This is a genomic window from Mycobacterium sp. Panama NTM2, assembly GCF_054355555.1.
Genome location: NZ_JBTHXC010000005.1, coordinates 56,382 through 113,170 on the forward strand (window position 1 = coordinate 56,382; position 56,789 = coordinate 113,170).

The window sequence follows — 56,789 nt, forward strand, 5'->3', positions numbered from 1 at the left end:
GCCTACGCCGCGAGTCCCAGCTCGACGGCGTTGGTGAAGGCGTCATCGATGAGCACCACGGTGCGGTTCCGCGCATCCAGGATCGACGCCGCGATGGACGCCCGGTAACCGGATCCGCAGTGCACCCACACTTCACCGGCGGGGACCTCTTCGGCGCGGGCCAGCAGTTCGTGCAGCGGGATGTTCACCGCCCCCGGCACGTGGCTCTCGGCGTATTCGCTGTCCTGCCGAACGTCGAGGACGGTGGTGGCGTCGGAGGGAATGCCGGACGACAGCTGCGTGAAGTCGGTCACCCGGTAGGTGCGCAGGGCGCTGCCGGCGCTCATGTCGTCGATGGCGCCGGTCGCGGCGCCGCGCACCTCGTCGACGCCGATGCGGACCAATTCGCGTCGTGCCTCGACAATCTGCTTCGGGTCGTCCGCGATCAGGGTCAGCGGGGCACCCCACTGGTACAGCCAGCCCAGATAAGTGACGAATGAGCCCGAGAGTTCGAAGCCGAGGGTGCCGGCCAGATGCCCTGCGGCGAAGGCTGTTCGGCTGCGGAGGTCAACGACCCATTCGCCGGTGTCGATGCGCCGGCGCAGTTCGTCGGGGTCGACGGTCGCGGGCATGGTCAGGTCCACCGGGGCCGGCCCCGCTGCGTTGATCACTCCCATGTGTGCGTAGTACGCCGGGTATGCCGATAGCGCCGCGAGGAGGTTCTCGACGTATGCCTCCTCATCGGAGGTGAGTGCCGGGTTGGTGTGGCGCTGCTCGCCGATGGTGGACGTGTCACCGCTGGCCGGCGTTGCCGAGCAGAAGCTCCCGAATCCGTGCGTCGGATACACCTCGGTGTCGTCCGGCAGTTCGCCGGCCAGTCGACGCACCGAGTGAAACTGGGCGTGGGTGAGCGTTTCGGTGTCGTCGGCCCCGATGAGGTCGGTGCGCCCGGTGGTGCCGTGAAGCATCGACCCGCCGGTGAAGACTGCGGTCTGGGTGTCGTGGCGCAACACATAGCTGACGTGATGGTGGGTGTGGCCGGGGGTGTGCAGCACCTCAAAGCGCATCGGCCCAGCCTCGATGACGTAGCCGTCGCGGGCGGGGAGCCGATCGTAGGCGACGTCGTCGCCGGCAGGCACCACGTATTCCGCGTCAACGAGGCGCGACAGTTCGAGGCCACCCGTGACGTAGTCGTTGTGGATGTGGGTCTCGAGCACGTGGGTGATCGTGGCGTCCCGTTCGGCGGCGAGCGCCAGCACGCGGTCGATGTCGCGCTGCGGGTCGACGACCACGGCGACACCGCCATCGTCGATCAGGTAGCTACGGTCGCCCAGACTGGAGGTGTCGATGATGGAGATACGCATGGAAAATTGCCTCTCTCTTGATGATTCGCGCGTCAGCGCAGGATGAGTGTGTCGATCAGGACGTACGCCGCGACTACGAACACGAGGTAGGCGAACCAGTGTTGGAGTCTGGAGGTGTCCAGCCGTGTGCCGATCTGGCCGGCGATCAGCGATGCCACGACGGCGGTGCCCGCGAACAGCGCGGTCATGCCCCAGTCGATCGTTCCTTGACTCACATAGGTCAGCGCCCCGGCCGCGGAGTTGGCGACGATGACCAGAAGCGACGTGCCGATGGCGATGGGCATCTGTACGCCGAGCAGTAGTACCAAAGCGGGAACGATGAGGAAACCGCCGCCGACGCCGAACAAGCCGGTGAGCACGCCGACCACGATCCCCGCCGGGATGGATCGGGGCGCACATCGACGCCAGTTGATGTCGGAATCGCCGACTTCGCAGGCTGTTCCGGTGTCGGCAGCGTCCATCAGCATACGGATTCCGGCGATCACCATCACGGCGGCGAAGCCGACGAGAATGACCGATTGCGGCAGGTGCCGTCCGATCGCACTACCGATGAACGTGGCGGGGATGCCTACTGCGGTGAACACTCCGGCGAGCCGCCATTGGACTTGGCCCACCCGCACCTTGGGTAACGCTCCGACGGCTGCGGCGGCCGCAATGACGATGAGCGACATGGGAATTGCCTGCTCCACTGGCACGGCTAGCACGAAGACCAACGCGGGTACGGCCATGATGGAGCCACCGCCGCCGAGCAGGCCGAGGAATACGCCAATGACGGCGCCCAGGGTCAGCGTGACGGTTACTGCCATGATCAGTCGGTCAGCGCCTTGATGGCCGCGCGCAGTCTGGCGGCTGCGTCGTCGGCTACCTGGGCGAGGCCCGGCTGGTCTGCCACCTGCACCATGGTCTGCGGATCCATCGCATCGACGATCACCAACCCGTCAGTGGAAGGATCGGCGCGGACCACGACGTTGCACGGCAGCAACAGTCCGATCTGACGGTCCACGCCGATGGCACGGTGAGCCAGGGCCGGGTTGCACGCCCCGAGGATGAGGTAGTCCTCCATGTCCTCGTCGAGCTTGGCCTTGAGCGTCGCCTTGACGTCGATCTCGGTGAGCACACCAAACCCTTGGTCAGACAATGCCTTTCGGGTTCGCGCCACGGCATCGTCGAATGATGTGCGTAGTGTCGTGGAGATGGCCAGTGTCATGGTTATTCCCTTCGTCAGGCCAGTGCGAGGAAGAGCTTCTCCAGCTCAGCCTCGGTCATTGGCGCCTGGTCGTCTGGGGTTTCGCCGGTCAGGCACTGCCGCAAACCGGTGGCAACGATCTTGAAACCCGCCTTATCGAGCGCTTTGGAGACCGCCGCCAACTGGGTGACGACCTCCTTGCAATCGCGCCCCTGCTCAATCATCGAGATGACGCCACCGAGCTGGCCGTGCGCGCGGCGCAACCTGTTCAACACCAGCGCGATGCTGTCTTCGTCGCCGACCACGACGCCTCCTTCTATACCGGTGGGGGTATTTTTTCACATGCCCGACGATACCCCCCTGGGTATCTCCTGTCGAGTCTGCTGATGTCACGCGGCCACGTCCGATCCGGCGAGTCTCAAGACGTCGGGTCGTCGCTGCCGTGTCGCGGCTTCGGCGTCGTGGACAGCAGCACGGCGGCGCCAAAGTGTTCCTAGAGACGAGATGAACCGCTCTCGGTATGCCAACCCCCCGCACGCTGGCTAGTCACGTCGCTGCACGCTGCAGCAGCGAGGTCACACTTCGAGTCGGCTTGAGCGAGGTGTTAGCGCTCGGTGGTCAGCCGATCTAGTAGTGGCCGCAGGTCCTCGGCCAGTAATGCCATGAGGTACACCGCGGCGACCCTGTGTTGTCGGTCGAGAACCATCGTGGTCGGCACCACGCTGGTCGGGTAGGTGCGTCCCAAGGTGATGAGGCTGCGCATCGCCGGGTCGAAGATGGAGGGGTATTCGACATTGCGGTCGGTGACGAAGTCGCGTGCAGTATTTCTGTTGTCGCGGACGTCGATACCCAGGAACTGCACACCGCGGTCGCGGTATTCGGCGTACACCGTCTCCAGTTCTGGAGTCTCGGTGCGGCATGGCGCACACCAAGAGCCCCACACGTTGATCAGGACCACCTTCCCGGTGAAATCCGACAGCCGGATCGGTTTGTTGGTGAACAAGTCGGGGCCGCTGAGATCGCCGATCGTGCCCCGCGCCGACGGAGGGTCGTAGAAGATCGCGGTCTTGCCGCCGGGGGAGACGAAGTCGAAGGTACCGCCTTGCGCCACGGCATCCTCGCCAGTGGTGCAGCCGGTGACTTGGGCTGCCGCGATGACAAGGGCTGCCACGACGGCGAGTGATTGCTTCGCGCTACGCATGAAACCTCCTTCACTACAAGTAGTTCGGCGTTCAGCTGGTGTGCGGGCGGGGGTCGCTGGCCAGCTGCTAGAAGGCGAGGCCGCTGACCAGGATGAGGATGCCGAGGGCGATCAACACGATTGGGAACAACACGTGTTCCCAGCGTTCGAGGACCTCGGCGATCGGCCGGCGGGTGGCGACGAATTTGGCGGCGACGACGAGGACCGCGACGAGCACGAGGAAGACGACGCAGTAGGCCACCACGGCCGCGGGCCCCACGCTGAGGAAGACGGGGACGTAGACGCCGATGTTGTCCCCGCCGTTGGCAAAGGTGACTGCCGCGACGGTCCAGACGCCGACGTTCTTACCTGCGACTCTTGCGTCGTCGTCGTCGTCATCGTCGTCGTTGTTGTTTCCACGCCAGGCTTCCCATGCCGCCCACAGTCCCAGGGCCAGGGGTATGAGCCCGAAGTACGGAATGATCTGCGGGGGAAGAAATGCTCCCGCGCCCAACGTCACGAGCACGGCCGCGCCAAGGATCCCCGCAAACCCCAGGTATTGGCCTGCGGTGATCCGGGCCGTCGTCCCGCGCTGCCCTGCGCCGCGGGCGAAGAACAGCGACAGCACGATGATGTCGTCGATGTTGGTGACGATGAAGAGGCCGATCGCGGGCAGAATCGACGACTGGATCATTCGTCGGCCCCGGTGTCTGCGGTGTCGCTGGCGCGCCAACTAGCCAGAACGAGGACGGCGGCGCCTGTGACGACGAAGACGTCGGCGAGGTTGAAGGTGGGAAACCAGCCCGTGTGCAGGTAGTCGGTGACCAGCCCATCACCGGCGCGGTCAATTAAGTTGGCCACCGCGCCACCCAGCATCGCGGCCAGTGCCAGCACGACCGGCGGCGCGGCGGTGCGAGCGACGCGGACCGCGAACACCGCGAGTGCGACCACAATCACGCCGGTGACGCCGAGCAGGACCGCGGGGGGCAGGGTGTCGCCGATACTGAATGCCACACCGGGGTTGAAGGCCAGCCGCAGGTGTAGCAGCCCGAGATCTGTTGAGCTGCCGTCATTTAAGGCGCCCGCAGCCCACGTCTTCGCTCCCAGGTTCAGTCCCGCGACGATGACCGCCGTGGCGGCCAGGGTGATTCGTGCCCGAATCGCCCTGGCCTCGGGGCTGGGGTGGTCAGCGGTCACGACGGCGTGCCCGCTGGCGCCGCGCGGTTGTGGCTGGCTGCCGCATCGACCGGCGCGGCGGCCAGTGGCTTGGTGCGCCCCGCGCGCACACCGTTGGCGATGACCACAATCTCGGCGAGTTCGTGGACCAGCACGACGGCGGCCAGTCCGAGGATGCCGAACAGTGCCAGCGGCAACAACGCGAGGATTAGGCCCAGGGACAGGCCGACGTTTTGCAGCATGATCCGCCGCGCCCGCCGCGCGTGGGTGAACGTCTGAGGCAGGTGGCGCAGGTCTTCGCCCATCAACGCCACGTCGGCGGTTTCGATGGCCACGTCGGTGCCCATCGCGCCCATTGCGATACCCAGGTCGGCGGTGGCCAGCGCTGGAGCGTCGTTGACGCCGTCGCCGACCATCGCCGTGGGGCGCTGGGCACGTAGCTGTTCGATCAGTCGCGCTTTGCCTTCGGGGCGCAGCTCGGCGTGCACGGCCTCGATCCCGACGTCGCGGGCCAATGCGGCTGCGGTGGCCTGGTTGTCGCCGGTGAGCATTGCCACGTGATAGCCGTCGCGGCGCAGTCGGGCGACAACCTCGGCGGCCTCGGGTCGCAGCTCGTCGCGCACGGCGATGGCGCCGATTACCTGGCCGTTGTCTTCGACGAGGACGGCGGTGGCCCCGGCGTGCTGCATGCGCGCCACCCCATCGGCGAGCGGGCCCGGGTCGAGCCAGCCGGGGCGGCCGAGGCGGATGGTATGCCCGTCGCGACGCCCGGTGAGCCCGGCACCGGTCACCGCCTCCACGTCGGTGGCTGGGAGGACATCGTCGACGGCGGCGAGGATCGCCGCGGCCAGCGGGTGCTCGCTGCGCGCTCCCAGGGCCGCAGCTAGATCCAGCACCTCTTCGCGGGTGGCGCCGTTGGTGGTGGCCACGTCGATGACTGCGGGCCGGTTTGCGGTGAGGGTGCCGGTCTTGTCCAAGGCGACGCCGCGTATCTTGCCCAGCCCTTCCAGTGCGGCGCCGCCCTTGACCAGGGCTCCGAGCTTGCTGGCGGCGCCGATGGCGGCCACCACGGTGACGGGCACTGAGATCGCCAGGGCGCACGGCGAGGCGGCGACCAACACCACCAGCGCACGTTCGATCCAGGTGGCTGAGTCCCCGAGCAAACTGCCGATCACCGCGATCAGTGCCGCCACGATCATGACCCCGGGCACCAGGGGTTTGGCGATGCGGTCAGCGAGGCGTTGGGAGGCGCCCTTGCGGGACTGTTCGGCCTCCACGATGCGCACGATGCGGGCCAGCGAGTTGTCCTCGGCGGTGGTGGTGACTTCCACCTCGAGCGCGCCGGTGCCGTTGATCGACCCGGCGAACACCTCGTCACCGGGCCCGGCTTCCACGGGGACCGACTCACCGGTGATGGCGGAGACATCCAGCGCGGTGCGGCCTCGGCCGATGATGCCGTCGGTTGCGACGCGCTCACCGGGCTTGACGAGCATCCGGTCGCCGATCCGCAATTCCGCTGGCGCGACGGTCTTTTCGCCGCCGTCACGCAGCACGGTCGCTTCGTCGGGCACCAGCGACAACAGCGCGCGCAGTCCGCGTCGAGTGCGCGCCAGCGAGTACTCCTCTAGGCCCTCGCTGATGGAGAACAGGAAGGCCAGCATGGCGGCCTCACCCACCTCGCCGAGGATCACCGCGCCCACGGCGGCGATGGTCATCAGGGTGCCAACGCCGATTTTGCCCTTGGCCAGCCGTTTGAGGGTGAACGGAACGAAGGTATAGGCGCCGGCCAGCAGCGCCACCGCCTCCAGCGTGAGGACGACCGGCTCCGCGGCGTCGAGGAACCCGGCGTTCACCGCTGCCAGCAGGAACACCCCTGAAATGGCGGCGAACTGCAGTTCCTTGATCTGCCAGAGCCGCTCGGGCTCACGCTCCTCCTCGTCGGCGCCGCGGGGTTCGTCATTGCCGCAGCCGCAGGCGTCGCTCATCGGCCGGTCTCCTCCGCATCGATCGTCGCGCCCGTGCGGGAGCGGGTTCCGTAGTTGGGGCACAGCGCGACGGCGTTGCCGGTGGCGGCCAGAAGTGTCTCGGCTGAGGCCAACAAATCGAGCAGTTCGGGACGGGTCAGGGAGTAGAACATCTGCCGGCCCTCGGGCCGCCCGACTACGAGCCCGCAGTCACGAAGGCACGCCAGATGCGCCGACACTGTGGACTGCGCCATAGAGAGCAGTCCCGTCAAATCCACCACTCGGGCTTCACCGTCAGCCAACCGCTGCAGGATCGCCAGTCGAGTCGGATCCGCCAAACCGTGAAACAGCGCCGCCGCCGGAGACAGATTGGTGGACGGCCGCACAGAGCCGCAATCGTCGGTTGTCATCGCCATACGGCGATGATAGCGCATTTTTCGCCCTCATCGCCAAACGACGGTGAAAGCGGGAATTTCGTTGATTGGTGCGGGTTGGCGCAACCTCCAACGCATCTGAAGACGACGACCGGCCGGTGCTGCGCCGGCGCCTCCTGGGATGGGCACGGGAGAGGAGGCCTAACCTGCTGCGTGCCCCTGAGTCCACGCGATCCTCTTGAGCGGTTCAGTGCCGGATCGATTCAATGCCAACATCATCGGCAGTCATCGGCCCCCCTCCCGGAACGTTGGCGGCTCATCAACGGTGGCAGGCTCGAACAATCTACTATGGCCCCTAGTAGGAAGGGTGCCGTCGGTAGCGCCCAGGACCCAGCCGGTGTCAACTCGGCAACAGGGGAGGTGCCAAGTGCGGTCTCGGCTGCGGTGGACGGTGTTCGCGCTGGTGGTAATAGCCGCGATGGCGGTGGCGATCTGGCCGCGTACGCCCCAGGTCGACGGCACTAATACCTCCGGCCCCGGGCTTACCCTTCCCGCTGCCGCCGTTGGCGACGCCGATACCGGCGAACTGGCGCGACTCACCGCGCGTGCGGCCTTGGCGCCGTGCCCGACACCACGTGAGGGGGCGCCGCCCAAGGGTGATTTGGCTGGTGCGCTGGCGTCGTGCCTGGGGGCGCGGACCATGTTCGACGTCGGCGCGGCGCTCGCCGGTGAGCAGACCCTGATCAACCTGTGGGCGTCATGGTGCGCCCCGTGTCGGGAAGAGATTCCGGTGCTGGACGCCTACGCCGGGCAGCCGGGCGCGGTGCGGGTGGTCGGGATGAACGTGCAGGACACCGACACCGTGGCGCTGAGCCTTTTGGCGGATCTGGGTGTGCACTACCCGTCCTTCGGCAACGCCGACGCCGTCGGGCAGGTCCTAGGCGCTCCCCCGGTCCTGCCGCTGAGCTACCTCGTTGGCACCGACGGCACCGTCCGCCGGGTCACCACGCCCACAGTGTTCCGTGACGTCGAGCAAGTTCGTGCAGCCGTCGCGGCAATGAACCCGTGACCGGCCCCCTGGCCAGGCTGACCGGGAGGCGCGGGGCGGGGCAACCCGACGAGGACACCGACGCGATGGCGGCGCTCACCGACGGGTCCGCCAATTCCGATGGGGCCCCCGCCCCGCCGTTGAGCAGACCTCTGGGCGCAGGTTTAGGTGCTGCGGCGCTGCGCCGACTGCCCCGGATGGCCGTCGCGATCGCTGCGGGCCTGCTGTTGTGCGTCAGCTTTCCGCCGTTCGGGTGGTGGTACACCGCCATCGTCGCGTTCGCACTGCTGGCCTGGGTACTGACCCACAAGTCGACGACGCAAATCGGCGGGCTCGGATATGGACTTCTGTTCGGCCTCGCGTTCTACGTTGCGCTGCTGCCCTGGACGAGCAGCTTCGTCGGCGTCGGGCCATGGCTGGCGCTGGCGGGCATGGAGTCGGTATTTCCCGCGCTGTTCGGCGCGGGGGCAGTGCTGGTGCGCCGACTGCCGGGCTGGCCGATCTGGGTCGCGGCCGTGTGGGCCGTGCAGGAATGGGCCAAATCCAATGTTCCGTTCGGCGGATTCCCCTGGGGCGCAGTCGGGTTCGGCCAGACCGACGGCCCGTTTCTGCCGACCGCCCAAATCGGCGGGGTGCCGCTGGTGTCATTTGCGGTCGTGCTCCTGGGCGTCAGCATGGCCGCCCTGGCGAGCGAGGTCACGCGCTGGTGGCGCCGTGACGCCGCCCGTGCCGGCCACGCGTGCCCTCCCGCGATAGTGCTGCCCGGTGCGTACATCGGTGTGGTGCTATTGGCTACCGCCGCGATCTGGCCGCAGGTCCGGCAGCCGTCAATCAATGCGACCAACGACCCGGTCGTCACCGTGGCCGCGGTGCAGGGCAATGTGCCGCGACTCGGCCTGGACTTCAATGCCCAACGTCGCGCCGTGTTGGACAACCACGTTCAGGAAACCCTGCGGCTCGCAGACGAGGTGCGCGCCGGGCGTGCTGCGCAACCGCAGATCGTCGTGTGGCCGGAAAACTCTTCCGACGTCGACCCGTTGGCCAATCCCGACGCCGCCGAACGGATCACGATCGCCGCGCGGGCGATCGAGGCGCCGATCCTCGTCGGCGGCGTGCTCGCCGGGCCGGGATACAGCAGCACCAACCCGGTGACCCTCAACTCGGTGATCGTCTGGGATCCGGTCGGCGGCCCCAGTGACCGTCACGACAAGCAGATCGTGCAACCATTCGGCGAGTACCTGCCGTGGCGCGGCTTCTTCCGGCTCTTCTCGTCCTCCGCCGACCGGGCTGGCTACTTCGTGCCCGGCGACGGGTCGGGGGTAGTGCGCGCAGCCGGGGTGCCGATCGGCGTGGTGACCTGCTGGGAAGTGATCTTTGACCGGGCGGCCCGCGAGTCGGTGCTTAACGGCGCCCAGCTGCTCACCGTGCCGTCCAACAACGCCACCTTCGGTGAGGCGATGAGCGAGCAGCAGCTCGCCTTCGCCAAGTTACGCGCCATCGAGCACAACCGCTACGTCGTGGTCGCCGCGACGACGGGCATCAGTTCCGTGATCGGGCCAGACGGTCGCGAACTGGCCCGCACCGGATTCTTCGAACCTGGCTACCTCGACACCCCGGTCAGGCTGATGACCGGACTCACGCCCGCCACCCGGTGGGGCCCGGTCGTGCAGTGTCTACTGATCAGCATCGGCATCTTCGCGTGCATCGCGGCGATCATTCTGCGCAGATCACCGCGGATCAGTCTGCGCCGTCGCACCCCGCGTACCGACACGCCGCCGCCTGCAATGGCACCGCGGCGGCGATAGTTTTCATCGCCCGAAGGCGATGATAGCGTAAAGATCGCCGTCATCGCCGACCGGCGGCGATGGCAGAAGTCTGTTCATTGGTGCGGGTCGGCGTAAACCGTCAACCGCCGCCCTGCACGGCATGACCCCGCGCTGTCGGCCACCGGGACCATGCCTCGCTCAGTGCCCCGTGCTCACCGCGGCACGCACCGCCGGCCCGGGGCCTGGCACAGCTGAATCGAGCTGAACTGCAACCAGTCTCACGGGCTGTCCGCTGATACGACCACCTCTGGAGAGGGCCAACCGTGTTGATGAACATGGCGGAGACCGCGCTGATCAATTCTGCGCCGCGGCGATGGCTCCAACGCGTCTACGAGGTTCCGGTGCTGCTGCGGTTCGGCGGCCGGCTGGTCCCGGACACCCAGGCTCTGGAAATCGGCTGCGGATCTGGATACGGCACGCAGCTGATCCTGGAGCGGTTTGGCGCTGCCACCGTAGACGCCGTCGACCTGGACCCGGCGATGATCCGGCGGGCCGGGGAGCGCTTGGCCCGCTATGGCAACCGAGTTCGGCTGGTCCAAGGCAGCGCCACCGATCTGTCCACCGCGCTAGATGCCGGCGACGGAAGCTACGGGGCGGTGTTCGACTTCGGGATCGTCCACCACATTCCCGACTGGCGTAACGCCGTCGCCGAAGTCGCGCGAGTCCTCGCACCGGGCGGGCGGTTCTACTTCGATGAAGTCACCGCCCACGCCCTCGCCCGCCCCAGCTACAAGCGGCTGTTCGACCACCCGACCGAAGACCGGTTCAGCGCCGAGCAATTCTCCGACGAACTCGCCCACCATGGCCTCGTCGTACTGGGTTCACGGACCCGCATCCAAGGCGACTACCTGCTCGGCGTGGCCGCCAAACCGTTGCCCACCGGCTGTGAGTGATGAGGACCATCGCGGTCTTGGTCCTGTCTTCACTTCGATGATCCTGGTGAAGGGCGCGGGCCGCCGGCAGATCAAAAGCAAAAAGAGGTCAGCGCCCGCCGCAAAGACAACCTCATCCTGGTCAACACCGCCGAGACCACGTTGTGTGCTGCTCAGCATCTCACGCTGGTCGGCGTCGGGCTGGTCGAGCTTACCGGCACGGCGTGGCCCGACCCCGTCGCTGGCTTCGTCATCTCCGCGTTCGCCATCTACGAAGGCAAAGAAGCCTGGGAGGTCGAAACTGGTCGAGGACAATGACGACGACGACTGAACGGAGCGCGACATGAGCCGCATCACCGACAACGGGAGGGACGTCTACCGACGCGAGATGACGGCCGCGAAAGCCGCTGGCACCGCCGAGGCGCGCTGGCACCACCTCGAACGGGCGCACATTGTCTCGCAGCCTAACCCGTGGCTACACACCTGTAACCACGCTGCCATGTTCGTGCTGGCCGTCCGACAGCGCGACCGACGTGAGGCCCTCGGTCAGGTCGTCCGGATCGTCGTCGCCGCACCCGGTTCATTTGCGGGGCGCTACCCCGAGGGCAACACGGGCCGGACGGCGGCGGGCCTGACGACGCCGATGCCAATACCCGAAGACCTGCGGGCAGCCCTGGCACCTTAGGCGCCGCGCCGTCGGCATACCCCCCTACGACTGTCCCGGAAATAGTGCACGGATAGAGCGCAGTATGCCAATAGCGTGGAGGGGTACCGATTCTAGTGCTCTTCAGTCCAGGTGGCTCATCCCGGTTTGGGACTGCCATGAAGACATCCGCGCGGACAGCGGCTCGATCCCCCGTTGCCCTACAGTTGCACCTCGTGATTCGGAATCAGCCAAATTGGCATCTGCACGCACAGAGACGTTTGTCGATGGGCACCGACATAGATAAAGAGCCGGTTCGTCGGGCCGAGGTCAACCGAATCGTCGAGTCATATGGTGGCCCAGGGCTTTATGGAGCGTCCGCCGGCGGCTATGAAAACGGTTTTCTCATTATCGAGGCAACCCGTTGCTATCATCTCGGGGCTGATCTGGCCTGCATATTGTGTGCCCACGCCTGCTGCGAGCGAGAGCTTGCCGGCACGTTGAAGTGGCAACACCCTCCAACACCGAACACTAAGCGCTGGGGCCTGGCCGCCTTATCCGCATTGGGAGAGAAAGACATTGGTTCGACGGCGACCTAGCTTCGCGCCTTGATCAGCTTAATGAGAACCGGCGGACGCTATACCACCTCCAGGACTTCGAAGCTCCTACTGGCCTTTGGAGGCGTGCGATAAGCAGGGCTGATAATCCAGTCACCAAACATGATGTCGCAGAAGCAATTCCGGGCACCCCCGGCAAGATGCCCTTGAAGCGCTTGACTGTGCATTTGCCGTTCGAACTATTAAGGTGGAACGGGAGTGGAGTTAGACCGCATTCCAGTCTGGGCTGTCGAACACAAAAGAACTGCAATGTCCGCCCAAGCGCAGCAGTAGCCGCAGGTGCGGATGAGTTACAGCAGGGTTGGCGCGCACGACTGTCAGATCGTAAGTGCCGCTGGCCATTACCGAATGGACGTAGTCAAGAAGCGGATCGGGCACAAACCCCAAGTGCATCCCACGATCAACAACCCTGATCGCCGCTGAGTTAACAGGGTTCTCGGGGTCGCGCTCCAGCCCGAGGCGATAGCCCGCGGGCAGTGTGGTTATTCGGTGGCTGGCCTCTACGCTGCGATGTCTGACGCCGTGAGCAAGGAAGTGCGCCGACGTTTCGCCTGTGGTCCGATCGAATCGGGGCAGCGAGACGAGTTCGATCGGGTCGCCTTCGCGATGCCCGCCGGAGGCGGTCAGGATCTCCCAGGCGTCAGCGTCGGCATCGAGATCCAAAGCCTCAAGGTATTGAGGGCGGTCCGGCCGCTTAGCGCTCATCACCCGGTCGGCGAACGATGGAAATAGCCTCTCGGAACGGTAAAGTCGGCTGACGTCGCGGAACCCAACGACCGGCACGAAAGCAGGGTCAGCCGCCACGCGAGCCAAGTACGTGAATTGATACGTCGGGCGCTCGGCCCCTCCGGTCAACCTATCGAGGTAGCCAATCGCCCGATACACCCCATCGTCAGCACCGCGACGCGTGACAATCAACCTCGACCGACGAAGACCTGGGTCAGCATCTGTCGACTCGACTAAGAGATCAACGGAGTGCATCACGGATTCGCTTTCGATTAGTGGCTAGTGCTGTCCTCACGAAACTACGGGTCGGGTCCGACAGATTTGGTGTCGCTGCAACGATATCGAAGCATAGATCCAGGTCAACGTTGGTTATTTGAGCTGTCCAGTGTTGTCGTGCCGCGCCTCCGCAGACTGACAGGGCCTCAGCGGCGACATCTATCAGGCTGATCGCCTCGCCGGCGTTAAAGCGTTTTGTCCGCCCGTGCTCGCACCACTGCACGACGGTTTTCTGCTCAATTCGCTGGGCACGGACCCTATCCTCGTCACCGCTGGCGAGGGCCGACCCGTGATCAAAGCTTGGACCGAGGCAAACGTCGCCCGTCCTGGAGTTTTGCAGCACTCCCCAATTGTGCGCATGCCGGTCAGTGTTCGCGATCCAGGCGTCCAGGAGCAGATAGCCCGCGAAGACATCGAATGCGGGCCAGTCGGCGTAACTGGTGCCCTCCGGACCTTGCAGCCCCTCTAATGCTTCGCGAATGGCGCTAATCGTATGGCCGCGGCAGGATTTGGCATCGAACTCGTCGTCGCGCTCGGCAAGCAATGCTGCTCCCGGGGTCCATGCCCACGCGCGAGGCCGCATGTCTCGGCTCATCGAGCCATAGACGCGTTCGTGGGTGCGTAACTGAACAACTGTCGCCAACTCCGTTTCCGCTGCAGGCACAGACAGCAGCTGGGCGACCTCGTAGGAGATCTTCTCCGCCCAGTCCTCTCCGCGAACGAGCACGTCGGGTTTGTCGCCGCGATGCTGACGTTCTTTGGACAGTTCGAGGGTTTTGATGCGGCGTGGCTTGAACAACCAGTGCCCGGCATGCGGCGAGGTCTCTGGTGCTATGAACCATCGTTTCGCTTCGTCACCTCCTGGTTCGCTCTCACCGCGAGTCCAGTCGGCGAGGTCGACGACTTCGTAGCTGTCCACCACGGTGCGAACTCTAAGTGGGGGCTCCGTGAGACGGGGCGAGGCAGAGCGGCGCGCCCGTCCGCAGCAAGGGCCTGCGACTTAGAACGGCGCCATGCCGAAGGGTATGTTCGTTAGCCAAGGCTCACCTCGGAGAAAGTGTTGTGGATGTCAACCCGTCGCACTCGCTGGAATCGCATCGTCGCCCTCATTGTCGCGGGGGGGCTGGCAGCAGGTCTTACTGCCTGCTCGTCCTCCGAGGAGGAGGACGGCCTGCTGGTCTACAACGCGCAGCACGAGTCGCTGACCAAGGAGTGGATCGACGCCTTCACCAAGGAGACCGGCATCAAGGTCACCTATCGCCAGGGCGGCGACACCGAGTTGGGCAACCAGTTAATCGCCGAGGGCGACGCTTCGCCGGCCGACGTGTTCCTTACCGAGAACTCGCCCGCCATGGCCGCGGTCGAGAGGGACGGCCTGTTCACCGACGTCGACGAAGCCACGATCGCTCAGGTGCCACCACAGTTCCGCCCCGCCACGAGTAAGTGGACCGGCGTCGCCGCCCGTACCACCGTGTTCGCCTACGACAAGACCAAGCTCACCGAGGCTCAGCTGCCGACTTCGATCATGGATCTGGAAAAGCCAGAGTGGAAGGGCCGCTGGGGTGCCCCGCCGGTCAAGCCCGACTTCCAGGCCATCGTCGCGGCAATGCTGGAACTCACCGGTGAACGGGCCACCGGCCAGTGGCTGGCCGGCATGAAGGCAGGCGCGGAGATTTACTCCGACAACATCGCCACGCTGCGCGCCGTCAACGACGGCCAGGTCGAGGGCGGGATCATCTACCACTATTACTGGTTCCGCGATCAGTCGCAGACCAAGGAAATCTCGGGCAACACCGCGCTGCACTACTTCCGGAACCAGGACCCGGGCGCCTTCGTCTCGATCTCCGGCGGCGGCATCTTGAACTCCAGCAAGAAGAAGGAAGACGCCCAGAAGTTTTTGACCTTCATCACCAGCAAGGCCGGCCAAGAAGTGCTCGAGAAGGGCACGTCGTTCGAGTACCCCGTGGCCAGCGGCGTTCCGGCCAACCCCGCGCTGGTGCCGCTTGTCGACCTGCAGGCACCCGCCGTGAACCCGTCGAACCTCGACGCGCAGAAGGTCACCGACCTGATGACGAAGGCGGGCCTGCTTTAGATGGGTGGCTGACGTTAGTACCGCCGCCGCGACGGCCGTCGACGCGGCGCTGCTCGACGCCTTGCCGCCGTCGGAGGTGCCCGGCCGGGCAGCTGCCACGCGGCCGGGGCCGGTCCTCACCGCCGGTGTGGTGCTGCTGGTCGTGGCGGCGTTCGTGCCGATCGGGTACGTCGCCTGGTCGGTGGTGTCGCTGGGGCCGACGCGGGTCTGGGAACTCCTCGCGCGGCCACGCGTGCTCGAATTGTTCGTCAACACCGTCGGTCTCGTCGTCGTCACGGTCCCGATCTGCATCGTGCTCGGCATCGGGGCGGCATGGCTGGTGGAACGCTCCGACATTCCCGGCCGGGCGATCTGGCGACCGATGTTCGTCGCTCCCCTGGCGGTGCCCGCCTTCATCAACAGCTACGCATGGGTCAGCGTCGTCCCGACCCTGCACGGCTTCTGGGCAGGCATTCTCGTCGCCTCGCTGTCGTACTTCCCGTTCGTCTACGTGCCCGCCGCCGCCACGCTCCGTCGCCTCGACCCGGCGATCGAGGAATCCGCACGCACGCTCGGTTCCAGCCCGGCGGCCGTATTCCGGCGCGTGGTGCTGCCACAGCTTCGCCTGGCGGTCCTCGGCGGCGGACTGCTCATCGGCGTGCACCTGCTGGCCGAGTACGGCGCGTTCGCCATGCTGCGCTTCTCGACGTTCACCACCGCGATCTTCGAACAGTTCCAGGCCACGTTCGACGGCGCGGCGGGCAGCACGCTCGCAGGCGTTCTGATGCTGCTGTGCCTGGTGTTGCTCGTTGGCGAGGCCGGGGTGCGCGGCAACGCCCGCTACGCCCGACTCGGTTCCGGCGCCCAGCGCACCTCGCTGCCCCATCGCCTCGGGAGCATGACGTTTCCCGCAGTTGCCGCCCTCGCCGCACTGGCCGCGCTCGCCCTCGGCGTTCCGGTGTGGACGATCCTGCGGTGGCTGTGGATCGGCGGCAGCGACGTGTGGGCGCTCGGCGAGATCGTACCGTCGACGGTGCAGACTGTGGCGCTGGCCGCCGCGGCCGCGGCGTTGACGACGGTGCTGGCGTTCCCCTTCGCCTGGATCGCGGTGCGGCACCGCGGCTTCTTCGCCCGCTTCGTCGAGGGCTCGAACTTCGTGACGAGTTCGATGCCAGGCATCGTGACCGCGCTCGCGCTCGTCACCGTGGCGATCCGCTTCGCACCGCCTCTGTACCAGACGGCGACGCTGGTCCTCGCGGCCTATGTGCTGATGTTCATGCCCCGCGCGATGGTCAACCTGCGGTCGGGGTTGGCCCAAGTGCCGCCGACGTTGGAGGAGGCGTCGCGTTCGCTCGGTGTCTCCCCCACCCGCACGCTGCTGCGAGTCACCTTGCGGCTCACCGCACCTGCCGCCGCCGCCGGTGCCTCGCTGGTATTCGTCGCCGTGGCCACCGAGCTGACCGCCACCCTGCTGCTGGCGCCGACGGGCACCAACACCCTGGCGATGCGATTCTGGTCGCTGTCGAGCGAACTGTCCTACGCCAGCGCCGCACCGTATGCGCTGCTGCTCGTCGTGCTCGCGGTTCCGGTGACAGTCGTGCTGTTCCAGCAGTCCAGCAGGGCGGCCGCGCTATGACGATCCACGGGGCTACCGGCAACGCGCTCGACGTCACCGGGCTAACCAAGGCCTTCGGCAGCCACACCGTGCTGCACGGCATCGACCTCGGCGTCACCGCGGGCACGATCACCGCCGTGGTCGGCGCCTCCGGCTGCGGCAAGACCACGCTGCTGCGTCTGGTCGCCGGCTTCGAGAACCCCGATGCGGGAACGGTTTCCATCGCCGGACGCCAGGTAGCAGCAGCCGGCAGCAGTATCCCCGCGCATCGCCGCGACGTGGGCTACGTCGCGCAGGACGGCGCGCTGTTCCCGCACCTGACCGTGGGCCAGAACATCGCCTACGGGCTGTCGGGCCGCCGCAACGTCCAGCCGCGCGTCGCCGAACTCCTCGCTACCGTCTCCCTCGACGAGTCCTACGCCGCACGCCGGCCGCACGAACTCTCCGGGGGACAGCAGCAGCGCGTGGCCCTCGCCCGCGCCCTCGCCCGCCAGCCCGCGCTCATGCTGCTCGACGAACCGTTCAGCGCCCTGGACACCGGACTGCGGGCGTCGACCCGCAAGGCCGTGGCGACGCTGCTCTCCGACGCCGGCGTCACGACCCTGATCGTCACTCACGATCAGGAGGAGGCGCTGTCGATCGCCGACCAGGTCGCGGTGATGCGCGACGGCCGATTCACCAAAGTCGGTACGCCGCAGGCGGTCTACCGAGAACCCAACGATCGTTTCACCGCCGAATTCCTCGGTGACTGCGTGCTGCTGCCGTGCACGGTGACCGGCGGGGTCGCCACCTCGGCACTGGGCCGGCTGCCGGTCCGCGGCACCGTACCCGACGGCGGTGGCACGCTGATGCTCCGCCCGGAGCAATTGGAGGCGGCGGCGGTCTCCGACGACGACCGCAGCGACGGGATGGCGACGGTTCTGGCGTCGGAGTTCCGCGGCCACGACGTCCTGCTCACCGTCGACCTCGGCGGCGACGCCGCGCCGATCACCGTCCGTCAGCACAGTGTCGCGCCGCCCGCGGTCGATGCAAAGGTCCGCATCCACGTCACCGGTGCCGCCGTGGTGTTCGGCGACCGCCCGCGCGACGGGCGATGACCGCGCCGTGATGTTCGAGCGGCTCGTTGACCACCTTGCGTGCCACGGCGACGCCGTCGCGGTGCTCACCGCCGAGAAGGCCGTTACCTACGCCGAACTCGCGACGCAGGTCGCGACCCGCGCCGAGGAACTGGGTACTTGCCGCAAGCTCGTCCTGCTCGAGACCCGCAACGACCTGCCCACGCTGGTGACCTACCTCGGTGCGCTCGCCGGCCACCACGTGGTGCTGCCCGTGCCCGCGGGCGGCGACCGCCGGTCGGTCGTCGACACCTACCACCCCGACGTCATCGTCACCGACGGCGTCATCACCGAGGGCACACGCCACCGTCCCGCCCCCGAACTCCACCCGGACCTGGCCCTGCTGCTCTCGACGTCCGGCAGTACCGGCTCCCCCAAGCTGGTGCGATTGTCCCGGTTCAATCTCGCCGCCAACGCCGAGTCGATCGCCACCTATCTCGCCATCACCCGAACCGACAGGGCCGCAACGACTCTGCCGATGTCGTACTGCTACGGCCTGTCGGTGACCCACAGTCACCTGCTACGCGGAGCCGCGCTCGTGCTCACCGAACTGTCCGTGGTCGACGACGACTTCTGGAACGTGTTCCGGAAGCGCGGCGCAACGTCGTTCGCCGGCGTACCGCACACCTTCGAACTGCTCGACCGGATCGGCTTCGAGGCGATGTCGCTGCCGAACCTGCGCTACGTCACCCAGGCCGGCGGACGGCTCGACCCGGACCGCGTGCGCCGGCTCGCAAACCTCGGCTACCGCGCGGGGTGGCGGTTCTTCGTCATGTACGGCGCCACCGAGGCCACCGCACGCATGGCCTACCTGCCGCCAGAACTCGCCCACGACCACCCCGAGTCGATCGGCATCCCGATCCCCGGCGGGTCGTTCCGCATCGAACCGGTCGACGGAATGCCCGACGGAACCGGCGAACTCGTCTACCGCGGACCCAACGTCATGATGGGGTACGCACACACCGCCGCCGATCTCGCCGCCGACGCCGGAGTCGAGGAACTGCGCACAGGCGACATCTCCCGGCAGCGCCCCGACGGCCTCTACGAGGTGGTCGGGCGCAGCGACCGGTTCGTCAAGCTCTACGGACTGCGCATCGACCTGCAACGCGTCGAGTCGGCCCTGCACGCCGACGGCGTCACCGCGATCTGCACCGACGGCGACGGCCTGCTGCTCGTCGGCGCCGCCGACCGTCCCGAGGACACCGACGTCGCTGCCGCGGCGGCCGACGCGTCGGGTCTCCCCGGTGCGGCGATCCGGGTGGTCGACGTCTACGAGATCCCCCGCCTGCCCACCGGCAAGCCGGACTATCGCAGCCTACGCGAGCGGGCCGCCGACCGGACGACCGACGATGCCCGCCTGGACCTGCGCGGTCTGTTCGCCGACGTGCTGCAGATCGACACGGCCGACGTCGATCCCCGCAGCAGCTTCGTCGACCTCGGCGGCAACTCGCTGTCTTACGTCGCCATGTCGGTGCGGCTCGAACGCGCGCTCGGGCACCTGCCCGCGGATTGGCAGCGGCTGCCGCTGAGCGAGCTGGAGTCCGCCCGCAAAACCCGCCGGTGGTGGGGAACAACGCTCGAGACCAGCGTGGCGCTGCGTGCGGCAGCAATCGTCCTGGTCGCCGGATCGCACGCGGAGCTGTGGGTGCTGTGGGGCGGCGCGCACATCCTGCTGGGCGTCGCCGGATACAACTTCGGCCGCTTCTGCCTCACCCCCCTGCCGCGCGCCACCCGGGTGCGCCACCTGGTCAGCACCATCGGCTGGATCGCCGTGCCCGCTTTTCTGTGGGTGGCATTCGCGCTACTCGTCACCGACGACTACGCGGCCTCGAATCTACTGCTGGCCAACAAGTTCCTCGGTCCAGGAGACAGCATGACCGCCGGGCGGCTGTGGTTCGTCGAAGTCCTGGTGTGGGTCCTGGTGGGGTTGGCGCTGCTGTGCGCGACGCGGTGGGGCGACCGCGCCGAACGCCGGTGGCCGTTCGGCGTTGCGGCGGCATTCCTGGCCCTGGGCATGGCCCTGCGATGGGACGTCTTCGGCATCGGGCTCGGCAGGGCCGCCTGGTTCACCATCCTGGCGTTCTGGTTCTTCGCCATCGGCTGGGCCGCCTCGAAGTCGTCGACGGTGTGGCAGCGGATCGCCGTGACCGCGGTCCTCGCCGTCGGAATCGTCGGGTACTTCGGCCAACCCAACCGCGAGGCCTTGGTGTTCATCGGGCTGGCGCTGCTGATCTGGCTGCCCGCCATCCGGTGCCCATCCGCTTTGACGGTCACCGCAGGCGTGATCGCCGAGGCGTCACTGTTCATCTATCTCACGCACTACCAGGTGTATCCGCTGTTCGGCGAACAGAAGCTCGTCGGCGTGCTGGCCGCGATCGTCGTCGGCATCCTGCTGACCCAGCTGGTCACGCTAACTCGCAAAAAGGCTCACCGATACACGCCGACCGCCATCACTCGAGGTCAGGCTGCCGCTCGGCGGTGAGACCCCGCTGCGCCACCGGGGCCCGCGATCACCTTCATAAACCTCGGATCTCTGCGCGCACCGACGCACCGAACGATCCGAGACGATACGCGCCGCAGGGCAGCTCTCCAGCGAGGTGTCCGCGCTCGATGGTCAGCCGATCTAGCAGAGGCCGTATGTCTTCGGCTAGTAGCGCCACGCGGAAGACCGCCGCGACCTTGTGCTGGCGGTCGAGGACCATCGTTGGTGGGCACCACGCTGGTCGGATAGTACGTCCCAGGGTGATAGGCGGATCGGTTGGAGATAGCTTCGACACTTAGCGGCGATCGGTGAAGGCTAATGGGTCCCTGTCAGGTCCTCGAGGGCTACATCCCGCCGGGACGGTGGGGGCAGGCGCGCTGCATGTTGGCGCACATCGGACACTTCTCCATTGGCATCATCATCATGGAGCCCGTGCAACACCAAAACAGCTGCGTAGGAGTGCCGTTGTCGTAAACCACCGCCATGGGCTGTGGGCCGACTGCATCAAAGTAGATCGCCCCGCTGGAGGCTTGGCCCTCGCCGAGGGTGGTAGCCGGAAGGCCCTGTGGGCTGGCGATCTGCCACAAGACGGGATAACGCTGCCCGGCTGCGGTAACCGTGTACAGATTCGGAATGATCGGAGTCACCGTGCCGGTGACGGCTCGAACGGTGGCCGAAGCTTCCCAGACTTGACCGCGGGCAGTGTATCCGGGCAAGGCGACCGAAGACTCTCGCAGATCCGAGATGACCCACTCCTGGACGACTGCGCCCCCCGCATCGGTGAGCTGTTGAGGCGAGCCGAACTGATGTCCGCACGGCATCGCCGCCACAGCGGGCGGCGCGAGAGTAGCTCCGGCACCGAGAAGAGTCACGCAGGCGAGTACCGCCATGATGACGCGAAAACGCATATTGGGTGGTCCTTCCGCGCGATGTGAGTAGGCGGTCGCGGGCGCGTACGCAGCATAGCGAACATCTACGGAGCTAGATAGTAGTCGGTCGCCCCTGCGCGGTAAGCAACTGCACGCGGAAGCATCGATCAAGGAAGCTCGGAACAGGTGTCGCACGGTCAGTACGGATAATTGAGGGCCGATCAGCAGTGGTCGAGACTTAGCAAGCGGGTTCTCAGGAAGTGACATGCGCGCACGACCACACCTATCGGTGACAGATGAATCTCGTTCGGGTTGAGATGTGGTGTCAGGCAACCGCTTCGGGGAAAGCACTGTCATCCTGATTCCGTGGCGCCTAGGACAGCGAGGAAGACCGACAGCAGACTGGCTGCTCGGCTTGCCGCGCTGGCCTCGTTGGGCGCTTCTCTTATCCATTTCGCCGTTGTGCCTGCTCACTGGCAGGAGTGGATGCCGGCGGGCTTGTTCTTCGTTGCGGTCGCGCTCTTCCAATTGATATGGGCGCGGGCTGTGCTGGCCCGAACGACGATCCCCGTGCTTGCCGCCGGCATCACTCTCAACCTCGGAGCCATTGCTCTTTGGGCCCTGTCCAGGACCGCCGGGGCACCATTCGGCCCTAATGCGGGGGAAGCCGAAGTGGTGCAGGCCGCGGACCTTTGTGCGCTGCTGCTTCAGGTTTATGTTGTGATGGGCGCTGCCTGGGTGTGGTACCGCGGCCTGCAAGGAGAGCCGGTACCGGTGTTCGGCAGCGCGATGGTCCTCATGGGCGCAGTCGGTGTCGTGGCGCTGGCGTCCACAGTGGGAGTTGCTTCAGGTTTGCGGCACGGTGATCACGCTCCAGCAGGCGCAGCCGGTGGTCACCATGGGACGGCCGCCGAGGCTGCAGATGGTGACCACCACGGCACTGGCGCCGAGCCGGAGGAGGGTAGTGATCGTGGGACGAGTGCCGAGCATGCCGATGGCCACGATGGCGGTCGTCCAGAGTCGGTCATCTCGCCGCCGGTGAGCGTGCCTGGCGGCGAGCCGCCGACGGCGGCGCCGGCAGGAGCCCCGGCCCCATCCGCTGCGCCATTGAACGACGCCCATGGCGATCACGATCACGGCGACTGAAAATCTGATCTCTCGCTGGAGTCGGTTCCTAGACGATTGGTAGGTGCCCAGTCGGTAGGTATCGTGATCGACCGGCACCCAGAGGTCAGCTCGCCGGAAGGCCGCAACCCGTCACCATCAACGCATGCCGTTCAGCCCATTCGTGAGCCCATAGTGCCTGCGACCTGCCCCGCAGCGCGCATTGCGCGGATCGAGCCCGCCGCTAACCGGTCCTAACGGTTGAGAACCGCGCGTGTGCTGGCCTCAGGGCTCAGGTCGAGGCGGCGCAACAGTTGCGCGTTGAGCGCCACGACGATCGTCGACAGTGACATGAGGATGGCGCCGACTGACATCGGTAAGACGAATCCGATCGGTGCGAGCACACCGGCAGCCAGCGGCACTGCGATGAGGTTGTATCCGGCGCCCCACCAGAGGTTCTGCTTCATTTTTCGGTAGCTGGCTCGCGACAGTTCGATGACCGACAGCACCAAGCGCGGGTCGGAGCTTGCCAGGATCACACCGGCAGAGGCGATGGCGACGTCGGTGCCGGCGCCGATCGCGATGCCGACGTCGGCCTGTGCCAACGCGGGGGCATCGTTGACGCCATCGCCGACCATCGCGACCTTCTTGCCCTCCTGTTGCAGCGCAGCAACTTTCGACGCCTTGTCTTCCGGGCGTACTCCGGCGAACACCCGATCTATGCCGAGTTCGTGACCTACCGCCTGCGCGACCGCTTCGGCGTCACCGGTGATCATGACCACCTCGACGCCGAGCTTGTGCAAGGCATCGACGGCGTCGCGCGACTCGGGGCGGATCTCGTCGGCCAGGCGGAGGCCGCCGACCACAGCACCGTCTCGGATGACGTGCAGGATGATCGCGCCCTCGTCGCGCCACGAGGTCGCCGCGTGAACCTCTTGCGCGCCGATCTCTTCGAGCAGGCGGGGGCCGCCCACGCGGATCTCGTGCCCGTCGACCGTGGCAGTCACGCCGACGGCGGGAGACGACGAGAAGCCTTTCGCGCGTGGCACAGTCAGTCCCCGCTCGTCGGCGGCTTTCACGATCGCTCGTGCCAGGGGGTGTTCACTGTCGGCTTCGGCGGCGGCCGCGAGGGCGAGCACGGAGTCGTCGTCGAGGTCGCCGCGGACCTCGATCGCGGTCACGGTTGGTTCGCCCTTTGTCAGGGTGCCGGTTTTGTCGAAGAGAACGGCGTCGACGGTGCGCATGCCTTCTAGGGCCAGGCGATCCTTGATCAGCACGCCTCCCCGCGCAGCGCGTTCGGTGGCGATCGAGACGACAAGTGGTATCGCTAATCCCAACGCATGGGGGCAGGCGATGACGAGCACGGTAATGGCTCTTATGACCGAGGCGTCGGGGTCTCCGACAATCGACCACGCCACGGCTGTGATGGCAGCAGTCCCCAGGGCAAACCAGAACAGCCACCCGGCCGCCCGGTCGGCGAGGCGCTGGGCTCGCGAGGACGAGTTCTGCGCTTCGGTAACCAGGCGCTGGATTCCCGCCAGGGCGGTGTCGTCACCGGTGGCGGTGATTTCGACCCGAAGCCCGGAATCGGTGGCGACAGTTCCAGCCGTCACCGCATCTCCGACGCCGCGGGCCACCGGCCGCGATTCACCGGTCACCATCGACTCGTCCATGTCCGCTCGCCCCTCGACGATTCTGCCGTCGGCGGGGATGCTGCCGCCGGGTCGGACGACTACCAGATCACCGACTTTTAGGTCGGCGGGCGACACGGTGATGATTCGTTCGCCGTCGACCTTTTCGGCCTCGTCGGGAAGCAGGGCCGCCAGGGAGTCCAGTGCGGAGGTGGTCTGAGCCAAGGAGCGCATTTCGACCCAGTGTCCGAGCAGCATGATGACGATCAGCAGCGCCAGTTCCCACCAGAACTCCAGTTCGTGGTGGAGCAGGCCCAGGCTCGCGCCCCAGGAGGCGAAGAATGCGACGGTGATGGCCAGCCCGATGAGCAGCATCATTCCCGGTTTTCGGGAACGGATTTCGCTGACGGCGCCGGTAAGGAAGGGACGTCCCCCGACGACATACATGACCGTGCCCAACAGTGGCGCGATCCAGCGGCCACCGGGGACGTCGGGTACTTCGTAGCCGAGCAGCATCGCGAACATGGTCGAGAACGCGATGACCGGGACGGCAATGATCAGGTTGATCCAGAAGAGCTTCCGGAACTGAGCCACATGATCGGCGCCGTGCCCGGCATGACCCCCATGGCCGGCATGGTCGTCGTGGTGGGGGCCGGAGTCGTGAACGGCGTGCTCGCCATGGCCCTCATGGTCGGCGTGAACGCCGGTGTGGGATGTCGCTAATGCGTGCTCGTCGTGGCTGGTCATGTTGTGCTCTCCTTGAGGAGTCTCACGTGTTCGTTCGCGCGGGTGCGTAGGAGCGAGGCGGCGTCAGTGCACCGCCGTTGCGGGTCATGACCGCACGAGGCGGGCGATGGCATCGGAGGCTTCGGTGAGTTTGGCATCGGCAGCGGGTCCCCCGGCGGCAGCAGCGTCTCGAACGCAGTGTCGGAGATGGTCGTCGAGCAGTGCCAGCGCGACGCTTTGCAGGGCCTTGGTCAGGGCGTCAGCTTGGGTGAGGATGTCGATGCAATAGCGTTCCCCCTCGATCATCCGACTGATGCCGCGGGCTTGGCCCTCAATACGTTTCAAGCGTTTGAGGTACTTGTCCTTATCGGTGATGTAGCCGTGGTGGACTGAACCCGATGCCGGGCAGTGGTCAGCGTCGTCGACGTGAGTCATGGCAACTCCTTCGGTCTGTGGGTTGGGAGGCCGGGGTTCGGCAGGTCAGTCACGCCGCGCTGGCGTACTTGTCGGGGTCTCGGTCGAAGCGCGGTCCACATCCTTTGCAGCAGAACCAATACCGTCGGCCTCGGTAGTCGCGGAATAGGCCCGCGGCTTCGGCGGCCGCCTTGTTCACCGGCGTGCCGGGCATGACCGGGCATGTTGTCTCGTCCGTTACGGGGTCGAGGAGGTTCGTGGTCCCCGGATTGATGACCGTCGTGTCGAGGTCTTGTGTTGAGCCGCTGCAGCAGCAGCTCGACGTCAGGTTCTTGTTGTCGGACATGAGTTCTCCTTGATGCAGAAGGGGTTCAGTGGGTAGGGGCAGAGGATGTGGATGTGGATTTGAAGCCGCGCAGTCGCAGGCTGTTGCCCATGACGAAGACGCTGGAGAACGCCATGGCCGCGCCGGCGAGCATGGGGTTGAGCATGCCCAGTGCAGCAACCGGTATGGCGGCAACGTTGTAGGCGAACGCCCAGAACAGGTTCGTCTTGATCGTCGATAGTGTCCTGCGGGACAGCCGGATCGCGTCGACGGCGCTGCGCAGGTCGCCGCGTACCAGGGTGATGTCGGAGGCTTCGATCGCGACATCTGTTCCGGTACCCATAGCCAGGCCGAGGTCGGCTTGGGCGAGGGCAGGCGCATCGTTGACGCCATCGCCGACCATCGCCACGGTCTTGCCCTCGGATTGCAGCCGGAGAATAACGTCGACTTTGTCTTTCGGCATCACCTCGGCGATCACAGTGTCGATGCCGACCTCGGCGGCGATCTGGCGGGCGACGGCTTCGTTGTCCCCAGTGAGCAGCACCGGCGTCAAGCCCATCTGGCGCATCTGTGAGATTGCCTGCGCACTGGTGGGTTCAACGGTATCCGCGACGACGAGTACGCCGCGAGCCTCACCGTCCCAGCCGACGGCGACCACCGTCTTGCCCCGCGCTTCGGCCGCTTCTTTCGCCTGCGCCAACTCTGGGCTGAGGTGTTGGGACCAGTCGGCGAGCAGTGATTCGCGCCCCACGACCACGGCGTGGCCGTCCACGATGCCCTGCACACCCTTGCCTTCGACATTGGCGAAATCCTCAGGGGTGGGCAGCGTCCCGAGTTCTTCGGTCGCAGCGACGGCGATTGCTTGGGCGATCGGGTGCTCTGAGGCGTTCTCCAACGCCCCTGCCAGCCGGAGCAGGTTCCCGCGGTCGGTTCCCGGGGCGGTGATGACGTCGACCAGGGTCATCTTGCCGGTGGTGACGGTGCCGGTCTTGTCCAGCACCACGGTGTCGACCTTGCGGGTGGACTCCAGCACCTCCGGGCCCTTGATCAGAACGCCCATTTGCGCGCCGCGACCGGTGCCCACCAGCAGTGCCGTCGGTGTGGCCAAGCCGAGCGCGCAGGGGCAGGCGATTACCAGCACGGCAACGGCGGCGGTGAAGGCGGCCGCGACCGGGAAGCCCGCGCCCAACCACGCTCCGAGTGTGATCACCGCGATCGCGAGGACGATCGGCACGAAGACACCGGAGATGCGATCGGCTAGCCGCTGGACCTGGGCTTTGCCGGTCTGGGCGTTCTCCACCAGCTGGGCCATCTGCGCCAACTGGGTGTCGGAACCGATGCGGGTGGCGCGTACCACCAGTCGCCCACCGGCGTTGACGGTTGCACCGACCACGGTGTCACCTGGGCCGACCTCCACGGGGACCGATTCGCCGGTCAGCATCGAGACATCGACCGCCGATGTCCCCGATACCACCACCCCGTCGGTGGCGATCTTCTCTCCCGGTCGCACGACGAACTCGTCGCCCACTATCAGGTCCTCGACGGCGATCTTCGTTTCCGCGCCGTCGCGCAGCACGGATACCTCCTTGGCGCCCATCTCTAGGAGGGCGCGCAGCGCCGCACCGGCCTGCCGTTTGGACCGCTTCTCGAAATAGCGCCCCGCAAGGATGAATGTTGTGACGCCAGCGGCGACTTCGAGGTAGATGTTGGCGGCGCCGTGAGACGGTGCGAGTGTCAGTTCGAACGGATGCTTCATTCCCGGGGTGCCGGCGGTCCCGAAGAACAGCGCGTACAGCGACCACAGGAAGGCCGACAAGGTGCCCAGGGAGATGAGCGTGTCCATCGTCGCCGTAGCGTGCCGCAGGTTGGCCCAGGCAGCGCGGTGAAACGGCCAGGCCGCCCAGACGATCACCGGCGCAGCCAACACCAGCGACGCCCACTGCCAGTAGGTGAATTGCAGCGTGGGGATCATCGCCATCGCGATGACCGGCACCGATAGCAGCACCGAACCGGTCAGCCGGTGGCGCAGGGACACCATGTCGGGGTCGTCGGTCTCGCCTGTCTCTCCGGGCGGGGCGGGCTTCTCCGGTGTGGGTAGCGCGGCGCTGTAGCCGGCATTTTCCACCTCGGCGAGCAGCTGCGCGGGATCGTATCCGTCGGGCACCGTGACGGTGGCCTTCTCGGTCGCGTAGTTGACTGTTGCCGCGACGCCATCGATCTTGTTGAGCGTGCGTTCGATGCGGTTGGCGCAGGAGGCGCAGGTCATTCCTCCGATGCGGAGCTCAATGCTCGGGCCGGACACGGGCGTCGACGTCGTCATGTGTGCCAGTGCCTTTCAGTTTTCTAGGTGGACGGAGGTCGTCAGTGCCCGCCGGCATGGCCGGCGTCGCGCGACGGTTCTGGCGCGGGCTGATTGGTGGCGCCGCGTGCGGCGTCGACGACGAACGTGGCGGTGTGCACGGTGTCGTCGACCTTGAAGTCGAGGTAGAGCAGGTAGCGACCGGCGGTGGGTGCGGTCGCTGCGAACGTCACCGCAGGCCCGCCAGTGCGGTCCCCCACCGGTTCAGCGCCCTCAGGGTGCACGTGCAGATACGCCATGTCACCTTCACGCAGCGCGACGAGGTGCCCGTATGCCCCCAGGTAGGGCTGCAATGTCGTCACCGGCTCGCCGTCACGGATGATTCTCGCTGTGAGCTGCTTCGAGACGCCGGCGGTGAGCGCACCGTCGAGTTCCACGGTGTAACCGGCAATTTCATCCACGGTGCGTGTGGTCATCGGGGGCGACGGGGCCAACTCGCCGGCCAGGTCGACCGTGCGGGTAAGCGTGAGTTTGGTGCTGCTGGCCTGGGCGGGCTGAAAGTCCGCGAACACCCGGTAGGCCCCGGCGGCCTTCCACATCCAGGGCGTCGACCATATGCCGGTTGCCCGATCCAGGACCGGGTGGACGTGCGCGAAATGCTGACCATCAGAACGGACGACGATGAGATGCAGCTGCTTGTCGTGCACAGTCGCGTAGTCCAGCAGCGGCGTGCCGCTGGGACCAGCAATGGTGAAGCTCAACCTGCCACGATCGTTGGGTGCTCCGGGTCCCCGTACCGCGCTGAGCGTGTATCCGTCTTGGGCGAGTGACAACCCCGGCGGATCAGCGGACAGAGGTGATACCGGCAACGCCTGCTCGGTCGGCGCGCTGTGATCAGCCGCGGGCTCAGCGCCAACGTGCTGAGTGGCCGTCACCGCGGTGTCGGGGACGACCGCCGCGGCGGTGACGTACGCAGCCGTGAACGCCACCGCCAGTCCGGCACCGAAAGCGGCCAACCGTCCTGCAGCGTTCATACGACCCGCACCGCCGAATAGCCGGCCTCGTCGACCGCACGCAAGATCTGGGCGTCATCGACGGGACCGCTGGAGGTCACGATCAGAGTGCCCGCCGTGGCGCTGACCTCGACGTCTTGAACACCGGCGACCCCGCTGACTTCTTCCCGCACTGACAGCTCGCAGTGCCCGCAGGTCATTCCTGTGACGGCGTACGTGACCGTGTTCATGACCGAACTCCCATCTTCGCTCTCGGTAGTACCCCTACCGGGTATGCGTACATCAAGGTATACCCCCAGAGGGTATGTTGCAAGGGTGGGTTTTTCGGGCTCTTGCTGATGCCGCGTCGACGCAGGCCGAGGCATTCCCGACGAAGGGAGAGACGAATGGTGATGCGAACGTTGCACGTCGGGGATGACGGCTGGCCGCTCATGGGCGAGGTCATCGGCCGCGGCGAGCTGATCATCATGCTGCACGGCGGTGGGCCCGATCACTACAGCATGCGGCCGCTTGCCACCCGCCTTGCTGGCCGGTATCGCGTTGCGCTGCCCGATATTCGAGGATATGGAGCGCATCGCGATGCCCCGATCCGACGTTGCACCTCTGGGATCAGTACGTCACCGACACTGTCGCGATCATGCACGCGCTCGACGCCACGTCCACCCACCTTGTCGGCGCCGGCCTCGGCGGCACGATCGCTCCTTACGGACATGCCTCCAACACCCCCGGATCGCCCGGTCCGCGGTCATCATCAGTGCTGAAGCCATCGAGGACGACGACGACAAGGCCGCAGACGCAAAGCTGATGGACCGCTTCGCCGACCGCGCCCGCGCCCGCGGTCTACAGGCCGCCTGGGAGCTGTGTGTTCCTCACCTGCAGCCGCTTATTGCCAACCTCGTCACCAAGGCCATTCCGCGCGCTGACGCCCAAAGCGCCGCTGCCGCAGCGGCAATCGGTCACGATCGGGCCTTCGCCACAGCCGAGGAACTCCGGCGCATCAACACCCCGACGCTCATCATCGCCGGCGATGACCCACGTCACCCCGCGCAACTCGCGTGCACCCTCGTCGACGTCCGTCCGCAGGGAGTACTCGCCGAGGCCACAATGTCCGACCTGCTCGTCAACGCTGACGACATCGCGCACGCCTTCGGCCCGACAATCGAACAGTTCCTCGCCACCACGTCGGACCCCGGATACTTAAGGCGATCGACAACAGCGCCGCAGCTCCAGCCGTCAGCTGTAGCAGGCTTTCCCACTATCGGCCTTGATGGGGCGGCGCCCGCCGGCGATTTTGGCTCAACGTGCACAGGGCGATGCACGTGGCGATCGACCGCGTGGTTGAACTCTCGATGAGCCACCGGAACTTCTCTTGTGCCGTCACAAGCGATGGGCCTTCCCAGTCGACGAGGTACCCGCCGCGGATACAACCGCAAAGTACCCCTCGGGGGTATCCCCGCACAATGTGCGACCCATCGGATGTCCTCGCAAACCCGAGACGCCAGCCCTTAGTGCCAGCTTTATCGAATCTTCATCGAAGGACTAAGAAAGCCAAACGACTCACGAGCACACTCAAAGGCATACCCGTGAACGGTGAACCGTCGCCCGCGACCGGCCCTCGCGGCGCACCAGGCGGTGCCCCGCCCGTTAGCCGATGACGACAACCCGATACGGAGAGCCCCATTCATGCCGCAGACAGGCTGCCCCCCAGCGTTTCGAGCGACGACGCACTGGCTGCGCACGACCGTCCTCGCGGCGGCGGTGCTGCTGATCGCGACCGCCTGCACCTCATCACCGACGGCGGCGCCCACTCCCGACGTCATCACCGACAAGGGCACGCCCTACGCAGACTTGCTCGTACCGAAACTGGAAGCGTCCGTCACTGATGGTGCCATCGGCGTCGCTGTCGATGCCCCCGTGACCGTTACCGCCGGCGACGGTATTCTCGGCCAAGTGTCGCTGACCAACGAGGCGGGCGAACTTGTCGACGGGCAACTGGGCCCCGACCGCGTTACATGGTCATCGGCGGAACCGCTGGGCTACAACAAGCAGTACACCCTGCAGGCGCAAGCACAAGGGCTTGGCGGAACGACAAGCACCAGCGCAACATTCGAAACCCATTCCCCCGAAAACCTGACGATGCCCTACGTCTTGCCCAATGACGGCGAAACAGTGGGCGTGGGTCAACCCATTGCGATTCGCTTTGACGAGAACATCACGAACCGGGTTGCGGCGCAGCAGGCGATCACCGTGACCACGAACCCACCGGTTGAGGGCGCCTTCTACTGGCTCAGCAATCGTGAAGTCCGCTGGCGCCCCGCCGAGTACTGGGAGCCCGGAACGAAGGTTGAGGTGTCAGTCAAGGCTTACGGAGTCGACTTCGGCGACGGGCTCTTCGGCCAGGATGACGTCACCACACGCTTCACAATCGGCGACCAAATCATCGCCACCGCCGATGACGCCACCAAGACGATGACCGTGCGGCGCAACGGCGAAGTCGTCAAAACCATGCCGATCTCCATGGGCAAAGCCAAAACGCCCACCGACAACGGCGCCTACATCGTCGGCGACCGCTACTCATTCCTGGTGATGGATTCGTCCACCTACGGAGTCCCCGTCAACTCACCCGACGGGTACCGCACCGAAGTCGAATGGGCCACCCAAATGTCCTACAGCGGCATCTACGTGCACTCAGCGCCGTGGTCGGTGGGTAGCCAAGGCATCGCCAACGTCAGCCACGGATGCCTCAACGTCAACCCGGCCAACGCCCGCTGGTTCTACGACAACACCCGACGCGGCGACATCGTGGAAGTCATCAACACAACCGGCCCCACACTGTCGGGAACCGACGGCCTCGGCGACTGGAACATCCCCTGGGAGCAATGGAAGGCCGGAAACGCCAACGTCTGAGCATCGGAAGTTCTTGACACCGAGCCGACATGGCTTCAATGCCCGGCGAATCTGAAAACCATTACTCCGCAGTGCATTTGAGGTCATTTCTGAGACGTCGTTGCCGTACGGGCGGTTGCCGGCGTGACTGGAGCCACCGACTCCCCGATAACCGATGGCGGCGCGTACCGCCGACGAGGCTTCGAATAACCGCTCGGGGCAGAATTGTTGCTGACGCCCGACGACGGCCTATAGAGCTCGTTGCCGAGAAGCTCGCACATTTGAGTCCGCGCACCATTCACGCGCGTCTTCCCGACCGTGAAACGGGTTTAAGTCCATACTTGCCGCATTCGAAGCGAACGGCCGCAGCGAATTTCACCACTGTAATTATGTGGCTGGTGTTACTGGTGGGGCTTTTGTGAGTTACGCTTTTCTACGTAGGAGCTACGTATTTTTGGTGCTGCGCCCTACGTATGCGATCAGCCCCGCTATTGGTGCGTGAAGTAACTCACCGCCGGGCGCACCGAGGAGAAGACATGGGATTACACGTCCGGAGCAAGGGTGCGGCAATTGCTAGCACTGACCGCTGCGACCCGGCAATCCTTGTTGCGGGACGCGTTCGACGGCTCCCCGGTGTGATCGCTATCGTCGTCTTGCTTTTCCTCGCGTGCGCACCGGTCGCGTCGGCCCAACCTGCCGCCGGGCCGTGGGACCCATTACTTCCGAAGATACCGAGCGCGGGCGCTCCCGGCGATCCGGTTGCCATCGCGAACGCATCGCTGCAGGCAACGGCCATGGCGACGCAGACGGCCATGAATATGGGTCGCAGCTTCCTCAGCAGCCTGGGAATCGTCAGCCCCGCCGCGGATCCGTCGACGAGCGTGCGCGGAAATCGGGTCAATGGTGCGCAAGCGATCGAGTACGTGATTCGCAGGGCGGGAACGCAAATCGGTGTTCCCTACTCGTGGGGTGGCGGAAGCCTCACCGGTCCAAGCCGCGGCGTCGACCAGGGAGCAGGCACCGTGGGCTTTGACTGTTCAGGCCTGACACGGTTCGCGTTCGCCGGCGTCGGTGTTCTGCTCCCGCGATGGTCCGGTGACCAGTACGACGCCGGCCGAAAGGTGCCGCCCTCCCAAGCGAAGCGGGGCGACTTGCTGTTCTGGGGGCCGGGCGGGAGTCAGCACGAAGCAATCTACCTGGGCGGCGGTCAAATGATTGAGGCACAGCAGACCGGCGTCCCGATCAAGGTCTCCCCAGTGCGAACAGGGGGCATGACACCCTACGTCGTCCGGATTATCGAGAGCTGACCGCGAGGCCCAATTAGCACGCCCGCAGAGCCATTCACCTCAGCGGGTGACCGAATCAACCGACGAGACAGTAGCCGATGCCGCGGACAGTGCGGACGTAGCGCGGGCAGGTGGGGTCGTCCCCGAGCTTGCGACGGAGATTGCCGACATGCACCCCCAGAGCAGCCCGACCGCCGGGATGCGAGGCTCCCCAGAGACTCTCCTGGAGTCGCCGGCACGTCACGGGTTCGCCCGGATTGTCCGATAGTGCCCGCAGGATCGCGAACTCTGTCCGAGTGAGCTGTACAACATTTCCTCGCTGGTACACCCGCCGAGCCGCCACATCGACCACGAGGTCGTCGATCTGCCGTCGCTGCGTATCGCCGGCCGCACCGCACACGCCGATGTGCCTGAGCGCGCGTCTAATTCGTGTACTCAGCATCTCCGAGTCGCCGATCGCCACCACTGCGACACGTGACACCAGCGGCGCCATCTCTGCATCAGTAAGCGCGACTACGCCACCGTGTGCCACCTGACGAACACGGTCAAGGACAGCAGCACCCTGGTCCGTTGGCCCTACGCAGACCACTACCACGTCGGGGTCAACGACACGCAAAGCGGTGAGTGCTGCGGTTTCCGAGCATGCGACCGTAACGGCGAAATCTCCGGCGTGCATACGGTGGGCCAGCATGTCGGCGTAGATGCGTCGCGGCTCAACGAGCAGAACGCGGATGCGGCCGGCGGCCGCCACCGGAGATGCGGCACTACCCAGTCCGAGGTGTGACTCGATGGTCGTGGCAGCCTCCTGTCGACGTCGCGCATCGCGGGTACTGGATTGCGTACGCGGGTTCTGACAACCAGCATATCGTGATCTACGTTGTTACTACGTAGATCACAGCCCGGGCGTCCCGCATGTCGTCGACTATCCGCTTTCAGCGCGTGTTCTCGCGACATCCGATGTCGGCTATTTGGGTTTCAGTCGACCGCGTCGATGTCTTCGCCGCCGCAATCGTGCCGGCTGTCGTCAGGTCCTCAGTGGTGGCAGAGCAGCTGGATGAGAGCTGGTGTCGCAAGCATGGCGATGATCGCGGCAGCTAAGCAGATACGGTGGCGCCATCGCACATGGCGGCGCGTGGGGGTGACCAATCGTTCCGCTCGAGCGACGACCGCCGTTCCCGCTGCGGCGAGGCCTTCGTGCACAGGAGGTTGATGTCCGGCCAGAGCAATCAGCCCGGCAAGCAGAGGGCGAGTGCCGACGCGCCGCGCGGCGGTATCGTCGGCGCACATCTCCAGCAGTTCTGCCACAGAATGGCGTGCCGTAGCGAAAAGTGGCAGGCGGGGCAAAGTGACGGCGAGGGCACGCAGCCCCATGAGGATGTGGTGGTGGCGCCCCGAGATGTGGGCATTTTCGTGTGCCAGAACCGCTTTCAGTTGCGACCGGTTCAACGTCTTGATGGCCGCGGAGGTGACGATAATGGTGTTCAGGCGGCCGCCCACACAATAGGCGGCGGGCCGGTCGGCGTCCACGACGACCACGTTGGGGTGACCGGTGGGCCGGCCAATGATCCGCGCGGCATGTGCGTGCTCGTGACTCCGCGCGCGTAGGCGGGACAGGCTACGGCTCATCCGGAGTCCTCCGAACCCCAACGTCAGGGTCCCCATACCGATGAGGGCAACAGATCCGATCCTGCCCGCCATCGGTGTGTGTTCGGAAAATCCGAACAGTTCAAGACACAGCGTCACCACCGCGCCGGTGCGAATACTGTCCGCCGTTGCGCCGATGACCATCGAGACCGCGACCAGCCAAGCCGCCAGGGTTGCGGCGACCGTGATTAGCCATGCGGCGACTCCCATGTGAGGGCTGATTCCCTGGCCGGTCATCCGCCGCAGAACCGGAGGAGCCAACCACGCAAGCGCACCCCCGTAGAGCAGCAGCCACAGCGCCGTAGTCATCATCGTCGCCCCCTACACGTAGCCGCCTTCAGTTGCGCCCACTGCTCCGCGCTCATCTGATCGACCACGAAGCCCAACACCGCACTGGTATCACCGGCGCAGTCGACAGCAGCCCGCATCAACCGCGCTGAACACCCCTCGTGGCCCATCGATGCCGGGTATATATAGCCTTTCCCACGGCGCTGAGTCCTCAGCCGACCCTCGCGGTACAGGTTGTCCATCGTCGGCATCACACTGGTGCAGGACTGGCGCTTCCGGGAGATCTCGTCGAAGCCGTCGCCCACTGTGATGGGCCCCGCGCAATCCCACACGCAATCCATGACTACTGCGTTGGGGTCGCCGAACCCTCGCTGCTCCATTCCGTGCCACTCCTGCTGTCCACGACGAGCTGGAGTGCTTTGCCCATCGACCCCTACCAGACCCCCAATGTAGCGCCCGACCTCGAAAGTTCCGATTCGCCGCACCCGGCGTTCATGGCCTCGTCAGTGCATTCCACGCCGCCGTGCGGGCGGAGCCGATCACGCACGGGAGCTGTCAACTGGGCATCAGCTTCGCCGCAGCGCTGACAGACGATGATTGAGGGGCCGCCTGCGGGTTGTGCACGGAGCCTTGCAGAGTCGTTACCGACTTGAGACTGTGACAGGCGTTTCCCTGGTGCGCAAGTGATGTACGTTTCAACTGCCTACTATCGTGCTCCGTACTTTGCTGGGCAGTAGGTCCGATCCGAGAATGCCGTGCGCTGTCCCTCGCTCGGTGGCCCGACGACGCTCAACCCAAGTGAGGAGATCCGATGCGTTGCCTCACTTCACTTCTCACTCTCTGCGCACTGATGTCGACGCTGATGCTCAGCCCTTCAGGTATCGCGGCTGCCGAACATGACGGCGCACCTGACGGCGACAGCAAGGACATTCCGTCCCTGGTTGCGGCTGTCGCCGAGGCGAATCAGCGGGTAGCCGATGTCGGTGCCGATATCCAGATCAAGCAAGAGGGCGTCAACAGGGCCCTCGTCGAGATTGCTGCTGCTCGCGACATTCTCGCGGACGCGCAGCGTGAGGTTGCCGCCAGTGAGCAGGGGCTCGCCGACAGTCAGGTGGCGATCGACGCCGCGCAACAACGCTTCGATCAGTTCGCCGCATCGATGTATATGAACGGGCCGTCGGGTGCGCTGCCACTGGCAAATGGGCCGGAGGAAATCCTTGCTGGAGCCTCGACGCAACAGAGCCTGATCATCAGCTTCCAGAAGGTCAGGGATGACCTCGTGCGCAGGCAGACCGATCACGCCAACAAGCTCTCAACCGCGACGGCTGTCCGGGCGCGCGCTGAGGGCGCCGCCGCCGAGGCGCAGCGCCGCCAGGACGACGCGGTCACCGCCCTTCAGGAGGCGCAGCAGACCTTCGCGGCACGGCAGGACGAAATCAATAGGCTTGCCGCCGAACGTGACTCGGCGCAAGCCCGACTCGGTGCCATCCCGCCGGTAGCAGGGACCGCGACTGCGCCCACGGTTCCTCAACCCGGCGCCGCGCAGGCACCCGGCGACCAGTGGGACCGAAGTGACTCTTTGCCGGCCGACAATTCTGGCGCCGGCCTCTGGGACACCACGCTGCCGATGGTGCCCAGCGCCAATGTGGCCGGCGACCCGGTAGCCATCATCAACGCGATCCTCAAGATCATGGCGACCTCGGTGCAGCTGACTGCCGACATGGGCCGAAAGTTCCTTACCAAACTGGGCATTCTCTCCCCGGCGGCCGCCGCCGCAGATCCCGGCATCACCAATGGACGCATCCCCAGCCTGAACGGCCGGCAGGCCTCTGAGTTCGTGATCCGACGCGCCATGTCACAACTGGGAGTTCCCTACTCGTGGGGCGGCGGCAACGCCAACGGTCCCTCTCGGGGCATCGATCAGGGAGCCAACACCGTCGGCTTCGACTGTTCCGGGCTCATGCTGTACGCCTTCGCCGGCGTCGGCATCAAGCTCGACCACTATTCCGGATCGCAGTACAACGCCGGCCGCAAAGTTCCGTCATCGCAGATGCGACGTGGTGATCTAATCTTCTACGGCCCCAACGCCAGCCAGCACGAGTCCATGTATCTCGGTGACGGCATGATGCTCGAAGCTCCCTACACCGGGTCCGTCGTCAAGATTTCCCCCGTGCGCACCTCCGGCATGACACCCTACGTCACGCGCTTGATCGAGTACTGACACCTCACAGCGAGCGCTGTGGCGGTTGCACCGTTAACGCATCAGTCCGCCCCAGCGTGACCGCTGTGAACGGGCTCCTCCAATGCCTCACGCCGCTCGCTGCGGCGCTGCGGCGCTGCGGCGCGGAACAGAGCCGTCGCGCTGGCGATGGCGGCGGCCCACAGCACGACGACAACGGCGCACAGGATCAGCCACGTTTGCCACCCGAGGCTGTTCGGGCAGACGTCCATCAGCCAGCGCATGCAAGGCCCTCCTCCACAGTGAGCGTCACTCAGCTGCAGGATGGAATCGGTATGAGTCTCGTAAAGATCTGCTGAAGATTGCGCCGTTCCGGCAGTCGTGCGGCGCCGCGGCCGCTTCGGCGGGCACCATGTGGAGCATGGAGCACCACCCGGGTAGATCGCCTGAGCAGGCGAAGGGATACCGCGCGCTGGTCGTCGACGACGAACTGCCGCTGGCCGAAGTGGTGGCTAGCTATCTGGAACGCGATCAGTTCGAGGCCGTGGTGGCCGGAAACGGTGTCGACGCTATCGCTGTCGCGCGCGACTTCGATCCCGATGTCGTCATTCTCGACCTTGGCCTGCCCGGCATTGATGGACTGGAAGTGTGCAGACAGTTGCGCACGTTTTCCGACGCCTACGTCGTCATGCTCACCGCTCGTGATACCGAACTCGATACAGTCCTCGGTCTCACTGTCGGCGCCGACGACTACATCACCAAACCCTTCAGCCCGCGCGAGCTTGTGGCGCGCGTGCGGGCCATGCTGCGGCGGCCCCGCGTCCTGCAATCGGCCACCGCAACCGCCGAACGTGAGGTGGCACCACCGCGTCGGTTCGGTGCGCTGAGTGTCGACGTCGCCGCCCGTGAGGTTGGCATCGACGATGAACAGATCTTGTTGACCCGCACAGAGTTCGACATCCTCGAAGCGCTCTCAGGCCGGCCGGGCATTGTGCTGAGTCGGCGTCAACTTCTCGAAATTGTTCGCGACGGGCCCTGGGTCGGCAACGAGCACCTCGTCGACGTCCACATCGGGCACTTGCGGCGCAAACTCGGCGATGATGCCGCACGCCCGCGCTACATCGCCACGGTGCGAGGTGTGGGATATCGGATGGGGACCGGACAGTGACTCCCCCGCCTGCGTCCACAGCTCGCCGACGTCGACGGAGGGGCCGTCCTGGTATCGGCTTGCGGCTGCTGGCGGCCCAAGCGATTGTGCTGGCAGCCGGGGCCGTGACGACCGCGGTGGTGGCCGCCGTCGTCGGACCTCCGCTGTTTCGCGAGCATCTTCACCGCGCGGGGGTGCCGATGAACTCGCCAGAGGAAGTCCACGCCGAGGAGGCCTACGGCTACGCGACGGTGATGTCCATCGGGGGCGCCCTGGCGGTGTCGGCACTGGCTGCGCTTGCCGTCAGCTTCTACGTCAGTCGACGGCTCCAACGGTCCGTCACCGAGGTTGCCTCCGCTGCCACCGATGTCGCTCAAGGGAATTACGATGTCCGCGTGTCATCGCCGCGCCTCGGCGACGATTTCGACGCACTCTCCACTGCCTTCAACCAGATGGCTTCCCGGCTCCAAACCGTGGATTCGACAAGACAGCAGCTCTTTGGAGACTTGGCGCACGAGATCCGCACACCGGTCGCGGTGCTAGAGGCCTATATTGAGGCACTCGAAGACGGGGTGCGCACTTTGACGCCGCAGACGGCAACCATGCTGCGTGACCAAACCCGCCGGCTGGTGCGATTCTCCAATGACGTCGCCGCCTTGGCCAAGGCCGAGGAAAGTTCAGTTTCCATGTCGTACGCCAACATTGACGTCGACCGCTTGACACACCGATGCGTCGCCGCGGCGCAGGAACGCTACGACAACAAGGGAGTCGCACTACGCGTACGCCTCCAGAAGGCGCTACCGCCGTTGTGGGCCGACGAGCAACGACTCTCCCAAGTCCTGGGCAATCTGCTGGAAAATGCGTTGCGGCACACGCCTTCCGGCGGCTCGGTCGAAGTCAACTGTGTCCGCGACGGCGACCGGTTGAGGATCGCCGTCGCCGACACCGGTGAAGGGATTGCCGCCGAGCACGTCAACCGGGTGTTCGAGCGGTTCTATCGGGCAGACTCCGCCCGCGACCGCGAGCACGGCGGCGCCGGTTTAGGGCTCGCCATCGCCAAAGCGCTGGTCGAGGCCCACGGCGGAGCCATCTCCGTAGCGAGCGCGGGCCCCGGCGGCGGCGCAACATTCACCCTCGCCATGCCGATCACCCCGGAGCGCACCGAGCAAACCCCTGTCACGGCTGACTCAGCGCGAATCTGACCGGCAGGCGCCGCAACTCGCTACTTGTCCAGCATGCCCTGCATCGTGTCGATCTCCGCTTGCTGAGAGGACACGATGTTGCGCGCCATCTCCACCGCCGCGGGGAACTGGCCGTTGTCGATCTCCTGCTGCGCCATCATGATTGCGCCCTTGTGATGGGCGATCATCTGCGTTAAGAAAAGTCGGCTCGCCTCCGCGCCCTGCGCGTTCTGCAGCGCAGCCATGTCGGCTTCCGACATCATGCCGTGACCGCTGCCGCCCATACCAGGCATCTTGCCCATGTCGCGGCCGGGCATCTGGTGAGCAGGCATGTCGTGGCCAGGCATAGCGGTGCTGGTCGCAGGTGCAGGCGAGGACGACGCCCCCCACTCCTGGAGCCAACCCTGCATCTGCTCGATCTCGGGGCCTTGAGCATTCTTGATCTCGTCAGCGAGTGAGATGACCTCGGGATCGATGCTCTGCTTGCCGAGAAGCATGTCGCTCATCTCGATCGCCTGCTGGTGATGAGGAATCATGCCTTGGGCGAACGTCACATCAGCGTCGTTATGGGTAGCGTCGCTGCTGGCAGCGCTGGGCGAGGCCGATGGTGCCGCCGGGCTGCTGGTCGATGACTGAGAGTCGGTTGTCGCATTCGAACAGGCGCTGACGAACAGGGCCGCCGCCGCCATCGCCGCAAACCCAGTTCGGTATCGCTTGTGCTGCATCGCACATCCCTTCTCATACATCTTCCTGACACCATGCGTCCACACACACGGCAAGCGCTCTCGCCGCCTCGGTCCAGCCTCAGGACTCCGCGTATGGGTCGGTTCGAGTTCCGATGAAGATTCGATGAAGACGCCTCACCAACCCGTCGGTACGCGCCGCGCGCTCGGGCGATCCAGCGTCACGCCGCAGCCGGTTCAGTCATTGCCCGCGACCGGAAGGAGTCAGTGTGCAGCTCGGTAGATTCATGCCGCAATCTGACCGAAGCCTTGGCCTGCCCGCACGCCGCGATCAGTCGATCGGCAGCCGCCGCCGCAACGCCTCCAAGAGCTGGGTAACCGTCGGCAAACCCATCAAACCGGCGTCGGTCTGATATAGCCGGCACGCCAACTCCATCACCGGCACCGCATCGTCAAAAGCGTCTATGCCATCGACGAGAATCGTTGGAGAGCCCGCGAACGACAAGGCCGCCGCCTCATCATCCGTAGCGACCCGCCGATACGTGATCTCGACGTTGACTAGTCCGGCTGCTGCCGCGCCCACAAGGGCACCGGCTTCCTGCCAATTCGGACACCCTTCGAAATAGACGATCTCCACTCTCATGTGCCAATGGTGCGCGTAACAAGCCGGTGATGTCATCGGCAGGGGGCATCACCGCCAACCACGGACATGTCTCGCACCAGCAGAACTGGTGGCCCGGGGAAGGTCTCACCGGTTTAGAAGCGGGGACATGGCGCCTACGCGACTCGCGTCATCGAGTTAGCGCCGGGCCTGCAGATCACTCTCATTCTTTGGATAGTTGCATATATTGCAATGTTTGCATATGTTTGATTTTGGAGGTGGTTGCGGTGGCTGCAATAGGTGCTCTAGCTCTGTATTTGATGTTCGTCGCACTCGGGTTCGGCTGGCGGAGTTGGCGCCAGTATCGGCTTACTGGTTCCACCGGCTTCCACGGAATCAGCGGCCGGCCCGGCTCACCGGAATGGGCCGCCGGCGTCGGTTTCGTTGTGGCCATGGTGCTCGGTCTCCTCGCGCCGGCTTTGCAGGTGTTTGGCGTGCTAGCCCCAATCGCCGCTTTCGAGGCCTGGGGGCTTCAGGCATTGGGGTCCGTGTTGGCACTCGGGGGTCTCGCCGGAACGCTGTACGCGCAGAACGACATGGGCGATTCGTGGCGGATAGGCGTCGATCCGCAGGAGTCTACGACCCTGGTGCGCCGCGGCGCGTTCGCGGTTGTGCGCAACCCGATCTTCACGGCGATGCTGTCGTTCGCGACCGGCGTGGCGTTGATGGTCCCGAATGTGTTGGCGCTGGCTGCATTGATTCTTCTGGTCGTGGCGATCGAATTGCAGGTCCGCGTGGTGGAGGAGCCATACCTCGTTCACACGCACGGGGACGCCTACCGGTCCTATGGTCAAGCCGTCGGCAGGTTTCTTCCCGTTCTGGGACGTTTTCCTAGGTCCGTTGGTGGTGAATCCCGCTAAGCGGGCGCCAGCAGAATCTGCGCCAGCCGCGTGGTCGTTTCCACGCCGTCGTCGTAGGCGCCTTCGCCGTTGAGCGAGTTCATGATCGCCAATGTGTAGCGTTGTCGAGGGCCGGCGAAACCGACGCTGTTGACGACCCAGCCGCCCTGTTCTTGGGACCACCCGTTCTTGTTGCCGGGAGTCATGGCCGCGCCCGCTCCCCACACTCCCCACTGCTGGTTGGCGTCGAGGTGTTGCATCTCCGACACAATGGCCGCGGTTTGGGCCGCAGGCAAGCTGGTGAGGGTGTAGTTCATCAGCCGGTCGAGGTCTTCGCTCGTGGCCTTTTGGAAACCCCAGTACGGGTAGGTGCCGCTGAAACCCTGCTGCGGTTGCAGGCTGGTAAGTCCGTACGTGGCGAAATTGCGGTTGAACGCCATGTTGTCGGGTCCGCTGTAGCGTTCCCAAAGCGTATCGGCAGCGTCGCTGTCCGATGAGTGCATCATGTTGGCCATGAGTTGGCGGTCGGCTGGGGTCAAGGCGATCTGGCCGGCGCGAGCCCGAGTCAACAGATCAACCACCATCGCTAGCTTGATAGTGGATGCGGTCCACATCATCGTGGTAGCCGCGTCGTTGCGGTGAGCCTGTCCGGTCGTCCGGTCGCGAAGCACGTAGCCCACCGTGCCAGGACGAGTAGCGAGGTAGGCGTCTGCCTGTGCGATGCGCTGTCCGATCTCAGCGGTGGCGACGGGTGTCGGCGCGCAGAGCAACACGGTCATAGCGACAAGTCCGGTGACGACGGCTCTCACGCGCGTAGCTTGTCAGCCCCACGGGCATCAGGGCCGACGGCACGCCGGGTAAGCACCGGTTCCTACTATCCATCTCCGCACATGCAGAGCCGGCGGATGGTAGGGGTGCCGTCGCGAGGCAGCCCGAGGTCGGCTCGTGTCCCGTTCGACGTAGGCAGCCCTGCGCTCCCTTTGCACGCCGGCCCCGTGCAGCCCCTCCTCTCTCCGACATATTAACGTCCGTTAGTATGTTCGGATGAGCGAGCCGCGGCTTGATCACTGCGATCTGTTGTGCTTGGACCTGCCCCATGCCGAGCGAATTCGTTCCCGGCTACCGTCACTCGTCGACGCCGAATCACTGGCAACCGCGGCGCGGGCTCTGAGCGACCCGACGCGACTGACGATCGCCTCAGCGCTGCTCGACGGCGAGGAACTGTGTGTATGTGACATGGCCTGGGTGGTCGGGCAGTCGCAGAACCTCGTATCCCACCACCTGCGGCAGCTCAAGATCGCCGGTCTGGTGACTTCTCGGCGGCAAGCCCGGATGGTGATGTACCGACTCACCGACCGCGGCCGATCCTTGACCGAGGCCGTGCTGGCGCACGGTTACCGTCAACCGGCCTCCAAGGCACGCCATGTCTGACCCATGCTGCGGGCCCGCGGCCAATGGAGTCGACACCGAGCCCGGATCGGGACCGGACAAGTGGTGCGGAGTCCGCGAACTGCAGCTGGCGGCCCTGGCGGCGGCGTTGCTCCTCGGCGGCTGGGCGTTGCACCGAAGCGGTCTTTCCTCCATCGGCTTGGGACTTGAGCTCGCGGCGGTTGCCGCCGGGGCCGCAACGTTCGCGCCCGGAGCCGTTCGCAGTCTTCGACACGGCCGCGTCGGCGTTGGCACGCTGATGACGATCGCCGCGGTCGGCGCCGTGGCGCTTGGACAGGTCGAAGAAGCCGCGCTGCTGGGAATCCTGTTCTCCATCGCCGAAGGACTCGAGCACTACGCCGTCACCCGAACCCGCCGAAGCCTGCGCGCCCTGCTGTCGCTCGTGCCGCCAACGGCGACCGTGATCCGCGACGGCCACGAAACCCCTGTGCGCCCAGACGATTTGCTCATCGACGACGTGATGGTGCTACGGCCAGGAGACCGCGCCGCCACCGACGGCGTCATCACCTCCGGTCGCACCAGCTTGGACGTGTCGGCGATCACCGGAGAATCGGTTCCAGTCGAGGCGGGACCCGGCAGCGAGGTGCATGCCGGTGCGATCAACGGCGGTGGAGCGGTCGAAGTCGCCGTCACCGCCGTCGCCGCCGAAAGCTCGCTGGCCCGCATCGTTCACATCGTCGAACAGGCTCAGGAGCGCAAGGGTGCGGGTCAGCGGTTGGCGGACCGGATCGCCCGCCCTCTCGTCCCAACAATCATGGTCCTGGCCGCAGCAGTTGCGGCGATTGGCGCGCTGGTGGGCGAGCCGATGCTGTGGCTCGAACGCGCACTCGTGGTCCTCGTCGCCGCCTCACCCTGCGCCCTGGCCATCGCGGTGCCACTCACCGTCGTCGCCGCCGTCGGCGCTGCCAGCCGACAAGGCGCCCTCGTCAAGGGAGGCGCCGCCGTCGAGGAACTCGGACGCATCGCCGTGATTGCCCTTGACAAGACGGGCACCCTGACCCGAAACAGCCCGCAAGTGATAGAGACGGTGACCGCCAGCGGCGTCAGCGAGGCCGAAGCCCTGCACCTCGCCAGCGCAGTCGAGTCCCGTAGTGGGCACCCACTGGCCCGGGCAATTACCGACGCTGCAGGCCCCGACATCGTCGCGGCTGAAGACGTGAGAGCCGTTGTCGGCCATGGCATGAGTGGCCGCGTCGAGGGTCGCAGGATCCGTTTGGGGAAGCCGGGCTGGGTCGCGGCCGGAGAATTCGCCGCCGACGTCGTGCGCCTCCAATCGGCCGGGGCGACAGTGGTCCTGCTCGAATGCGACGCCGTGGTGGTGGCGGCGATCGCAGTCCGCGACGAGCTGCGCCCCGAAGCGCCGGAAGTGGTACGGCAACTACACGAGCTGGGCATCACCACCGCGATGCTGACCGGCGACAACTCCCGCACGGCAATGGCCGTGGCCGAAGCCGCCGGCATCACAGTCGTGCACGCCGACCTGCTTCCCGAAGACAAAGCACGCCTGCTGTCCGAACTCTCCGGCGGCCGGCCCATCGCCATGGTCGGCGACGGGGTCAACGACGCCCCCGCACTAGCCACCGCCGACATCGGCATTGCCATGGGAGCGATGGGCACCGACGTCGCCATCGAAACCGCCGACGTCGCGCTGATGGGCGAGGATCTGCGTCACCTCCCCCAAGTCCTCGCTCACGCCCGCCGAGCCCGCAAAATCATGCTGCAGAACATCGGACTGTCGCTGGCGATCATCACCATCCTCATTCCCCTCGCCGCCTTCGGGGTTCTCGGGCTGGCCACCGTGGTATTGATCCACGAGGCGGCAGAAGTACTCGTCATCCTCAACGCGATCCGCGCCGCACGCACCCATCCCCTACCCGGCGTCGAACCGCAGCCGATGGCTGCAGCGGCGGCGCACCACATCACCCTCCCCACCCCCCCGACACCCGTCGATGCCTGCTGCGCCCCGACGCCGGCGCTCACACCGGTGGTCCTTGATCGTCGGGAAACCCGCAGCGGCGGATGCACCTGCTGCGCTGCAGAACCCACAAATCCCCGTGACGAGTCGATCCGTCGAAGTGAACACCACTGGTGATGGTGCGACCGCGAAATGCCTTCGCCGCCGCGAATCGACCTACTGCCGAACCGGAATTGGTATTGAGCAGCACCGCGCACACTCGTCGTCTGTGCCGGTCGGGCGCAGCGCCGTCGCGCCGCCCCCGGGAGGCGTATCGGCGGGAGATGGCCGCTGCAAAGCGCACACCATCCGCCAAGCAGCGGTGGCGGCGTTGGGAACGGGCACACATCGTGTCGCAACCCGACCCTTGGCCACACACCTACAATCACGCGGCGATGCGGGCCTTGGCGCTGCGCCAACGAGACCGTCGCGAAGCTTTCGGCCAGGTTGTTCGCCTGATCGTCGCTGCGCCGGGATCGCTGACCGGACGCTATCCCGGGGGCAACACCGGTCGGGTCGGCGCGGGCCTCATGACCCCGTGGGCCGCGCCCGCCGCTCTCGCCGCACTCGTGAGCGGGCGAAGGGACTGAAGGGCGATGTCAGTCACGACGTCGAACCAGAACGCGCGGCCGTGGCCGGCCGTCGCCGCCGCAGTCGCGCTAACGACCGCGGCGTTGAGCGTGGGCTATTGGGCGCTCGGACTGGCAACCATGCTCATCTTTACCGCCGGGTTCGTCGGGGGCTTGCTTCTGTGGCGGGTGTGGCCGAGTGGCGGCGGCTGGGCCGACATTCGCGCGCCATATTGGATCGCCCTGTTGTTGTTCCTTGCCCACCGCGTCGAAGAGAAGCAGATGGGGTTCTTCGCATTCCTAGCGGCGGTCACGGGTGTGCCAACCCCTGCGGTGAACTCGGTGCCCGTGGTGCTGCTCGTCGCCGTCTCCGCGGGCGCCTGGCTGTTAATTCCCGCCCTCATGCGGCGCGGCCGCCCGATCGGCCGATACCTGGCATGGACGTTCTTCGCCTCGTTAGGTCTCACGGAGTTGGCGCACTTTGTGGTGTTCCCGTGGCTCGATCCCGGCGGGGCCGGCTACGTGCCCGGAATGTGGACCGTCGTCGCTCTCGCACCGGTCGCCTGGTGGGGAATGTGGCGTCTCTCTCGACGGCCGTCCATCGAATCCGCGCCCAAGCGTCCGATCTGGCGCCAGCCGAGGGCATGACCGATCTACGGTCTTCCTCCGTATATAGTCGGACACGCGATGCTCAACCGCGGGCGCGGTTCGGGTTGGTGCTGCGGTACAGGGCTGCGCCGGCGCATCACAGACGTTCGGTGAAACTCATGAAGGACGCATTCCAATGGCACCTCTCACACGCATTCTGCTGACCGTCTTCGCGGTCATCACCATGATCATCGGGGTTGGCGTGTATCTCTCGGCCCAGGACAAGGACGCCCCCACCTCCGCGCAAGGCCAGGGTGAAGACGTCGGTCAGCTGGTCCGGGACAACAGTCGCCGCCTCACCACCGTGCCGAACAGCGATGTCACCTTCGTCGAGTTCCTTGACTTCGAATGCGAAGCGTGTCGCGCGGCCTTCCCGATGGTCGAACAGCTGCGCGCCGAGTACGGGGACCGCGTCAACTTCGTCATCCGCTACTTCCCCATTCAGTCTCACTTCAACGCAGAGCGGGCGGCGCGCGCGGTCGAGGCGGCCGCCCAACAGGACAAGTTCGAGCCGATGTACAAGAAGATGTACGAGACGCAGAGCGAGTGGGGCGAACAACAAACTCCGGCGGACTCCCGATTCCGCGGATTCGCAGCCGAACTCGGGCTCGACATGGCGGCGTTCGATGCTGCCTACAACGACCCCGCCACACTCGATCGTGTCAATGTCGATGTCGCTGACGGTAAGGCCCTCGGGGTCAAGGGCACACCGACCTTCTTCATCGACGGAACCGAAGTGGAATTCAGGAGCTACGACGACTTGAAGGCCGCAGTCGAACAGGCATTGAACGGATAGCCGCGGTGACTGCCGACAGCTCTTGGCGCACCGGTTCCATAACTCGGGACGTGTGCGGGCGCGAACATGACGGCAGCACCCCGCGTCGACGGCGATCTGAGGGGTCGACATCGACCGCAGTGCGCCGATCTCGCGTTGGCTGACAGGGAGATGGCTTCTGCGCGAAGTCGGTTCCGTCGCGGTGAGGTCTCGCTTCGACCTCAGTACGCGCCATCTCGAATCGCCTCTGCGTGGTGGGCGACCATCAGTCCGAGATGCAAGCGGGTGGCCAGCTGCACTGGTTCGGATGATGATGATGATGCGGCCGGGCCCCGCACCCCACGCCCCGCGTCATCAGATCGGCCGCCTGCCGGATCCTGACGAACACGGCTCGAAAGGTGCTGTCGTCGGCGCCTGAGCTCTCACCGCAGACGGGACAATTAGACGGCCTGGGCATGACCCGAAATCACCTGCGGGAGAGGGGGCGTCCCTGTGAACGGGCGAGAGCATTGCGCGATACCGGGTCGGGGCCACGCACGCGCTTATCTCGAGGACCAATGTGATGCAGCCGCTATGCCGACAATGCGGTCCTCGTCGTCATGAGCCCAGGCTCGGCGCAGCCGTCCTCTGCTCGATCGCAGTCGAGCGGCGGCGCCGCAGGATCAGCACCGCGAGCACCGCCAGCATTGCCACAACCCCGCCGGCGGCGATCACTTGACCTCCCAACCGCTGGTCGCCCAGCAAGTTCGCATGCCAGCTCAGTTTCAAGGAGCCGTAGAAGGCGCCCCCGAGAACCTCACGCATGTTCATCACCACGACCCCGGCAATGATGAACTGCGACAGCGCGAGAAACAGCATCGCGATCCGGCCCCGCTTGGGCATCGGCCGTGGCACCACCGGCTCGACGCCGCCGACGGCGGTGAAGAACAGCGCACCGCTGAGCAGGAAGTACCCGATCATCAGCATGTGCGTGGCGTGTTCGCTTACGGCAGCATCGAAGACCACTTCGAGGCAGAGCCCGTACACGCCCACCACGAGAAGCGTCAGCGCCGTCCATGGATGAGCGATAAAACGCAGCAGTGACGAATTCAGCGCGCTGACAAGCCATTCGCGTGGCCCCGGCACCGCATTGGGTTCGGCTGCCCGCAAGGCCCTCAGCGCGAGGGTCACCGGTGCGCCCTGCACGAGCAACACCGGCACCACTATCGTGAGCACCAATTGAGCGACGGCGTGCATGCTGAACATCGCCGCCATGTACATGCCGAGTCCTGACGAAGTGGCGAACAACAAAACGACGCAGCCGATCAGCCACGATACGGTGCGCCGCGTCGACCACGGGGCACCGCGGCGAGCCAGCCGATACACCGCAGCAAGGTAGACGCCGGCCATGACGACCGCCGCCGTGCCGAAGATCAGGTCGAACCGCCATTCGACCAACACCCGCGCGATCGTCGGCGCCTCGGTGAGGTCGAAGCCGAGCGCAGCCTCGGCCGGAACGGGTTCGCGCGTCGCGGGCGGCGGTGGCGTGCGACCGAGCCCGACCGCCAGGCCGACTGCGACGCCAAACAGGGCGGCTTCTGTGAGTGCGAGCCGCAGCAGCGGTCGGCGCGACGTCGGATCACGCTGCAGCGCAACGATCGACGACCGCCGCTGTCGCCAGCCGATCACACCGAGGCCGCCCAGCACTGTCACCTTCCCCACGACGAGGAGCCCGTAGGTGCTGTCGAAGATGGTCGACACGTCGATCCGGACCGCCGCGTTGACAAATCCACTTACGGCCATCGCCGCGAAGCACCACAGCGCCAGACCCGAGAAACGGCGGGCGGCGATGTCGGTGTGGCTGCCGCCGCGCAGCGCGTGCCCAAGCAGCGCCAGCAATCCGCCGGCCCACAATGACCCAGCAACCAGGTGAATGATCAGGCTGTTGGTCGCGATGTCGTGTGAGCCGCCCGACGAGGAGTGCCCCGTCACGGCCAGCGGCATCAACGTCGCCAGGGCGCCCGCCAGTAGGGCAGGCGTCCACGACCACCGCAGCACCGGCAGGCTCGCTACCGCGACGACCGCGGCCAGAATCGAGGTGGTGCGCCACGCCGCGGTGGTCTCGACGAGGTCGGCCGCCGACCATATGTCCAGCGGTGTGAGCTCAGTCAACGGCACCCCCGACACGTCGGAGATCGTCAGCGCCACCAACAGCGCAGCGCACATCGCCCAGATCGCGCAAGCGGCAGCGCCGACCCGAAGCGCCCGGTACCCGTCGACGTCGAGCACTCCACTTGCCTGCGGCGGAACGAGGAACGCCGCGAACAGGAAGTGTCCGACCGCCACCATCGCAGCGATCTCTCCAGCGGCGCGCAAGAAGGACAGCCCGTAGGTGGTGACCGGCCCGGGATCGCTCAGCCCGGTCACCGCCAGCGCCTCAGGCAGTGCCAGGGCGCCGATCGCGGCAGCGGTAACGCCCGCTAGCAGTGCAACCCCGAGCAACACAGCTCGCACCACCCAGCGTCGGGGGGCAGCAGACGTGGCCATCACCGTCCCCATTCCGATCCCGCCGTCGATTCGCCATGACCGCCTCGGCGCTTCACGATCAGCACAGGAGTCCCGAGCGACGGCGCGGAGGGCCCGAAAGCGACTGCGTCATATCGGAAGTGTGGTGTTGCTGACGAACGCATCGCGCACCCACGACACCACCTCGTTCCACAGTCCGGTCAGCAGGGCGATGCCGACCGCGACGAGGAGCACGCCGCCGAAGACCTGAATTCGCCGAGCGTTTCGACGCAGCCAGCCCAGTGCCCTCATTGCCCGTCCGGATGCCAGCGCGAACAGCACGAACGGAGCGCCCAGACCCACACAGTAGGCGACGACGAGCACGATGCCGCGCACGACGTTGGGCCCCTCGGTGGCAGATGCCACAGCGATGACACCCGTCAGCGTCGGGCCCAAACACGGGGTCCAGCCCAGCCCGAACACCGCCCCCAGGAGCGGCGCACCCCACAGCGTGGACAACGACGTGGGCGTAAACCGCGCGTCGCGTTGCAGCGCAGGGAAGAAACCCATGAACACCAGACCCATCACGATCGTGACCACTCCGCCGATGCGCTGCAACAGCACCCCATTGGTGATAATCGTCGTCGTCAGACCCAGAATCGCGACGGTTCCCATCAGGAACACCGCCGTGAACCCGACAACGAACAACCCGGCGGCCCCTGCCACCCGCAGACGTGCCCTGCCCAGCGGCTGGGCACGCGCCCGGTCATCATCGACGCCAACCACCGCGGCCAGATAAGACAGGTACCCGGGTACGAGAGGTACGACGCAAGGCGACGCGAACGACACCAACCCAGCCAACGCCGACACGAACACCGCGAGAAGGACGTGTCCAGACGTAGCGATCGCGGTGACACCATCCACGAAGTCCGACACCCTCCGCATCCACCGTTTCCGAATTCACTCATCGACGACGCAGGTCCGCAGCCACACTGCGGCACCCGACGACGCCACATCATCTACTATCAAACTACGTAGCAACAAATCGTCGTCAGCCGCCGCGAGCATCGGTCGGCGACCAGTGGAACGGAGAGGCCCGTATGCGGTGCTCGCCAGCCAGGCAAATCTTGGCCATGATGACGGCCGCTCTAGCGGCTGTGACCGTGCTGACCGCGCCGTCGGCCTCCGCCGAGCCACAGATACCCGTGCCCGCACCCGGTGACCCCCTTACGGTCCCCGACTCGGCAGTGCCGAATCCCTTCCCCCCTCCGGTATCCGGCACTTTTCCCGGCCCATCGCCGACGGCTACCGAAGACACACCAGCCGGCCAGAACGCGGCGCCCTACCTCGGCCCACCGGTCTTCGCTCCCCCCACGTTCAATCCGACGAACGGCTCGACGGTCGGTGTCGCCAAACCCATCGTCATCAATTTTCAACGGCCCATCGCCGACCGCACGCTGGCTGAACAAGCCGTCCATATCTCCTCCACCCCCGCGGTCCCCGGGAAGTTCTACTGGATGAGCGCGACCCAACTCAGATGGCGGCCCCTCGACTTCTGGCCTGCCAACACCACGGTCAGCATCGATGCCAGCGGCACGAAATCGAGCTTCCGCACCGGCGACTCGTTGGTGGCGACCATCGACAACGCCACCCTCCAAATGGAGGTCATGCGCAACGGCACACTGGAGAAGACCATGCCTGTGTCCTTAGGAAAGCCGGGATACGACACACCCAACGGCACCTACTACGTGCTCGAGAAGTTCGCCGACATGGTGATGGACTCCTCCACCTACGGTGTGCCGATCGACGCAGCCGAGGGGTACAAGCTCAAGGTCAAAGACGCGGTGCGCATCAACAACGCCGGCATCTTCGTTCACGGCGCGCCCTGGTCAGTCGCCGATCAGGGCAAGCGCAACGTCAGCCACGGGTGCCCCAATTTGAGTCCAGCCAATGCGCAGTGGTTCTACGACAACTTCGGCAGCGGGGACCCGGTCGTCGTCAAGAACTCTGTCGGCATCTACGACGAAAATGACGGAGCCCAGGACTGGCAGATCTGACGTCGAAGCCAGAAACGCCCAGCGGTCACAAGCCGCACCCCGCTCGGCACCTTCGCGAAACCGCGCGCGCAAGACCAGGAGCGCGATCGTCACCCACATCACCAACGCGCTTCCCAGCGAACGCAACCCGGTACCCATAGAGGTCCTTGGCAGCGCCATCCCGCACAGACGATGCTGACGCCTGTCCTCGCCCATGGCCGTCGGTGGTTTCATCGAACGCGGCGGCGCCAGTATGACGAGCGCTCACGCCACGACACACGATCTATGTCGGCGACTTATCGAGGAACCACCGTCCCTCGGCGATGGGTTTCGATGAGCAGCGGGTCCGCTTCCTGCCACCGGGTGACCGGTTAGGCCCTGGCGCGAATAACGTTGTCGGCGAACACTATTCGTGACACGAGGTCATCTTCGGCCTCTACGAGGTGTTTGCCGGAGGTGAGGTCGACTCGGCATTCCGCGCGCGGGGCGGGGACGCCAGCGCGCCGAAGTGCGCCGCGACCTCTCCGACGAACGACTGCGTGGTCGGCGGGTCCTCGTTGCCAGAGGGCGTGCGCACTTCACCGACGCGACGCGCGAATTGGCGTAGACAGGCCGTCGAACAGAAGTAGAACCGGTAGGTGTCTTCCTCGTGCGCGATTGTCAACGGTTGGGCGTCTGTCGTGACGTGCATTCGGCATATCGGATCGACGTGCTCCTGGTGGCGGGTTCCGACGTCGAGGGCGAACGCTTCCACCAGGGCACCGACGTTCCGCAACCGAAGCGGGCCCAACGACGTCATCGCCAGTAGGTCTGTTGCCCGAAGCGCGGCCGCGGCCTCGGCGTTGCCAACAATCTGGCCTGGCTTGGCGACGGCGGCCAGTCTGGCTGCAGTGTTGACCGTCGACCCGAAGGCGTCTCCGCGGCGCTTCACCACCGGCCCTGCACAGATGCCGGCGCGCAACAATGGAAAGCCGTCGATGCGACTGGTCTCGTCGTGGAGTCGCCGGAGGAAGGCCAGCGCCGCGGTGGGGTCCGAACTGGTGATCATCACGGCATCGCCGAGGGTCTTGATCATGTCGTCGCCGGGCCCGAGGACCCTGGCGGCTGTGGTGGCGAACCGATCTGCCAGTTCGGCAGCGCGATGATCACCGTGGGTTTCGGTGAACGCAGTGAACCCAGCGATGTCCACGAAGATGACCACCGTGTCGACGTCGGCATGCTCGAATTCATCTGCGGCACTGGATAAGTCGATCGTCATGGCGTCTCTTCTGCACGCTCAACGCGCGGCGCTGCTGGGGTGACCGACTGCATAGGCATCCCGAGGAGGCGCAACGCATTGGCGACGACGATGAGCGTCGAGCCTTCGTGGATGAGCACGGCGGGACCGATGCCCAGGCCGAAGATCGTCGCGGGAATGAGGACCGCGACGATTCCGAGACTTGCCCACAGGTTCTGCTTGATGACGCGCGAGGAGCGGCGGCTCAGGCTGATTGCAAATGGCAACGCGCGCAGGTCGTCGGCCATCAGTGCAACATCAGCGGTCTCCAACGCCACGTCGGAGCCCGCCGCTCCCATTGCGATACCCACGCTCGCGCCGGCCATGGCGGGCGCGTCGTTGACGCCGTCGCCGACCATCCCGACGCGGCCGTGGCGTTCCCGCAGGGCGGCGATCTGGGCCACTTTGTCCTCGGGCATCAGATCGCCGCGGGCGTGGGCGACACCGACTTCGGCGGCGACGGCGTCGGCCACCCGCTGGTTGTCCCCCGACAGCATCACGGTGTTCTTCACGCCGAGTGCGGCAAGACGCGCGATGACCGCCGACGCCTCCGGCCGAGGAAGGTCCATCAATCCGATCGCGCCCAACCAGCGGTCGCCCGCGCGGACGAGCATCGTCGTGCGGCCCGCCTGTTCGAGACGATTCACCTCGGCCGCCAGCTCAGCCGGCGGGGGCTGAGCGGCGTCGGTGAACAACTCGGTCTTGCCGATGCAGACCTCGACCCCCTCGACGGACGCGACGATGCCGCGGCCGATCACGGCACGGACGTCGGTCGCGCGGGGTGTCACCGCCCCGGCGAGACGCTCGCGGCCGTCGCGGACTATGGCTCGGGCGAGCGGATGGTCGCTTTGCTCCTCAACGGCAACGGCGATCCGCAGCAGTTCGGCGTCGTCGCTGTCTGCGGTGGCGCAGACATCGGCGATCCGGGGCCGCCCCTCGGTGAGGGTGCCGGTCTTGTCGAAGGCCAGCACGTTGACCCGGCCAAGTTCCTCCAACGCGGCACCGCCCTTCATCAGGATGCCGGCCCGCGCCGCCCGCGCTACCGCCGACAACACCGCGCTGGGCGTGGCGATCGCCAGCGCACACGGGCTGGCCGCCACCAGGACGGCAAGCGCCCGGTACACCGTGTCAGTGAACGGCTCGTCGACCACGAACCCGGCGAAGAGCAGCAGGACCACACCGACCAGGACCACGGGCACGAAGATCCGCTGGAAGCGGTCGGTAAAGCGCTGCGTGGAGGTGGTCTTGGTTTGCGCCTCGGCCACCAGACGCACCACCCGGGCCAGGGTGGAGTCACTGGCGAGCCGGGTCACCTGAATCTCGATGGCGCCGGCGCCGTTGATGGTGCCGGCGAACACTCGCGATGCCGCGTCGATGAGCTCGGGTGACGCCGCAGCTGCCGCCACGTCCGGGACCGGGATCTTGTCGACGGGGACGCTTTCCCCGGTCACCGGGGCTTGATCGATGCTGCTGCTGCCTGCCACGACGAAGCCGTCTGCGGCCAGACGCATGTTGGGGCGCACGACGACGATGTCCCCAATGCGCAGGTCCGCGACGGACACTTCGACGGTGTCGCCGGTGCCGCCGCGTCGCACCAGCGCCGTCTTGGGGGCGAGTTCGGCGAGCGCTTCGATCGCCCGGCGAGCCCGGCCCATCGCATAGCCCTCGAGTGCGTGTCCGACGCTGAAGAGGAACAGCAGGAGCGCACCTTCGGCGACTTCGCCGAGCGCCGCCGCACCCGCAGCGGAGACGAGCATGAGGAAGTCGATCTCGAACCGGCCCTGCCGCACACTGGCGAAGGCTTCCTGCACGGTGAAGAACGCGCCGAAGAAGAACGCCAGGCCGTAGACCACCACCTCGGCCGACCGTGGCGTATCGGCGAAGGCGGCCAATAACCAGCCCGTGAGTAGGAGCGCGCCCGCCAGTCCCGCAAAGACCAGTTCGGTGCGTTCGCCGGAGATCCCGCCGTGACCGTGTTGATGGTCGGCGCCGTCTCCGTCGTGCGCGACGGCTGCTTCCGCGTCCGCGGCGCTCCCCGACGGCGCCATCTGCGCGGCGATCACGTCTACGAGTTCCTGGGCGGTCACCGTCGTCCGCTCGAACTCCAGCTCGACTGAATCTGGTGTCGCGGCTGCGGCGACGACGCCGGGAATCGTCGACAGCGTGTCGACGAGCGCAGTGCGCATCGCCATATCGTCATGAGTGCCTGTGGTCAACCACCGCAGGTGCCCATACATCGACGTAATCGTGTCGGCCGCCTCCAGAGCCCGCCGCTGCACTTCTGTCGCGGACGCAGCCTCGGCGTCGTAGTGCACGCACAGGCGGGGTTTGGGCGTGTCGCCATCGATAACGTGGGCCTGTTCGATGATCCCGTCATCCACCAGGCCGCGCGTCAGGCGGTCAGCGCAGCGCTCGTCGCTGTCGGGAAGCAGGTCTGTCAGGTCGAGTGCCAGGGTCCTATGTGTGGGCGCCCCGTCCGCGCCGAGGCGACCTACCTTCTCGCCGTTGCGATCTGCCATACATGCAATAATACGCATGTGTGCATATGACTCGTCAACACCAATTTGCGCGAACCCGCGCGTCGGCGGCATCCGCCGACGTCGACGACACGCATGCGACCCGACAGATTCCAAGGCGAGCGCCGGCGCCGCCGAGAGACCCTCTCCGACGCCCCCCAGGGGAACCGCCGTGTGGCAGAACGTCTGCGTGCCGCCAACGGCTCGGCGAGAAACCCGTGTAGACGGACTGACCTACCCGAGAGCCGTTGCCCCGCAACCAATGTGGCGCGAAGGTGCCCGCGCCTCACTCGGATCGCCGCATTGGATATCGACGGCGCCATTTGGCTGCAAGGCCGCCAGCGCACCCGCACGCATTGGCTACACGAATAATCCTGCCGGCGTTGCAAGGCGCTGCCGGGGAACGGGTGAGCCGCACTGTCTACCAACGGTGACCGGGGCCTGAGGATGCTTTCGATGGCCAGTACGCCACGTACTCACCATCGGGGTCGTAGAAGTGCCAGCACCCATCGGGACTGGTCCGAGCGGTCCACCCCCGAGACACGGCCCACTGCACGAGGGCAGCGGCGATCTCGCCGTTACCAGCGGCACGCCGTGTTGCTTGCGCTCTGCCCCGTGGCTCACTTTTGTATGCCATGCCCAACTTTGGGCCTGCCAAACGGCGAGGCCTCCTCCTCCCTCTCGTCTTGTGTAGCCGCAGCAACGCACCCTGAGGGGACTCTGCTCGCCGCCGCATTATCTACGTACCTAGATAGTACTTGTTGGTGGCGTCGCGATGGTTGGAATGTGGTGGCGATGGACTACGTGAATCCGCTCTGGAGAAACGATGGCAACCGAGCAAGCTCTAACAGCCTCAAGCAGAACGCCCATGGTGCGCGCATCACGGCCCAGCTAGGGCCACCATCCCGTCAAAGCACCAATCCTGCGCCCGAGTTCTGGCGCCATGGACCGCACGTACGTCGCCGTCAAGTGGTGAGAATCTCGGTAGATCAGGATGTTCCCTTCGGCGGCTCGGCAATAATCGTCGCGACACATCGCACTACTCATGTCGATCACTTTCATCAGCGGGAAACGATTCGTGAGATCTGCAGCGGGATTGACGTCGTCGAGGACGAGCGCTCGTGGCATGCCACACGTCGTCGCGTCGCCGCCGTCGGCCAGACAGTCGCGAGGGAAGAAAGGTTCGCCGTTGCGGACCAGCCACGGTGTATCGCGAATGCCAAGCACCTTCACACCGCTTTCTGCGAACGCCTGCCAGATCGGCAGGTACACATCTGGCATGACGTCGCCGGGTTGCGTATCCCGTGGTCGTGTCACGGTGGTGAACACGAAATCTGGTCGGTCGGCGACGATCTCGCGCATGGCGGCTTGAACCCAATCAAAGCACTGCGGG

At 65.9% G+C, this 56,789-nt stretch carries 52 protein-coding genes and 1 pseudogene (1 of these 53 only partly in view); 23 read left to right on the forward strand and 30 right to left on the reverse strand.

The window, feature by feature from the left end; all coding sequences use genetic code 11:
- Positions 1-2 precede the first annotated feature (2 nt).
- From ACXYX3_RS28030 to ACXYX3_RS28070, 9 genes are all read right to left on the reverse strand, one after another.
- On the reverse strand, positions 3-1,343 hold the full coding sequence (locus ACXYX3_RS28030) for an MBL fold metallo-hydrolase (RefSeq protein WP_241204941.1): 1,341 nt from the start codon (positions 1,341-1,343) through the stop codon (positions 3-5).
- Positions 1,344-1,375: 32 nt separating this feature from the next.
- Positions 1,376-2,149: a sulfite exporter TauE/SafE family protein gene (locus ACXYX3_RS28035; protein WP_043415990.1), complete on the reverse strand. Its 774-nt coding sequence runs from the start codon at positions 2,147-2,149 to the stop codon at positions 1,376-1,378.
- Between the two features lie 2 nt (positions 2,150-2,151).
- The gene (locus ACXYX3_RS28040) at positions 2,152-2,550 is read right to left on the reverse strand and encodes a DUF302 domain-containing protein (RefSeq protein WP_043415991.1); all 399 of its coding nucleotides are present in this window, start codon (positions 2,548-2,550) and stop codon (positions 2,152-2,154) included.
- Positions 2,551-2,564: 14 nt separating this feature from the next.
- Positions 2,565-2,834, reverse strand: a complete 270-nt coding sequence (locus ACXYX3_RS28045; RefSeq protein ID WP_043415993.1) for a metal-sensitive transcriptional regulator — start codon at positions 2,832-2,834, stop codon at positions 2,565-2,567.
- A gap of 299 nt (positions 2,835-3,133) precedes the next feature.
- Complete coding sequence (locus ACXYX3_RS28050) at positions 3,134-3,730, reverse strand: TlpA family protein disulfide reductase (protein ID WP_241204942.1); 597 nt, start codon at positions 3,728-3,730, stop codon at positions 3,134-3,136.
- A 67-nt stretch (positions 3,731-3,797) separates the two neighbouring features.
- Positions 3,798-4,403 (reverse strand): cadmium resistance transporter, encoded by a 606-nt coding sequence (locus tag ACXYX3_RS28055; protein WP_046365715.1) that lies wholly within the window; start codon positions 4,401-4,403, stop codon positions 3,798-3,800.
- Positions 4,400-4,906 (reverse strand): signal peptidase II, encoded by a 507-nt coding sequence (gene lspA / locus ACXYX3_RS28060; protein WP_046365714.1) that lies wholly within the window; start codon positions 4,904-4,906, stop codon positions 4,400-4,402. The genes ACXYX3_RS28055 and lspA overlap by 4 nt, the downstream gene beginning before the upstream one ends.
- Complete coding sequence (locus ACXYX3_RS28065; RefSeq protein ID WP_241204943.1) at positions 4,903-6,870, reverse strand: heavy metal translocating P-type ATPase; 1,968 nt, start codon at positions 6,868-6,870, stop codon at positions 4,903-4,905. The genes lspA and ACXYX3_RS28065 overlap by 4 nt, the downstream gene beginning before the upstream one ends.
- Positions 6,867-7,265: an ArsR/SmtB family transcription factor gene (locus ACXYX3_RS28070; RefSeq protein WP_172835527.1), complete on the reverse strand. Its 399-nt coding sequence runs from the start codon at positions 7,263-7,265 to the stop codon at positions 6,867-6,869. The genes ACXYX3_RS28065 and ACXYX3_RS28070 overlap by 4 nt, the downstream gene beginning before the upstream one ends.
- Before the next feature lie 385 nt (positions 7,266-7,650).
- On the opposite strand from ACXYX3_RS28070, the gene ACXYX3_RS28075 reads away from it, so the two are divergent.
- From ACXYX3_RS28075 to ACXYX3_RS28095, 5 genes are all read left to right on the forward strand, one after another.
- Positions 7,651-8,292 carry a TlpA family protein disulfide reductase gene (locus ACXYX3_RS28075; protein ID WP_011893744.1) on the forward strand — a complete coding sequence of 214 codons (642 nt, stop codon included), beginning with the start codon at positions 7,651-7,653 and terminating at the stop codon, positions 8,290-8,292.
- A 65-nt stretch (positions 8,293-8,357) separates the two neighbouring features.
- Positions 8,358-10,076 (forward strand): apolipoprotein N-acyltransferase, encoded by a 1,719-nt coding sequence (gene lnt / locus ACXYX3_RS28080; protein ID WP_049777426.1) that lies wholly within the window; start codon positions 8,358-8,360, stop codon positions 10,074-10,076.
- 290 nt (positions 10,077-10,366) lie between these two features.
- A complete protein-coding gene (locus ACXYX3_RS28085; RefSeq protein WP_011893742.1) occupies positions 10,367-10,990 on the forward strand; it encodes a class I SAM-dependent methyltransferase in 624 nt (207 codons plus the stop codon).
- Positions 10,991-11,312: 322 nt separating this feature from the next.
- Positions 11,313-11,654, forward strand: a complete 342-nt coding sequence (locus tag ACXYX3_RS28090) for a DUF3703 domain-containing protein (RefSeq protein ID WP_241204945.1) — start codon at positions 11,313-11,315, stop codon at positions 11,652-11,654.
- Positions 11,655-11,899: 245 nt separating this feature from the next.
- Positions 11,900-12,211, forward strand: coding sequence for a hypothetical protein (locus tag ACXYX3_RS28095; RefSeq protein WP_458612358.1), 312 nt, complete (start codon positions 11,900-11,902; stop codon positions 12,209-12,211).
- A gap of 222 nt (positions 12,212-12,433) precedes the next feature.
- Here the strand turns inward: ACXYX3_RS28095 and ACXYX3_RS28100 are convergent, their stop codons facing one another.
- Together ACXYX3_RS28100 and ACXYX3_RS28105 are read right to left on the reverse strand one after the other, a co-directional pair.
- Positions 12,434-12,892 carry an HIRAN domain-containing protein gene (locus ACXYX3_RS28100; RefSeq protein ID WP_236728591.1) on the reverse strand — a complete coding sequence of 153 codons (459 nt, stop codon included), beginning with the start codon at positions 12,890-12,892 and terminating at the stop codon, positions 12,434-12,436.
- A gap of 304 nt (positions 12,893-13,196) precedes the next feature.
- Entirely contained in the window at positions 13,197-14,153 is a 957-nt protein-coding gene (locus tag ACXYX3_RS28105) for a HipA domain-containing protein (protein ID WP_011893739.1), read from the reverse strand.
- A 144-nt stretch (positions 14,154-14,297) separates the two neighbouring features.
- On the opposite strand from ACXYX3_RS28105, the gene ACXYX3_RS28110 reads away from it, so the two are divergent.
- From ACXYX3_RS28110 to ACXYX3_RS28125, 4 genes are read left to right on the forward strand one after another with little or no spacing between them, the layout of a single operon-like run.
- Positions 14,298-15,323, forward strand: coding sequence for an iron ABC transporter substrate-binding protein (locus ACXYX3_RS28110; RefSeq protein WP_011893738.1), 1,026 nt, complete (start codon positions 14,298-14,300; stop codon positions 15,321-15,323).
- Between the two features lie 49 nt (positions 15,324-15,372).
- Positions 15,373-16,938 carry an ABC transporter permease gene (locus ACXYX3_RS28115; RefSeq protein ID WP_046365717.1) on the forward strand — a complete coding sequence of 522 codons (1,566 nt, stop codon included), beginning with the start codon at positions 15,373-15,375 and terminating at the stop codon, positions 16,936-16,938.
- Positions 16,935-18,014 (forward strand): ABC transporter ATP-binding protein, encoded by a 1,080-nt coding sequence (locus ACXYX3_RS28120; protein ID WP_011893736.1) that lies wholly within the window; start codon positions 16,935-16,937, stop codon positions 18,012-18,014. The genes ACXYX3_RS28115 and ACXYX3_RS28120 overlap by 4 nt, the downstream gene beginning before the upstream one ends.
- A gap of 10 nt (positions 18,015-18,024) precedes the next feature.
- The gene (locus ACXYX3_RS28125; protein WP_241204946.1) at positions 18,025-20,514 is read left to right on the forward strand and encodes an AMP-binding protein; all 2,490 of its coding nucleotides are present in this window, start codon (positions 18,025-18,027) and stop codon (positions 20,512-20,514) included.
- Positions 20,515-20,858: 344 nt separating this feature from the next.
- Here ACXYX3_RS28125 and ACXYX3_RS28130 read toward each other — a convergent pair whose 3' ends face one another.
- On the reverse strand, positions 20,859-21,422 hold the full coding sequence (locus ACXYX3_RS28130; RefSeq protein WP_046362088.1) for a DUF1942 domain-containing protein: 564 nt from the start codon (positions 21,420-21,422) through the stop codon (positions 20,859-20,861).
- Between the two features lie 273 nt (positions 21,423-21,695).
- Here ACXYX3_RS28130 and ACXYX3_RS28135 point away from each other — a divergent pair, with 273 nt between their 5' ends.
- Positions 21,696-22,529, forward strand: coding sequence for a hypothetical protein (locus tag ACXYX3_RS28135; protein WP_241204947.1), 834 nt, complete (start codon positions 21,696-21,698; stop codon positions 22,527-22,529).
- 212 nt (positions 22,530-22,741) lie between these two features.
- On the opposite strand, the gene ACXYX3_RS28140 is transcribed toward ACXYX3_RS28135, so the two are convergent.
- From ACXYX3_RS28140 to ACXYX3_RS28165, 6 genes are all read right to left on the reverse strand, one after another.
- Positions 22,742-24,865: a heavy metal translocating P-type ATPase gene (locus ACXYX3_RS28140; RefSeq protein ID WP_241204948.1), complete on the reverse strand. Its 2,124-nt coding sequence runs from the start codon at positions 24,863-24,865 to the stop codon at positions 22,742-22,744.
- 84 nt (positions 24,866-24,949) lie between these two features.
- Positions 24,950-25,279: a metal-sensitive transcriptional regulator gene (locus ACXYX3_RS28145; RefSeq protein ID WP_046362086.1), complete on the reverse strand. Its 330-nt coding sequence runs from the start codon at positions 25,277-25,279 to the stop codon at positions 24,950-24,952.
- Between the two features lie 49 nt (positions 25,280-25,328).
- Entirely contained in the window at positions 25,329-25,604 is a 276-nt protein-coding gene (locus ACXYX3_RS28150) for a YHS domain-containing protein (RefSeq protein WP_046362085.1), read from the reverse strand.
- A gap of 25 nt (positions 25,605-25,629) precedes the next feature.
- Entirely contained in the window at positions 25,630-27,903 is a 2,274-nt protein-coding gene (locus ACXYX3_RS28155; protein ID WP_046362084.1) for a heavy metal translocating P-type ATPase, read from the reverse strand.
- Positions 27,904-27,944: 41 nt separating this feature from the next.
- On the reverse strand, positions 27,945-28,916 hold the full coding sequence (locus ACXYX3_RS28160; RefSeq protein ID WP_043416007.1) for a hypothetical protein: 972 nt from the start codon (positions 28,914-28,916) through the stop codon (positions 27,945-27,947).
- Positions 28,913-29,125 carry a heavy-metal-associated domain-containing protein gene (locus tag ACXYX3_RS28165; RefSeq protein ID WP_043416008.1) on the reverse strand — a complete coding sequence of 71 codons (213 nt, stop codon included), beginning with the start codon at positions 29,123-29,125 and terminating at the stop codon, positions 28,913-28,915. Before ACXYX3_RS28165 ends, ACXYX3_RS28160 begins: the two co-directional genes overlap by 4 nt.
- Before the next feature lie 156 nt (positions 29,126-29,281).
- Here ACXYX3_RS28165 and ACXYX3_RS28170 point away from each other — a divergent pair.
- From ACXYX3_RS28170 to ripB, 3 genes and pseudogenes are all read left to right on the forward strand, one after another.
- Positions 29,282-30,086: pseudogene (locus ACXYX3_RS28170) on the forward strand (alpha/beta fold hydrolase); the annotation flags it as partial.
- A 492-nt stretch (positions 30,087-30,578) separates the two neighbouring features.
- Complete coding sequence (locus ACXYX3_RS28175; RefSeq protein WP_241204950.1) at positions 30,579-31,802, forward strand: L,D-transpeptidase; 1,224 nt, start codon at positions 30,579-30,581, stop codon at positions 31,800-31,802.
- A 515-nt stretch (positions 31,803-32,317) separates the two neighbouring features.
- A complete protein-coding gene (gene ripB, locus ACXYX3_RS28180; RefSeq protein ID WP_011893723.1) occupies positions 32,318-33,088 on the forward strand; it encodes an NlpC/P60 family peptidoglycan endopeptidase RipB in 771 nt (256 codons plus the stop codon).
- Between the two features lie 55 nt (positions 33,089-33,143).
- Here ripB and ACXYX3_RS28185 read toward each other — a convergent pair whose 3' ends face one another.
- The 3 genes from ACXYX3_RS28185 to ACXYX3_RS28195 form a co-directional block, all read right to left on the reverse strand.
- On the reverse strand, positions 33,144-33,818 hold the full coding sequence (locus ACXYX3_RS28185) for a winged helix-turn-helix transcriptional regulator (RefSeq protein WP_043416012.1): 675 nt from the start codon (positions 33,816-33,818) through the stop codon (positions 33,144-33,146).
- A 281-nt stretch (positions 33,819-34,099) separates the two neighbouring features.
- Positions 34,100-35,020 carry a M56 family metallopeptidase gene (locus ACXYX3_RS28190; RefSeq protein ID WP_041800692.1) on the reverse strand — a complete coding sequence of 307 codons (921 nt, stop codon included), beginning with the start codon at positions 35,018-35,020 and terminating at the stop codon, positions 34,100-34,102.
- Entirely contained in the window at positions 35,020-35,379 is a 360-nt protein-coding gene (locus ACXYX3_RS28195; RefSeq protein ID WP_043416015.1) for a BlaI/MecI/CopY family transcriptional regulator, read from the reverse strand. The genes ACXYX3_RS28190 and ACXYX3_RS28195 overlap by 1 nt, the downstream gene beginning before the upstream one ends.
- Positions 35,380-35,849: 470 nt before the next feature.
- Between ACXYX3_RS28195 and ripA the strand changes: the two genes are divergently transcribed.
- The gene (gene ripA, locus ACXYX3_RS28200; RefSeq protein WP_413783403.1) at positions 35,850-37,220 is read left to right on the forward strand and encodes an NlpC/P60 family peptidoglycan endopeptidase RipA; all 1,371 of its coding nucleotides are present in this window, start codon (positions 35,850-35,852) and stop codon (positions 37,218-37,220) included.
- Between the two features lie 41 nt (positions 37,221-37,261).
- On the opposite strand, the gene ACXYX3_RS28205 is transcribed toward ripA, so the two are convergent.
- Complete coding sequence (locus ACXYX3_RS28205) at positions 37,262-37,462, reverse strand: hypothetical protein (RefSeq protein WP_236728450.1); 201 nt, start codon at positions 37,460-37,462, stop codon at positions 37,262-37,264.
- A gap of 128 nt (positions 37,463-37,590) precedes the next feature.
- On the opposite strand from ACXYX3_RS28205, the gene ACXYX3_RS28210 reads away from it, so the two are divergent.
- Together ACXYX3_RS28210 and ACXYX3_RS28215 are read left to right on the forward strand one after the other, a co-directional pair.
- Positions 37,591-38,346, forward strand: coding sequence for a response regulator transcription factor (locus ACXYX3_RS28210; RefSeq protein ID WP_011893718.1), 756 nt, complete (start codon positions 37,591-37,593; stop codon positions 38,344-38,346).
- Positions 38,343-39,527 (forward strand): HAMP domain-containing sensor histidine kinase, encoded by a 1,185-nt coding sequence (locus tag ACXYX3_RS28215; RefSeq protein WP_043416018.1) that lies wholly within the window; start codon positions 38,343-38,345, stop codon positions 39,525-39,527. Before ACXYX3_RS28210 ends, ACXYX3_RS28215 begins: the two co-directional genes overlap by 4 nt.
- A gap of 20 nt (positions 39,528-39,547) precedes the next feature.
- Here ACXYX3_RS28215 and ACXYX3_RS28220 read toward each other — a convergent pair whose 3' ends face one another.
- Positions 39,548-40,231 carry a DUF305 domain-containing protein gene (locus ACXYX3_RS28220; RefSeq protein WP_043416019.1) on the reverse strand — a complete coding sequence of 228 codons (684 nt, stop codon included), beginning with the start codon at positions 40,229-40,231 and terminating at the stop codon, positions 39,548-39,550.
- 289 nt (positions 40,232-40,520) lie between these two features.
- Positions 40,521-40,832 (reverse strand): hypothetical protein, encoded by a 312-nt coding sequence (locus ACXYX3_RS28225; RefSeq protein ID WP_041800031.1) that lies wholly within the window; start codon positions 40,830-40,832, stop codon positions 40,521-40,523.
- A gap of 278 nt (positions 40,833-41,110) precedes the next feature.
- Between ACXYX3_RS28225 and ACXYX3_RS28230 the strand changes: the two genes are divergently transcribed.
- Positions 41,111-41,710 (forward strand): methyltransferase family protein, encoded by a 600-nt coding sequence (locus ACXYX3_RS28230; RefSeq protein WP_041800688.1) that lies wholly within the window; start codon positions 41,111-41,113, stop codon positions 41,708-41,710.
- On the opposite strand, the gene ACXYX3_RS28235 is transcribed toward ACXYX3_RS28230, so the two are convergent.
- Positions 41,707-42,468 carry a serine hydrolase gene (locus ACXYX3_RS28235; RefSeq protein ID WP_011893713.1) on the reverse strand — a complete coding sequence of 254 codons (762 nt, stop codon included), beginning with the start codon at positions 42,466-42,468 and terminating at the stop codon, positions 41,707-41,709. The genes ACXYX3_RS28230 and ACXYX3_RS28235 overlap by 4 nt on opposite strands.
- A 265-nt stretch (positions 42,469-42,733) precedes the next feature.
- On the opposite strand from ACXYX3_RS28235, the gene ACXYX3_RS28240 reads away from it, so the two are divergent.
- The 5 genes from ACXYX3_RS28240 (at position 42,734) to ACXYX3_RS28260 (ending at position 47,105) form a co-directional block, all read left to right on the forward strand.
- Complete coding sequence (locus tag ACXYX3_RS28240; protein WP_043416022.1) at positions 42,734-43,120, forward strand: ArsR/SmtB family transcription factor; 387 nt, start codon at positions 42,734-42,736, stop codon at positions 43,118-43,120.
- A complete protein-coding gene (locus ACXYX3_RS28245) occupies positions 43,113-45,230 on the forward strand; it encodes a heavy metal translocating P-type ATPase (RefSeq protein ID WP_241204952.1) in 2,118 nt (705 codons plus the stop codon). The genes ACXYX3_RS28240 and ACXYX3_RS28245 overlap by 8 nt, the downstream gene beginning before the upstream one ends.
- 146 nt (positions 45,231-45,376) lie before the next feature.
- On the forward strand, positions 45,377-45,682 hold the full coding sequence (locus tag ACXYX3_RS28250) for a DUF3703 domain-containing protein (RefSeq protein ID WP_458612350.1): 306 nt from the start codon (positions 45,377-45,379) through the stop codon (positions 45,680-45,682).
- A 6-nt stretch (positions 45,683-45,688) separates the two neighbouring features.
- Entirely contained in the window at positions 45,689-46,309 is a 621-nt protein-coding gene (locus ACXYX3_RS28255; protein WP_198529213.1) for a hypothetical protein, read from the forward strand.
- A 136-nt stretch (positions 46,310-46,445) separates the two neighbouring features.
- A complete protein-coding gene (locus ACXYX3_RS28260; RefSeq protein WP_011893708.1) occupies positions 46,446-47,105 on the forward strand; it encodes a DsbA family protein in 660 nt (219 codons plus the stop codon).
- 576 nt (positions 47,106-47,681) lie between these two features.
- Here ACXYX3_RS28260 and ACXYX3_RS28265 read toward each other — a convergent pair.
- Positions 47,682-49,610: a bifunctional copper resistance protein CopD/cytochrome c oxidase assembly protein gene (locus tag ACXYX3_RS28265; RefSeq protein WP_041800678.1), complete on the reverse strand. Its 1,929-nt coding sequence runs from the start codon at positions 49,608-49,610 to the stop codon at positions 47,682-47,684.
- A gap of 108 nt (positions 49,611-49,718) precedes the next feature.
- A complete protein-coding gene (locus ACXYX3_RS28270; protein WP_043416275.1) occupies positions 49,719-50,492 on the reverse strand; it encodes a cytochrome c biogenesis CcdA family protein in 774 nt (257 codons plus the stop codon).
- A gap of 176 nt (positions 50,493-50,668) precedes the next feature.
- Between ACXYX3_RS28270 and ACXYX3_RS28275 the strand changes: the two genes are divergently transcribed.
- Positions 50,669-51,625 (forward strand): L,D-transpeptidase, encoded by a 957-nt coding sequence (locus ACXYX3_RS28275; protein WP_011893704.1) that lies wholly within the window; start codon positions 50,669-50,671, stop codon positions 51,623-51,625.
- Positions 51,626-52,040: 415 nt separating this feature from the next.
- On the opposite strand, the gene ACXYX3_RS28280 is transcribed toward ACXYX3_RS28275, so the two are convergent.
- The 3 genes from ACXYX3_RS28280 to ACXYX3_RS28290 all read right to left on the reverse strand — a co-directional run.
- Positions 52,041-52,862 (reverse strand): adenylate/guanylate cyclase domain-containing protein, encoded by an 822-nt coding sequence (locus tag ACXYX3_RS28280; protein WP_241204953.1) that lies wholly within the window; start codon positions 52,860-52,862, stop codon positions 52,041-52,043.
- Positions 52,859-55,417 (reverse strand): heavy metal translocating P-type ATPase, encoded by a 2,559-nt coding sequence (locus tag ACXYX3_RS28285; protein ID WP_049777259.1) that lies wholly within the window; start codon positions 55,415-55,417, stop codon positions 52,859-52,861. Before ACXYX3_RS28285 ends, ACXYX3_RS28280 begins: the two co-directional genes overlap by 4 nt.
- Positions 55,418-56,287: 870 nt before the next feature.
- Positions 56,288-56,789, reverse strand: partial view of an acyltransferase family protein gene (locus tag ACXYX3_RS28290; protein WP_241204954.1) — the final stretch only. The gene runs 1,685 nt beyond the window's last position; only the last 502 of its 2,187 coding nucleotides appear in the window; its start codon lies off the right edge, out of view; its stop codon occupies positions 56,288-56,290.

Excerpts from the sequence above, each read along its gene's own strand:
- ACXYX3_RS28120 (WP_011893736.1), top strand. The coding sequence starts at position 16,935 with ATGACGATCCACGGGGCTACCGGCAACGCGCTCGACGTCACCGGGCTA.
- ACXYX3_RS28225 (WP_041800031.1), bottom strand. The coding sequence starts at position 40,832 with ATGAGAGTGGAGATCGTCTATTTCGAAGGGTGTCCGAATTGGCAGGAA.
- ACXYX3_RS28035 (WP_043415990.1), bottom strand. The coding sequence starts at position 2,149 with ATGGCAGTAACCGTCACGCTGACCCTGGGCGCCGTCATTGGCGTATTC.
- ACXYX3_RS28030 (WP_241204941.1), bottom strand. The coding sequence starts at position 1,343 with ATGCGTATCTCCATCATCGACACCTCCAGTCTGGGCGACCGTAGCTAC.
- ACXYX3_RS28195 (WP_043416015.1), bottom strand. The coding sequence starts at position 35,379 with ATGGAGCAGCGAGGGTTCGGCGACCCCAACGCAGTAGTCATGGATTGC.
- ACXYX3_RS28210 (WP_011893718.1), top strand. The coding sequence starts at position 37,591 with ATGTGGAGCATGGAGCACCACCCGGGTAGATCGCCTGAGCAGGCGAAG.
- ACXYX3_RS28070 (WP_172835527.1), bottom strand. The coding sequence starts at position 7,265 with ATGGCGATGACAACCGACGATTGCGGCTCTGTGCGGCCGTCCACCAAT.
- ACXYX3_RS28250 (WP_458612350.1), top strand. The coding sequence starts at position 45,377 with ATGGCCGCTGCAAAGCGCACACCATCCGCCAAGCAGCGGTGGCGGCGT.
- ripB (WP_011893723.1), top strand. The coding sequence starts at position 32,318 with ATGGGATTACACGTCCGGAGCAAGGGTGCGGCAATTGCTAGCACTGAC.
- ACXYX3_RS28125 (WP_241204946.1), top strand. The coding sequence starts at position 18,025 with ATGTTCGAGCGGCTCGTTGACCACCTTGCGTGCCACGGCGACGCCGTC.
- ACXYX3_RS28205 (WP_236728450.1), bottom strand. The coding sequence starts at position 37,462 with ATGCGCTGGCTGATGGACGTCTGCCCGAACAGCCTCGGGTGGCAAACG.
- ACXYX3_RS28275 (WP_011893704.1), top strand. The coding sequence starts at position 50,669 with ATGCGGTGCTCGCCAGCCAGGCAAATCTTGGCCATGATGACGGCCGCT.
- ACXYX3_RS28265 (WP_041800678.1), bottom strand. The coding sequence starts at position 49,610 with ATGGCCACGTCTGCTGCCCCCCGACGCTGGGTGGTGCGAGCTGTGTTG.
- ACXYX3_RS28165 (WP_043416008.1), bottom strand. The coding sequence starts at position 29,125 with ATGAACACGGTCACGTACGCCGTCACAGGAATGACCTGCGGGCACTGC.
- ACXYX3_RS28285 (WP_049777259.1), bottom strand. The coding sequence starts at position 55,417 with ATGCGTATTATTGCATGTATGGCAGATCGCAACGGCGAGAAGGTAGGT.
- ACXYX3_RS28190 (WP_041800692.1), bottom strand. The coding sequence starts at position 35,020 with ATGACTACGGCGCTGTGGCTGCTGCTCTACGGGGGTGCGCTTGCGTGG.
- ACXYX3_RS28090 (WP_241204945.1), top strand. The coding sequence starts at position 11,313 with ATGAGCCGCATCACCGACAACGGGAGGGACGTCTACCGACGCGAGATG.
- ACXYX3_RS28175 (WP_241204950.1), top strand. The coding sequence starts at position 30,579 with ATGCCGCAGACAGGCTGCCCCCCAGCGTTTCGAGCGACGACGCACTGG.
- ACXYX3_RS28140 (WP_241204948.1), bottom strand. The coding sequence starts at position 24,865 with ATGACCAGCCACGACGAGCACGCATTAGCGACATCCCACACCGGCGTT.
- ACXYX3_RS28240 (WP_043416022.1), top strand. The coding sequence starts at position 42,734 with ATGAGCGAGCCGCGGCTTGATCACTGCGATCTGTTGTGCTTGGACCTG.
- ACXYX3_RS28130 (WP_046362088.1), bottom strand. The coding sequence starts at position 21,422 with ATGCGTTTTCGCGTCATCATGGCGGTACTCGCCTGCGTGACTCTTCTC.
- ACXYX3_RS28220 (WP_043416019.1), bottom strand. The coding sequence starts at position 40,231 with ATGCAGCACAAGCGATACCGAACTGGGTTTGCGGCGATGGCGGCGGCG.
- ACXYX3_RS28040 (WP_043415991.1), bottom strand. The coding sequence starts at position 2,550 with ATGACACTGGCCATCTCCACGACACTACGCACATCATTCGACGATGCC.
- ACXYX3_RS28255 (WP_198529213.1), top strand. The coding sequence starts at position 45,689 with ATGTCAGTCACGACGTCGAACCAGAACGCGCGGCCGTGGCCGGCCGTC.
- ACXYX3_RS28065 (WP_241204943.1), bottom strand. The coding sequence starts at position 6,870 with ATGAGCGACGCCTGCGGCTGCGGCAATGACGAACCCCGCGGCGCCGAC.
- ACXYX3_RS28155 (WP_046362084.1), bottom strand. The coding sequence starts at position 27,903 with ATGACGACGTCGACGCCCGTGTCCGGCCCGAGCATTGAGCTCCGCATC.
- ACXYX3_RS28145 (WP_046362086.1), bottom strand. The coding sequence starts at position 25,279 with ATGACTCACGTCGACGACGCTGACCACTGCCCGGCATCGGGTTCAGTC.
- ACXYX3_RS28260 (WP_011893708.1), top strand. The coding sequence starts at position 46,446 with ATGGCACCTCTCACACGCATTCTGCTGACCGTCTTCGCGGTCATCACC.
- ACXYX3_RS28050 (WP_241204942.1), bottom strand. The coding sequence starts at position 3,730 with ATGCGTAGCGCGAAGCAATCACTCGCCGTCGTGGCAGCCCTTGTCATC.
- ACXYX3_RS28280 (WP_241204953.1), bottom strand. The coding sequence starts at position 52,862 with ATGACGATCGACTTATCCAGTGCCGCAGATGAATTCGAGCATGCCGAC.
- ACXYX3_RS28085 (WP_011893742.1), top strand. The coding sequence starts at position 10,367 with ATGAACATGGCGGAGACCGCGCTGATCAATTCTGCGCCGCGGCGATGG.
- lnt (WP_049777426.1), top strand. The coding sequence starts at position 8,358 with ATGGCGGCGCTCACCGACGGGTCCGCCAATTCCGATGGGGCCCCCGCC.
- ACXYX3_RS28150 (WP_046362085.1), bottom strand. The coding sequence starts at position 25,604 with ATGTCCGACAACAAGAACCTGACGTCGAGCTGCTGCTGCAGCGGCTCA.
- ACXYX3_RS28055 (WP_046365715.1), bottom strand. The coding sequence starts at position 4,403 with ATGATCCAGTCGTCGATTCTGCCCGCGATCGGCCTCTTCATCGTCACC.
- ripA (WP_413783403.1), top strand. The coding sequence starts at position 35,850 with ATGTCGACGCTGATGCTCAGCCCTTCAGGTATCGCGGCTGCCGAACAT.
- ACXYX3_RS28110 (WP_011893738.1), top strand. The coding sequence starts at position 14,298 with ATGTCAACCCGTCGCACTCGCTGGAATCGCATCGTCGCCCTCATTGTC.
- ACXYX3_RS28160 (WP_043416007.1), bottom strand. The coding sequence starts at position 28,916 with ATGAACGCTGCAGGACGGTTGGCCGCTTTCGGTGCCGGACTGGCGGTG.
- ACXYX3_RS28245 (WP_241204952.1), top strand. The coding sequence starts at position 43,113 with ATGTCTGACCCATGCTGCGGGCCCGCGGCCAATGGAGTCGACACCGAG.
- ACXYX3_RS28230 (WP_041800688.1), top strand. The coding sequence starts at position 41,111 with ATGTTCGTCGCACTCGGGTTCGGCTGGCGGAGTTGGCGCCAGTATCGG.
- ACXYX3_RS28235 (WP_011893713.1), bottom strand. The coding sequence starts at position 42,468 with ATGACCGTGTTGCTCTGCGCGCCGACACCCGTCGCCACCGCTGAGATC.
- ACXYX3_RS28095 (WP_458612358.1), top strand. The coding sequence starts at position 11,900 with ATGGGCACCGACATAGATAAAGAGCCGGTTCGTCGGGCCGAGGTCAAC.